The organism is Bacteroides rodentium JCM 16496 (assembly GCF_000614125.1).
Lineage (GTDB): Bacteria > Bacteroidota > Bacteroidia > Bacteroidales > Bacteroidaceae > Bacteroides > Bacteroides rodentium.
The window spans coordinates 1-57,671 of record NZ_BAKJ01000011.1; the positions used below are offsets into that span (position 1 = coordinate 1).

Sequence of the window (57,671 nt, forward strand, 5' to 3'; positions counted from 1 at the left end):
CTTTTTGAGGAATGTTTATAGTTTGTATAACAGATTTATGATTTAAGGAGTGTATGTAAAACACATAAATAGTAATGGAGATGATAAATCATATGGTAACATGTTTTTATATTAGGTTGCTTGTCGTCTGATGACTTTTGATGCCATCTGATGACACTGTTTTGTCTGTTTCGGGTATAAAGCGGTTCTTTGTCCTATGTGTTAATCGTGAATTAATTCATGAAAAAGATATGTCATGAACATACAAGAAGCAAAGAACATCAGGCTTGTTGATTTTTTAGCCGGATTCGGACATGAACCGGTAATACAGCGTGGGAACAGCGTATGGTACAAATCGCCCTTCAGGACGGAAAAGGAGGCCTCTTTCAAGGTAGACCTCCATAAGGAACTATGGTATGACTTCGGTCTGGGGAAGGGAGGGAATATTATAACATTAGCCAAGGAGATTTATCGGACACAGGATGTAAGCCGTGTGTTACGGTGTATTGAGGATAAAAGGACGGTTTTGAAGCCGGTTACTGTCTCCTGCCCTTTTGAAAAAGCGTATCCCGCCTTTCAGGACTTGAAAATCACTCCTCTTGCCAACCGGATACTGCTTGCCTATCTGGAGGAACGGTGCATTGATACGGAAACGGCCCGAAAAGTATGCAAGGAGGCTCATTTTAATCGGAACGGGAAAAATTATTTTGCCATCGCTTTCCCTAATATTTCCGGAGGGTACGAAATCAGGAACAGGTATTTCAAGGCTTGTATCGCTCCCAAGGACATCACCTGTATCATCAGCTCACCGGAGAGCGGGATTTGCTATATTTTTGAGGGGTTTATGGATTTTCTGTCTTTCAGGCCGGCTTTTCCATCCTTGGAAGAGGGGGATTATATAGTGTTGAATTCTGTCAGTAACTTACAGAAGGCTTTTTCTTTCCTTGCACGATATGACGGCATCTGTTGCTGTCTGGACAATGATACCGCCGGAAAAAATGCGGTGCAGGCATTAAAGGAGAAATACGGAATCCGTATATGTGATCTCTCGCATGAATATTCCGGATATAAGGACCTGAATGAATATCTGTGCGGGAAAAACAATCAGCTCCATATATAATAATAGAAGAATTGAAAAGACTGTCAGATGATATCCCCTTGTTTCCTTCCTGCTGCATGTGGCAGGAAGCAGGGTGATTTTTAATGTGGCGATCCTGTGTTAATAGTAGAATGTGGTCAGATGTGTTTTATGGTCTTTTACGATCTTTACTTCCTGCATCTGTCCGTATATCTCACGCACGGATACCGGACAGTCCATCTTTTCCCATTCTTCCGGGGAAATCCTCATGTCGGAGTGCCTGAAACATAGTATGACCATTTCCAAGGAATCCTCTTCTGCGAATATGAAACCTTCATGGTCATCGATAAATTGCTTGAGTCCATCCTCATCCTTGCAGGATATTTCTCCGGTGTACATATCCCCGACCGGCCGGGTGTTTTTGCGGATATGGATTTTGAACCATTCCCGGCTTTCCAGCTGTTCAGGTGTGCCACATTCCCACAGGGCTATTTTCGTATCGTAGTAAACCTCCCCGTTCTCACATGCCCCGTAATGCCCCCAATGCTTGAAACGGCCGGTGGTCCATGCCTTGAACCTTACATCGCCAGCCTTTACCAACACACACTCACCGCCATGCATATCGCATTTGACACCCTTCTTATCCCGGGACACGAACGGGACACGGGAGAAATTCCGGAGCACAATGTTATCTCCATACACGGCATCTACGAAGAACGGCCGGGAGCGTTCACCGTATCCGGAAATAAAGAACAGGCTGTCACCTGTACGGGGATACCGGTCGGAACGTGTCTTTTCGATGTGTTCCACCATTGCGTTCACTTTCTCTATGTCTTCCCGGACAAGCCCGTGTATCCGGTCATACCAGTAGTTCAGGCGGATGAACGTTTCCTTGCAATACTTGTTTTTTGTTTGAATCATGATCTTTTTTATTTTGTGGTTAAACATGCCCGGCTTTGGTAAAGCCGGTATTTCTTTTCTTATATGCATCCGTTTGTCTTTTACCCTGATTGTGCAAGGCTTGGCGAAAAAATACCGCAGCGAAGCGAGGATGATTTTTTCAGCCAACCGGTCCGAAGGACCGCCTTGCTCGATCAGGGGCAAAAGGCTACCTTTGCAGGTAAGAAACAGAAATGCGGAACACTGCTTGATTCCAAGGTGGAAAACCTTTACCCCGCCAACCTGATATATCCACCCAATAAAATCCGCCAGGGAAAATCTGTTTTTAAAAGATTCCTAGGCCCATTTATCTTACATTGGACTGTATAAGGAAGCACTTGAAGTCCGGATATTTCCCAAACGGACATTACCGGTCATCAAACGCCTCCACCCTGTTTCTTTCCAGCAAAGCAAGGATGTCCTTCTCCTTATATAGTAATTTGCCTCCTATCTTGTAGTAAGGCAGTTTGCCGTTTATCCTGTACTCTGCCAGCGTCCTGCGTGTCAGTTTCAACTGTTCGGCAAGCTCACAATCCGTAATGTAACGTTCTCCGTTCAGAACCGGACGTAATTTCTCCTCCTGCTTGTCCAGCATTTCAGACAGGCTGTCTATGTTCCGGAAAAAACGAATGATTTCCGGGGTTTCTTTGGTCAACAGGGATTGAATCATAGCACTTCTAAAGGGTTATACGGTGAATATTGTTTTCCATAAAACGGATAATATCCTGACGTTTGTAATACACCTTACGGTCTATATAACTGTAAGGGATGGCCCTGCTTCTGCGAAGCTGTAACATCTTTCCGGGAGAGACATCCATGAGCATGCAAGCCTCCTGGTTGTCAATCCAGTCGTCCATACCGGATATGCCATTTCCGCATGTTTCACACATTTTTCTTGCAACGGCTTCCAGAGCCTCATTCATTTCCATGAATGTTTTAGCCTCGATACATACAAACTCCATAAACTGTACTTTTTTTGTCGGATACGAAAATATGGAAGGGGATACTCACCTCCAAAAGGATGTCGTCAAATGACATCAGATGTCATTAAACGTCATATGTAACAGAGGGCTGCAGAATCAAACTTCAGGAAAATGCTCCGAAATAAATATTATCATCAATTATATATGTTGAATACTTTGTGTGGAAGCGTCATCAATTTACCCGGTTTTAAGAACATAGGCGGGATATTACCTGTAAATTGTAAAGTTTACATTCGGACTTTACAGTTTTACACTTCAAAATTTTACACTTACCATTCACCGATAAAAATCATAAAATGTTATTTGTTTGATTCTTAATAGAATACAATCTATAATTAAGTTAAGACCGGCATTCCGGCATAGATTTTTCACTAAAGATGGCATATACTCTCGAAAGTGCGCACAAGAAAGGGTATTTCAGTAATAACCTTTAAAAGACAGGAGAGATACGCCATGATGTATATAGACAATGAAGTGCTTGAGAAAATGATAATGACCATAGTGGAAGGTTTTGACCGCATAGAGAAGAAACTGGACAGGATGGGGCGTGTGAAGGATTTCATGAACGGGGACGAGCTTTTGGACAACTATGACATAGCCAGGCTGCTCAACGTGTCGTTGCGGACAGTCGCCCGCTACCGGGAAAAAGGCTGATCCGCTATTACCAGACGGACGATAACGGAAAGAACTTCTACAGAAGCTCGGAAATACAGGAATTCTTGCTGAAACGCGGAAAGAAAAAATGAGCGTGGGAGTATCAATATGCGGAAGTTATGCTAACTTTGTTTCATAAACAGTTGTTATGAAGACAAATACCAATTCTAGATATGCCGTCGCAGTCCTTATTGACGGGGATAACGCCTCCTTTGAGAAGATGGAGGATATAATGGGCTTTGTTTCCCGTTATGGGGATGCCGTCGTGAGACGAATTTATGGAGACTGGACGAGGAAAGCGCTTTCCGCGTGGAAGGGAACTGCCCGGGAGCATGGATTCAGGCTCATACAGGCTTCCTCCCATGCTCCCGGAAAGAACACGACCGATATTGCACTGGTCATAGACGCGATGGACATTCTTCGTGACAGTCGGGCAGACTGTTTCTGTCTGGTAGCCAGTGACGGTGACTACAGCCTGCTTGCCCAACGGATACGGGAAGCCGGATTGAAGGTGCTGGGATATGGGGAGGATAAGACTCCCGTATCACTGGTACGGTCCTGTTCCGTGTTCCTGTATGCCGACCGGAAGGAAAACAAGGTTTCGGACAATACTCCCGAATTTTTTATCCAAAGGGACATGGAGTATTTCGACAAGGCTTTCCGGCAGGCGGCTGACGGCAAAGAGGAGGTTTCCCTTTCACTGATCGGCGGCGCATTAAAAAAAATGATGCCCAAATTCAAGGTCAGGAGATATGGATGCAAGACATTGGGCAAACTCTATGAAAGGCTGGACCGGTACGAGCTGGTCATGACGGAAAAGGGAGTGGCAAGTGCCGTGCGGCTGAAAGGCTGAACCGCACGGCGGGAACAATCAGGAACCGTCAGTTTTCTTTTATGCATCCTTGCCATGCATGAAAGAAAACTGACGGTTGTTGTCTATACCGGAATGGGATTAATCCGTAGGGTATCGAGATTGAGATAAGCTCCCCGGTAGAATGTCCTTCCTTCCCTGAGCATACGCCACAGGATGTCGCAGCCGGTTTGTGCCAGTATGGAATTGATGAAAAGGTCCTGCTTCTGCAAGGCTTCCGCCAGCGAGCAGCTCGGCCCCGAATCCTTTTCCTTGATGGTGGAGTAGCGTACCTCTTCGGTAATGACATTCATGCGGGGAATGGGCAGGTATTCGTTGGAGACGGGCTGGAGAATCTTGCCACGGATGTTCCCTATCAGGACCTGTCCGGTGGTCCGGGCATTGCCGAAGTCCATCCAGTATATGGGTGACCGCTCGTTGTTGGAAGTGTGTTCCCGGTGTTTCTTCAGGAACCGCCAGAGGTTCATCCGGGAGCGGATGTTGTCGGTGCAGGTAACGATGATGTTCGCCAGGGCGGGCTCTTCCCGGTCTGCGGAGGCTTTCAGCGGATAACGCTGCCCCTTTGCCTCCCACGAGAAGCCGAAAAAACGGTTGATGCGGGTCACAAGTGCCGCAGCCTTGTTCAATCCGAGTTCCGATCCGCTGAACAGCTGGCGTCCGATGTTCGCTTCCGTGACGGTATCGGGGTCGAAGACCGTCACGTGCAGTCCCGGATGTCCTAGCGCCTGTAATGCCACGCTCATCCGCGCCAGGCCGGTGGCCACCTGTGAGCCTGTTCCGCCCGCACCGACTACGAAGACGGTCACGATGGTAGGGATTGAGCAGGTACCTGTCTGTATAATGAATCTTTTTCATGCCAGTAAGTCTTTAAGTTGTTTGTTCATGGGTTTCAGTTCGTTCTCGTCAAACGGATTGGCGCGTGCCTTTTCCGTTACCGAGACCAGGTTGCTTCCGGTCGGGTTTCTGTTTCCTCCCAGATGGGAGAACTCGCTGAGCCAGAAACGTTTTTCCCAATACTCGAGGAGTTTTGAGAAAGTCATGTCTTCCGGGGGAGTCAACGTGGCATTTCCCAGACAGACACTGCTGCCCGTGACATTGAAGAAAGGGGCGAGGAAAAGCGGGCTGTTTTCCACCGGTTTTTCCCCCTTGTAGGAGAAAATGTCCAGCCTGTCACCGGAAACCATGTAGATCACGCCGGGCACATGGAATATCCCGTCAGGAATATTCAGGCTTCCGGCAAAGAACATCCGCCGTTTTCCCGGAGGATTGTACCAGATATACCTCTCGTGCCCCTTACGGGTATCACACCACAGCATGTTGGCGGGGATTTTCCCGTGCGGCACGTTCCGCCTGTCATCCGTATAGGATTCCACCAGGGAGTCCATGAACTCATAGGTGACAGGCATGGCAGCCTCCATCCTGCCCCTGTCATTGATGGGATGCAGTTCGAGGTAATGCATTCCGTTCCCATAGCGGTTCTCACGGTATTCATACGCGATCAGTGCCGCCTTGGGCACCATCACCTGTTGCAATTTATTGGTCAGTTCATTCATATCGTTCATTTTAGAAGTTGTCAGCTATATGTTTTGTAAAACGTGCCAGCCATTTTGAAAGCTTTTCCGGGTAGTCGCCCATTTGGAAGAGACAGTCCGTTTCCGGTGTCAGGAACCTGTATGTGACCGGGGTAAGGGCATAAGTCTCCTGGTAGTCCGAGTTCATGAACCCTTCCATACATTCAGCCAGCGTGTCACGGGTAGAGTAGACCAGCATGACCTGGCTTTCCATTCCCACCGGGTAAAAATCACGCTCCTCCTCATACGCCCAATCGTACAGGTAATCTGTGAGGTTCGGGCTTTCCGGGGTGATCAGTGCCATACCCTCCCTTATCAATTCCAGCAGTTTTTGTTCCTTCCCCTTTTTTGTCCGGTAATTCCGTACAGCCTCTTCCAGGGAGTTGCAGAACGGTTTTTCCGACATCCGTTTGAGCGCTTTCGCCCGTTTTCCTGACTGATAGGAATCCGCCAGCCGCCTGTTCGCCCTGATTTCTTTCGGGGAAGCGTCGGAATCCCGGTTTTCCCAGTCTTCCAGTTCCTCTATGGCGAAGTCATAGCAAAACGCCTCGGTGACATTGCAGACTCCGTGATGCCGGACGAATTGCCGGATGAACTCCCTGACAATGTTCCTCAATGGTACGGGAAGCCGTTCCGTAAAGTCGATGGGAATCCAGAACAGCTCGGGTTCCGGCCAGTCGTGATGGCGGAACAGACAGAAATGGAGCCTTCCTTCTTTCTCTTCCAGATTGACACATTCCGGCACGCTCTCGTCCATCGCCTTGTACAGTTCGGTGATTTTCAGACGGGGGCTGCCCCCTTTCCTGTATCGGAAAGGGAGCTTTATACCCATAAGTCCGGCATAGTTCGATGCCGATTGGTAGAGATAGTCAAAATTCTCCGGTGTCGTGAGATTGACCGGGGAACCGTCATATCCGTCTTTATGCCAGAAATCCGGTGCGAGGGGAGGAATTTTATCTGTCAGAAAATCATGACGCTTCCCGGTGGCGGCAGTATCCTCCTTTTTTGTCCCGTTGTTCCTCTTCGGATGTCTGACGGGCCGGCTAAACAGATAATGAGTCCTGCCAGATTCTCCTTGGCTGATTCTGAGAGCTGTCTGCATGGTTTGTCCTCCTTTTTCTTTCTCTTGTCCATACGATTACCCTTTCACTCCGATGGTTGTCTTGAAGCGGTAGACCGCCTTGTCCTCCTCCCATTCCGGTCCGTGAACGGTCGCCGTTGTCAGTTCGGGATAGGTCATGGAGTAGAAGTCCATCACCTCGTTTACGGACAGTTCGTTGTTCGGGTCGCTCAATACCAGTTCCTTAGAGTCCTTCTTGAATTTGAAGACTCTCTGCAATCCTTTGATTTCAAGTGCCATAATTTCTCTTCTTTTATAAGGTTTAACAATATACCATGTCCATTTGTGCCATGTCCGTCATGCGGCATTCCTTCGGGAAGTCCGGATATTCCGCGTACGGGTCTTCCCTGAGCAGTTCCCGGTCATCCTCGCAGTCCTTGTCGAAGTTGTACATTGCAGCCTCTTGCGGTTGCCGGAGGTATTCACGCTCCTCATGAGTTCTTGCGGCCTCCTGTACCGGTGCATACCGTGGCTGTGGCGGAGCCGGTTGCATCCATTGCTTTCCGTCCATCCGTGCCTGTGGTATCTGTACCGGTTGATGGAATTGGATTTCTTGCGGTTGTGGAACTGCCTGTTGCGGGACCGGTTGCGCTTGTGGTGCGACCGCAGTATATTGTACGGGTTGTGTTTGCGGCTGTCCGGCAAATGGTGTTTGCTGTCCTGAATGTGCAGCCGGCCGGGGCGGTTGCTGTTGTGAAACGGGTTGCGGAATCGGAGCCGGCTGCTCGGGCAAAAACATCGGGATTTGCTCTCCGCTTCGGTATTGCGATGCCGGGGCTGCCGCCGGTTGCGATGCCGTCTGTTGTGGAGCCGGCTGCGGCTTGGACATTGGCGGTTGTTCCATGCCGAACAGGCTTCCCTCCGATGCCTTTTTCTGTACCTCCGCCATCTTCACGTCAATTTCCTTCTGTTTGTCCGGAAGTGCCAGTATCTTTGCCTGCTTGAGCCATGTCAACGCTTCGGAATAGCGTTTGCCGGTCATGGCATCCTCCGCCTTCTTAAGCAGTTTTTCCATCTTTTCCCGTTTCTCGCGGACCTCTTTGGACTCTTTCTCCGCCGCTGACCTAGCGGCTTTGCTTTGTGAGGCTGCCTGTTCCGCCTGCTTCTCGAACGCTTCCAGGTTGGTAAGGATGCCCTGCGCTTTCTGTACAGGTGTGCCGACGGCCTGCAGGAAGCCCGCATCCAGCTCTTCCGGCGTGCCGTTCAGGATGAGCGGGACGATGCGTTCCCCGTCCTTTACCCCCGACCGTCTGGGAACAACGGCCACCGTCAGGTTGTTGTTTACTCGTCTGATGTTGATACTCAGGTCTGTGCCTGCCGTGATCATTTGGTTGATTGCCTGAAAAAACATAATGGTAAAATTTTAAATGTTATACATAGGTTTCCTTGAAAAAATCCTTCAGGATTCTCTGCCTGTCCGGATTCGAGGCGATGCCCCTCAACGGTTCCAGATAGTAGCCGATACGTTTCGGCCCGTCTGTCGTATCGGGAATCCGTTTTTTTACAGGTCTCACACGGCTTGTGGCGGGCCATGCGGCCGGCATGACCGGAGCCGGCGGGGTGAATGTAGCGGTTCTCATGTCTTTATGCTTTAAGGATTATACAAGCATGCCCATGACGGTCAGGGCGATAATTATTTTTACAATGAGGGTGAACGTCCTGAAAAGGAGGCTGATGAGCGTTCCCGACAAAAGGAACAGGACGATCAGGTACATGGGAATGATTCCCTTGCTGTAGAGCAGGCATATTCCCGTAAGCAGGACCAGTGAGACCGTCTGCTTGCAGATGTTTTCGATGAGTTGCAGTTTCATGTCTTTAAATTTTTAAGAATGAATAATCCCATCGGGATATGTTTTCCCGATTTTATAGGCCTCCGGCCCTTGGATTGCCTTTTTGCGCAAGGCTTGGCAAAAGAAAATACCGCAGCGAAGCGAGGATGATTTTCTTTTGACCAACCAAGCCCCCAAAGGGGGCCGCCTTGCGGCAAAAACGAGGCAATCCAAGACCTTTGCCGCTTAAAATCGGAAAAACGTATCTTGCACATATAAAAAAGGAAGTACAGACAGACGCCTGCACTTCCCTTGTCTTGTTGGCTTTGACATTTGTTTATATGGTTCCCTGTGGCCGCTTTTCCACCGGATGGTTCCGGAATATCTCGCCTGTCACCTCATTTACCGTTTCCAGCACGCCGTCCAGGAACTCCTCCTGTGAGAGTTCCCCCCGTTCTATCCGTGCCAGTTCAGTTTCCCAGCCCGAAGTGAGGGAGCGTCGGCCACCTTCATACCGCGTACCGTCTCATACAGGAGAAGCCCTTTAGGGGTCGGGACGACATATTTACCCGAATAACGGATGTATTTACGTTCCAACAGCGTGCGGAGGATATTCGTGCGGGTGGAGACGGTGCCCAGTCCGGCCTTGTCCATGTAGTCCACCAGTTCCTCGTCCGTATAAGGGGAGACCGGTAACGATTTCTTATGTATAAGGCTGCACCCTGCCACCGGCAGTATCTCTTCCTGAAAAAATTCCGGCATCACCTGGTAAGGCATACAGCCTTTTGCGACAATATGTTCCCTCTCAAAGATTCCGAGCCATCCTTTTTCCAGGATGCGGTATGTACGGATGCGGAATTTACGTGCGGCACACACCGCATCGACGGTTGTGTATTCCACCTTGCAGGGCGGCATGAACGTTTCAAGCACCCTGCCGACAATGAGCGTGTAAACCAGCATTTCCTCCCGGCCCAATTTACCGGGCTGTATGCCTGTGATGATGATGGCATGATGCTCTATGGTGTCTTGTGCCCCAATGCTGTCCTGCGGCGCGGCAAGGTCAACCATACCGGCATATCGTCGGAACTCCTTGCGGGAGAGCATCTTCTCCATGACAGGCGGCAACGTGTCATATACATCCTTTGGCAACAGGCGACTGGAGGTGCGCGGATAGGAAATCAGCCTCTTCTCGTACAGGCTCTGTGCAATCTCCTGCACCTGTATGGCCGTCAGGCCGTGGTAACGGTTCACGTCTTTCTGTAGTTCGGCCAGGTTGTAAAGTGCCGGTGCCCCGATTTCCTCCGTCCGTTTCCCTACCGCTGTGATGCGGGCGTTCTTTGCCGCCTTGCAATCCTCGTACAATGCCAGTGCCTCCCGGCGGGCCACAAGGTCGTCCACGTGGCGCATCTTTAGGATACGGTCATTCTTGCACAGGCTGATGAATACGGGCCAGCTGTCAGCCGGCATGTGGTTCTCCCTCTCCCGGTACCGTCTGCATATCTCCGCCAGTACGGGGGTCTGTACCCTGCCCAGCGAATTGTTCCCGAAGCCTACCGCCTTGCAGATGGCATGGCTTGAATTGACCCCCAGGAGCCAGTCCGCCCGGTTACGGCTGTCCGCCGCCAGGAACAGGTTGTCGAACCGGTCACATGGAAGGAGGTTCGCCATACCTTCCGTGATGGCCTCGTCCGTCAGAGACGAGATCCAGAGGCGGAGGCAGGGTTGTTTGCATCCCAGAAAACCGTAAAGATGGCGGAACAGCATCTCTCCCTCCCGGGAGGCATCGGTTGCCGCGATGATGGTGTCGCATGCGTTGAGCATCTTGGCTATCACTTTCAACTGGAGCACCGCATTGATGTCGGGATGCCACCCGGTATCCGTCTTCACGTGCCTTACTGTCAGGAGGGAAGGCGGCAGCAGGGGAAAGTCCTTCCACTCCACATGGGCTGTTCCTGAATCCTTCGGCATTGCCAGGGAGAGCATGTTGCCGTATGTCCATGTCACCATGTAGCCGTTCCCGGTCATATAACCGTTCTCTTTTCTGCCGGCTCCCAACACTCTTGCTATCTCTCTGCCACGTTGGGCCTGTCAGTCACTATTGCGATCATATTCTTTTTCTTTTTGATGGGGGCTGTCTAAAAAGTATTTTTGACCCTCTTTTATTCGAATACCTATCTGAGATTGATTTCAAATATTCAATTCTCAAGAACGAATGAGTGACTTTTTAGACAACCCAACAGGTTAAACTTATTTTATTTTTTTGTTATTTCTTTGGAGATTCCTCCTGACGGATGCCATTGATTTCCATGATTGGCCTGTTGTTGTCACCGGGTACCAGTTTGAATGTGGCATCCATGGTCAGGCTGATTACCGGGGTACAGAGTTTCAACGGGATGATTTCTGATTCCTTGCCTTGCAACAACAGGTCAAGGTTGCCGTCCGCTTCCAGTTGCTCCTTGCTGATACCCACGGCCTTCAGACCGGGCCAATCAATATCTTTTACATTATAATTATAAGGGATGTTCCGATTCGTATTCATACGGTTTGGGGATTTGATGTTTGTAAAACTCATTTTGTCTCTCTCCGATCGGGGTTATACCGCTTGTTTTGCGCCCTTCTTTTGTTCCTGCTGCTGACCTTGGGCGGTATCCGCCTGTGCCGCACGACGGGAAGTATCCCTGCGAATATCAGGGTTCTCTTGGAAATACTGCAACTGCCCGGAATAAGGGTTTACTTTCAGGTAGGAGCTGAACGTTTGCCCGTTGTTTTTCAGCCCTTCGACCAGGAGGGTTTTCCCGTCCTGGAGGTTCGCCTTTTCCTGCGCCGTGAACACATGGCCGTAAACCTCCGCCGGGATACGTGGCGCCTGCTGCTCGTTGAACCCGTCCGGCGTGCGCGAGTACATCGTCCTGCCGGTATTCATGTCCAGCTTGACAAACGCGGAGAATTCCTCTCCCTTACGGTTGATCATGTTTTCCAGATAGACGGCCTGCCCCTTGCGCAGGACCTCCTTGTCCTCGGCTGTCAGCTGCACGTTGCAGATTTCCTTTGGAATATAGATTTCTCCGGTCTCCGGATTATGGCGGGTGTAATTCGGCCGTCCTGTCATCTGGTCTATCGTGACAAATGCGGAGAAAGCCCCGTCCCTGTTCTTGAATTTCATGTCCTCGACCAGGATGGTATGTCCCTCGCTGAGCATCTTTATCTGGGTAGGCGAGAGTGGTACGCCCCCGATGGACTTCTCGTTGAATACCTGGTTCTTCGGGAAGATGAACTCCAGCCCCCTGCGCTCGGCGCTGTATTGGAGCGTGGCGTCAAACTCCTTCCCCGCCTTGGAGGTCATCCCCTCCACCTTGACGGGTTGTCCCTCCTTCAGCAGTCTGATCTCCTCGTCCGTAAGTCTTACCCCGCTCACTTCCTGCGGGATGTAGACATGCTCCTGCCGGACGGCGACCAGCTCGTTGGTGTTCTTGTCGATGGAGATCAGGCAGGGGGTGTACTCGCTGCCACGCAGGTTGAGTTCCACCACACGCCCCATGTTGCCGGTCTCACGCAGGTTCTTCTTGTCCTCCTCGTTAAAGTTGAACCCGAAATAAGGACGTTCCAACTGCGGTTCCTTGCGTATGCCGTGAATGGCCAGTCCCACCTGTCCATCCTGTTGCGGGATGAGTGAGAGCCTCGCGTCCAGTTTGGCTGTCAGCAAACCGGAAAGATGGATTGTCAGGGGCACCAGCTTATTGGTCTTGTAGCCCTTCAGCATGGAATCAAGGAGTCCCTGCTGTTCCAGCGAAGCCTTTGAGATTCCGACCTTTTCCAACTCCTCCCAGTTGACCATGTTCTCATTATACCGGTAATGCGGTCCTTGCGACTCCTGCGCTGCCTGTTGAGCCTGGGGCTGCTGCTGTTGCTGTGCCGCTTGCTGTACCTCGCTCTGTTGCAGGGGTTCCTGCGGTTGTGTCTCTTTGTCTGCCATAGCTGTTTTTTCTTTTTGGTTTACACTTTGTTCCTTCTTGTTTTCTCTCGGACGGATCTCGTAGCGTTTGAGGAACTCCTTCACTGCGTCCGTCTTTTTCCCTTCCGCCAGGTCTTTGATCGCCTGCTTGTTCACCTTGTAGTCGTGGAAGGTCATGCGGAGCAGGCGGAAATGGGTAGGTTCTTTGAGCTGGCTCCAGAAATTCTTGATGAAGTTTTCGAGTATGCTCGAGTTCTTGTCGAATTTCAGGAATGAGTTCTCATTCTTCTCGTCCGCCGGAACCGTCTTGACCTTCCCGTCCTTGTCGATCTCGCTGACCACCTGTACACCGGCTTTCGGGTCGCTCTTGTTATGAACCATCATCAGCTCGGTGATCTGTTCCACCAAAGGGGCGTCGTTCGCAGCCTTCGGTTTCCGGGTCCGTCTAGGCTTCCCGTTCGGGCTCTTTTCTTGTGTCATACCTTTTCTTTTTGGGGTTAATAAATTGCTTTGACACTTCAAAAATATGGGCTAAATCCGAATAAAACACTGATTTTCAAAAAGGTGTCATCAGATGTCATCAGATGTCGTCAAATGTCCGAAAGACTGGTTTTCCGTGAGAGAAACATGCCGTGAAAACAAGGATATGGCATGCAGAGGAAGGGCGAAGAAGCCGGCACGGGCGCGAAGGGAGGATTATGCAGAGCAGAGGGAGCTGAAGTCCCTGTCTTCTCATGGGGCGGCGTTTTTTTCATAAGACATTGCCAGGTCTGCCCATATATCCCGTACTTCCTGCCGGATTTATGGAGATATAAAGGAGGCCCTCCTTTTTTCATCAATGACACGGTCATGCGTCGCGTCGGTCGCAGTGAGTCCCTATAATCTTTCCCGAAATCAAAACCATTGTCCGGGCGTTTGTTTCCATGTGTATTTTCCGCGACTTGTCGCAAGGAAAATACTCATGGAAAGCGAAGCCGGAACGCCCGTGACAATACGGTTTTGATTTATCTTTGATTATAGGGAACTCGCTGGTATCCGCCTGTTTTTCACGAATTTCCCAGAAAACATATACTGTCTTGTTGTTTATACGATATAAATATTTCTGGACTTGTTCCACGGAAAAACCGTCGCTTTTCATTTTCGGACTTTGATTCTTTACGAGGCTATTCGGACTGTCTTTCAAGAAGATTTACAGAGTTTGGCATCGGCATCAGGTGATATTCGGTGTTTCAAGCGGAGAAGCGGAATCTAAGACTAAATATTTTCTTCCTTCAACAATATAGCCCACGGGTTGTATCTATGTACCTATTATTCATCATAAAACAGACTATATATGGCTACCATTAAATTAAAATTCCGTCCATCGACGGTACAGGGTAAGGCCGGTACGCTCTGTTACCAGCTTTGCCACCGTCAGGAGAACAGGCAGATTACCACCGACATGAGGATATTTCCCGAGTGGTGGAATGAGACGAAACGTGAGCTTGTCGCTGTCCCCGGCAATGAGAGGATCCTGACCGCCTACCGGAAACGGGCGGAAAAGGAGATGCGGGACATCCGTGAGATTATCCGCGAGCTGGACTGTAGCGGAGAAACATACACCTTGTCGGAAATACTCAACCGCTATCGCTCCCTGCCTTCCGAGCCCGGTTTCCTATACTACATGAAAAAAGAGATGGAAGCGCTTTGGGAGAACGGCCAATACGGCACCTCTCGTAATTACCAGCGTGCACTGAACAGCTTTTTCGCTTTCCTGGACGGTGACGACATTCCTTTTTCGTCGTTGGATTCCGCCCTAGCATGTCGGTATGAGGTATGGTTGTGGCAACAAAAGGTAGCGAGAAACAGCAGCTCGTTCTATATGCGGATTCTGCGTGCCGTCTATAACAAGGCCGTAAAGCAAGGTCTTGCGGTGCAGACTTTCCCGTTTCGTGAGGTTTATACAGGAGTGGCTCGCACATCGAAGCGTGCCGTGGATGAGGAAACCATCCTGAAACTTCAAAGGATTGACCTCTCGGATTCACCGGCTTTGGCACTTTCCAGGGACATGTTCGTGTTCAGCTATTGTGCCCGTGGCATGGCGTTTGTGGACATGGCATATCTGAAAAAAGAGAATGTGAACAGCGTGCGAATTACCTATTGTCGCCATAAGACAGGCCAATACTTAACATTACATATCGAACCGTGTATGGCGGCGATACTGGAACGATATGGGCAGGTTTGTCCGGAAAGTCCATATCTTTTCCCCATCCTTACCGATGAACAGCCGGATCAGGCTTACCGTCAATATCGAACCGGATTGAACTACCATAACCGAAAATTGAAACGGTTAGGTAAATTGCTTGGCGAACCATTACCTTTGTCCTCATATACGCCTCGCCACAGCTGGGCTACCGCCGCACGCAACCACGACGTACCGATTGCCGTCATCAGTGCGGGGATGGGACACAGCAGCGAAAGGACTACGCTTATTTACTTGGATTCTTTAGACAATGCTGTGATAGATAATGCGAACGAGAAGATTTTGAAGGGTTTGAACGATACCATTTCTATGTAAGAGAGGGTAAAAATACACTGCAAAGGTAATGATTCTCAGTAAAACTGAAAAGTAAAATAAACGTTTTTATTTCCTTATTTTACCCCCCCCCATTTATAAATTACTGATTATTAATAGTTTATATTGACAATTTAATACGAATCAAAATAGTACCGTAATAAGAATATAAAATAAAAGGAGAACGTTGCATTTTCCATCCGAACGTATTTTCGAGTCTAAAACCGAGCAAACCGAGCAAAAATGTACTTTTATAGCAATGTATATGACTGATTATCAGCAAAAACAACATTCGTACCCTCTCTTACATAGAAACGGTACGAATACGGGGTTACGGTATCCGCTCACTGTAGTCAGGAGCGGCCCGCATTCCGGAGGTCCTATGAAGGAAAAAACCGGATTAACCTTGATTGCTGTATTTTCCTTATTTGAAAAAGCGGAAGGTGCAGGAATGGAAACTATATCCTTTTTATCAACCCGGTAACATTACTTTTCGTTGAACATAGAAACACACACACACGAACATTGGTTCGCCTTAAAAGTATTTTATAACAAAGTTTTCGAGATTGAGGATATATTGAAAAAAGACAAGATCGAGACTTACATTCCTTGTGAGGAAACCTTGATGGAACGTAACGGCATAAAGAAGAAACTCCGTCGTCCGGTCATTAATTCGCTTATGTTCTTCCGTTCAACCGTTTGTCGTGCTTTGGAAGTACAGCGACAATTCACCAATAAGGTAATCCTATATACAAGACAGGAGGGATTGAAAAGACTTCCCCTTGCCATTCCTGATCGGGAAATGAACATTTTCATGCTGGTCACCTCGTCCGGCGAGCAGGGAATGGAATATTTCGGGGAGGACAATTCCAAGTTTCACCAGGGAGAACGTGTACGGGTCATTGACGGAAAGTTCAAGGGAGCGGAAGGGGTTATCTGTCGGATTAAGAAGAATCGCCGTTTGGTGGTCACCGTCCAAGGCGTATGTGCCGTGGCTACTTCCTATATTCCACAAGCCTTTCTACAACGGATAGGGCAAGATTAAGAAAATCATCAAAAGAATCATATAGTGGACATACTTCATCTTATCGAATTTGCCTTCACGGTTTTAACCGGCTGGACATTGGGTGCGATGGTCCTGCCCCGCATCTCGTTGGTCTCGTTCCGCCGCCGCCTGTTCGACTCAGTGGACGGGCGCAAGCTGCACACCGCCCATATACCCCGGCTGGGGGGAATCGCCTTCTTCCCGTGCATCACTATCACGGTGTCACTCGTCATTATCGGGCATAACCAGTGGATGGGCAGCAATATGCTTGACGTGGATCTGACCAACCGTCTGCTTTCCGTATTCTGCGGCCTGTTCCTGCTCTATCTTACGGGGATGATGGACGACCTTATCGGTGTACGTTACCGCTCCAAGTTTCTGATACAAATACTTTGCGGCATCCTGTTGGTGGCTTCGGGACTCTGCTTCGACAACCTGTACGGACTTTTCGGCATCGAAGCCATGCCTTATTATATAGGCGCTCCGTTCACCGTGTTCATCATCGTCTATATCCTGAACGCCATCAACCTGATAGACGGCATCGACGGGCTTGCCTCCGGGCTGAGTATCATCGCCTTCTTCGCGTTCGGGTGCATGTTCATCCGTCTGCAATGGTGGATGTATGCCTTAATTTGCCTGGCCACCATCGGCGTGCTGCTACCGTTCTTCTACTACAACGTCTATGGCAATGTCCACCGTGGGCGCAAGATATTCATGGGAGACACCGGATCACTCACTATCGGGATGCTGCTTGCCGTGATGGCTATCCGCCTGAGCATGTCCGACCCGTTGAAGGAAAGCACCTTTCCCGGTGCCGTCGTGATCGCATTCTCGTTCCTGATAGTTCCGATGCTGGATGTGGTACGTGTGGTGCTGCACCGTTGGCGCGAGCGCAAGCCCCTTTTCCTGCCGGACAGGAATCATATCCATCACAAGTTCATCGCTCTGGGGCTGTCCCAACGACAGGCGATGGCCTGCATCATTGGCATCGCTCTCTCCTTTGCCGTGGTGAACGTTTTCCTGATCCATTGCTTGTCCACCACGATCCTTTTCCTGCTGGACGTGGCGGTATGGACGGTGTTGCATTGTTACATCACGGTGAGGATCAACCGAAAGAATAAATTAGAAAAAAAACTGTACAGAAAATAAAATATGAAAATCGATTTTTGACACTTCTCCTGGGGTTGGTGTTGCTGGCGTCTTGCAATACCTCCAAGGAGATTCTCTACTTTCAAGACATTGCGGTGAACCAGCCCGAAGCCATTGTGGGCGCAAGAGACATCACCGTGCAGCCCAAGGACCAGATTTCCATCATGGTATCCAGTAAAGACCCGCAGTTGGCGGCGTTATTCAACCTGACACGTGTCCAGTACCGTGCCGGAGCCACGGACTTGCGTGGTGGCAGCAATAATGGTGAAATATCCGGTTACACATTGGATGACAAGGGGAATATCGACTTTCCCGTCATAGGGTCGCTCCATATTGCCGGTATGACCAAGAGCCAGATTGCCGCCCTTATCAAGAAACGGTTGGTGGACGAGGACCTGGTGAAAGACCCGGTTGTGACCGTGGAGTTTATGAACCTCTATTTTTCAGTCTTGGGCGAAGTAAAAACTCCCGGCAAATACAGTATCACCAAAGACCAGATATCTTTGTTGGAAGCCATCAGTATGGCGGGCGACCTTACCATTTATGGCAAACGCGATGCCATATTCGTCATTCGCGAGGAGAACGGTGAACGTGTCACCCACTGGGTGGATATCCGAAGCAAGGATATTTTCTCCTCCCCGGTCTATTACCTGAAACAGAACGATGTGGTGTATGTGCAACCTAATAAGGTCCGTGCCGGACAGTCCACCATCAATGAGAACAGCGTGAAATCTGTGGGACTGTGGATCAGTATTGCCTCGTTCCTCACCTCGTTAGGTGTGCTGCTGTTTAAATAACTGGATGAACAGAATATTTTACATATTATGATAGAAAAGAAAACTGCCGTTGGAAAACCTGCCGATGATTTTATACGAATACAAGATTTGTGGGGAATGTTCGTACCAAGATGGCACTGGTTTGCCCTCTCCCTGTTTGCCGCTCTTGCCATAGCGGCTTTTTATCTGTTGAGTACCCCGAATATCTATACACGTACCGCTGCCATCTTGGTTAAGGACGATACCAAGAGCGGTTCGTCCACTACAATGAGCGAGTTCTCCGACCTGGGTATCTTCAAGTCGAATACCAACATCAATAACGAACTGCTCACCTTGAAATCCCCCACGTTGATGACTGAGGTGGTGCGGCGGTTGGGGCTGAATGAGACCTATACCGTCCGCAAGGGACTGAAGGATGTGGGATTGTACAAAAGCAACCCTGTAGCAGTCTCCTACCGCCACCAGGATGAAACGCCTGTCAGCTTCAAGATAGACTTCTCGTCCAAAGAAGAATTTACCATATCCGATGTAATGATTAACGGTGAGGAATTAGAGACGGAATTCTCCGGTAAAATGGGCGATTCCATTCGCATGGAAGTAGGTACATTCGTAATCAATCCGACCAAATACTGGAATGATTCATTCGTTGGGACTTCCATCCGCTATAATAAAGGTAGTGTACGTGCCGTAACCGACTATTACGCCACCGCTTTGCGTGCGGATTTGGGTAACGAGGATGCCACTATCATCAATCTCAGCATTGATGACGTATCCATCCCAAAGGCGGAAGATATCCTGAATACGTTGATCGAGGTATATAATGAGAAGTGGATCCAGGACAAGAACCAGATTGCCGTCAGTACCTCGCAGTTCATCGGTGACCGTTTGAGCGTGATTGAAAGTGAACTGGGCAATGTGGACGAGAACATCGCCGGTTACAAGAGCGAGCACCTGCTGCCGGACGTGCAGGCGGCATCCAGTCTTTACCTGTCCCAGTCCGCCGAGAACAAGAAGGAGTTGCTGGCACTCAACAGCCAGCTATCCACCGCGCAGTATATCCGCAGAGAGTTGAACAACAAGGAACTCAGCCAGTTGTTGCCCACCAATTCCGGCATAGCCAATGTCAATATCGAGAGCCAGATCGGTGAATACAACACGATGGTGCTCGACCGCAACCGCCTGATCGCCAACAGCAGCGAAAAGAACCCCCTGGCAAAGGACATGGCCAACTCGCTGCAAAGCATGCAGCGCACCATCATTCAGTCGGTGGACAATCTGATCGTGTCGCTCAATACCCAGATACGCAGCATACGCCAGCAGGAAGCCGCGACCACCAGCCAGCTGGCCTCCAACCCGAACCAGGCGAAATACCTGCTTTCCGTGGAACGCCAGCAGAAGGTGAAGGAGGAACTGTATCTTTACTTGCTTCAGAAACGTGAGGAGAACGAGCTTTCCCAGGCTTTCACCGCTTATAATACGCGTGTGATTACCGCCCCGAGGGGCAGCATGTTCCCCACAGCTCCCCGGAAGATGAATATCCTCCTTGTGGCATTCGCTATCGGCTTGCTTGTTCCGGCGGTGATTATTTTTATGAAGGAGAACATGAACACCAAGGTACGAGGACGCAAGGATTTGGAAGATCTCAGCATACCTTTCATTGGTGAGATTCCCCAATACTTCAGCAAAGAGAGGAAACTGGGATTCAAGAGGAAGAAGCAGTCCTATATGAAAACCATCGTGGTGAAGGAAGGCAGCCGTGACATCATCAACGAGGCGTTCCGTGTGCTCCGCTCCAATATGGATTTCATGGCGGGCAAGGACAAAGGGCAGAACGTGTTCGTACTAACCTCGTTCAATCCCGGCAGTGGAAAGTCATTCCTGACCATGAACATTGCCATGAGTTTTGCCATCAAGAAAAAAAGGATATTGGTGATAGACGGCGACCTGCGCCACGGTTCCGTTTCCTCCTACGTGGATTCGCCACGGATAGGTTTGACCGACTATCTGGGAAACCGTGTCGAAAACTGGAAAGAAATCATTGTTGCCGACAAGAAATACGACAACCTGCATATCCTCCCCATCGGCACCGTCCCCCCCAACCCGACGGAACTGCTGGAGGACGGCAAGCTGGCCACCCTGATAGGGGCGCTTCGCGGCGAGTACGACTATATCTTCATAGACTGTCCGCCCATCGACATCGTGGCCGACGCGCAGATTATCGAGAAACTGGCGGACCGTACCATCTTCGTGGTACGCAGCGGCTTGCTGGATCGCGGCATGTTGCCCGAACTGGAAAACATCTATCAGGAGAAACGTTTCAGGAACCTCAGCGTGATATTGAACGGCACGGAAAGTGCCGGAGGCCGGTACAGCTACCGTTACGGATACCGCTATGGCTATAGATACGGTTATCATAACGGCTACTCCTCCTACTATGGAAATAAAGGAGAAATGGGGGGGTAAATGGTTGGTTATCAAATAACCGATAACATGTTGTTCTCTTATATAAAAGCATATTACAACTATGTGGCCATTCCGTAAGACAACAACCCTCGCACAGAGTGGCATCCTGAAAGGGATAACCGACTGCCATAGCCATCTTCTTCCGGGAGTGGATGACGGGGTGGAGACGTTGGATGAATCACTCCGGATTTTAGATACGATGGAAAAGCAGGGAGTCAGAAAGGTGTGGCTCACGCCGCACATCATGGAGGACATCCCCAATGAAACCGCAACCCTGCGAGAGAAGTTCCGGGAACTGGAACAGAGTTATAATGGTACGATGGAGTTGGCTTTGGCGGCGGAATACATGATGGACAACCTCTTCGAGGAACGTCTGGAAAAGAATGACCTGCTGCCCTTGGAGGAGGGGAAACGCTACCTCTTGGTGGAAACCTCCTATTTCAATCCACCGATGGGCCTGCTCTCCGTCCTGCAACGCATCCAAAAGAAAGGCTATTACCCGTTGCTGGCACATCCCGAACGGTACGAATACATGCAGAAGAAGGACTACAAGGCCTTGAAGGAAGAACACATCTTTTTCCAGCTCAACGTACCCTCGTTGACCGGGATGTATGGCAGACATGTGCAGGAAAAGGCGGAAGCCTTGCTGAAAGCCAAGGCGTACTACTGTATCGGTTGCGATATCCATTCAGCGTTTTTTTACCATAAATTATTACAATCTGATATTCGTAAAAAGATCGTAATGAATTTTCGGGAAGAATCCTAATTTTCATGGGAATAATATAGATTTAGAAGAAGCTTGGTATGTTACATACTTCTTTCATTGGTTGTCACATATTGTCAAAGTACAAATCTTCTGAGTTAAAGCGACTGTAAATCAATATACATCCTAATGCCCACAATTGTTGTAAGGTTCGAACTATGCAGAAAAGAAACTGGTCGCGGTACGATTTATTATCGTATCTACAAAGGGCATAACCGGCGTATGGAGTTCTCCTCGCGTCTTCGCTTGTCGGCCTCTTCCTGGGATGAAGTCACGAAGACTGTCAAGGGAAATGATCCCGAGGCTTGTCGTCTCCGTACTCAGATTGAAGCCGATCTTAAACTTTTGAATCAGATTATTACGGAAGATGTCGCCGGTTTTCTGACCATGGGTGACATGATAAGTATCTTCAAACATCGGAGAACGATAGTAAGTCCTCATCCGCTTCCTTAAGAATTGGATTGATCAAACTGCGCAGATAAAAATATATCGTTATGAAACTTAATTTTTCCCTCCATTTCAGAACATTCATGACCGGAGCGATTATTTTCTTGTCTTTGGTTATATTGTTAATCAGTTTGCCAGAAGTCGAATATTCTATTTTTGAAGATATTCTTGATGAAGAGAGTGGATTTTATATGTTGTTATTTTCTTTTTGTCTCATCTTTTTTTCCTATGGAATAGGGATGATGTTGGAGATTATATCGAATCCGTTTCCACGAGCTACTTATTTAATCAAACATTTGGATAGTTATTTGGGAATATTTACACATACCGATTCAATTGTTCAGAAATCTGAAGCATATAAGGCTCTTTATCGGATTGATGTAAAAGGGACAATTGGTAATTTGAAGGTTTACAGATACATGTTCACATATATCATATCCCGAAATGATAATCTGAACAGAGAGATACAAGGATGTATTTTCAGGATATATGCCATGTTATCGCTACTTATAGCGGCGGTTTTCTTGCTTGTAGCGATTCTGATACAATTCTTATTTGCAGATATTGATTTTAGTGACGCACCTGCATTTAATGTGACTTTGGTAATTTTATTAATGATCAGTATCATGCTTTTGTATAGGGCATGGCAAAAGAGTAAAAGAAGATTTCTTGATGAGATGGAACAAGCATATTATGTTTTAACAGAGTTCCCTGCAGATGAATAAAATGAATTAATATCGTTTTTATGAAAGGTATCGTATTAGCGGGGGGAAGCGGGACACGCTTATACCCCATCACAAAGGGAGTAAGCAAGCAATTGCTTCCCATATTTGACAAGCCGATGGTTTATTATCCGATTTCGGTCTTGATGTTAGCTGGCATTCGGGAGATTTTGATCATCTCCACCCCTTACGACCTGCCGGGGTTCAAACGGCTTTTAGGTGACGGTTCGAATTATGGCGTACATTTTGAGTATGCCGAGCAACCCTCTCCCGACGGCTGGCACAGGCATTCCTTATCGGAGAAGAGTTCATCGGGAATGATTCCGTCTGTCTGGTATTAGGTGATAATATCTTTCATGGAAACGGTTTTACGGCTATGCTGAAAGAAGCTGTGCAGATTGCCGAGCAGGAACAAAAGGCGACGGTATTTGGCTATTGGGTTAATGATCCGGAACGCTATGGTGTAGCTGAGTTTGATATAAGAGGTAATTGCCTCTCCATTGAGGAAAAGCCGGAACAGCCAAAATCCAACTATGCGGTAGTCGGGCTTTATTTCTATCCGAATAAAGTGGTGGATGTAGCCAAACATATCAAGCCTTCGGCACGTGGGGAGTTGGAGATTACCGCCGTGAACCAGCGGTTCTTGGAGGATAAGGAACTGAAGGTACAGACCTTGGGCAGAGGATTCGCTTGGCTTGATACCGGTACGCACGACTCCCTTTCGGAAGCATCTACCTATATTGAGGTGATTGAGAAACGGCAAGGATTGAAAGTGGCTTGTCTGGAAGGTATCGCCTACCGCAAAGGATGGATTGACCGCGAGAAGATGCAGCAGTTGGCTCGACCGATGTCGAAGAACCCGTACGGACAATATCTGTTGAAAGTGATTGAAGAGGTGGAACGTACAGGGAAAGATAATTTGGATTGACATGGAAGTAATAAAGACAGCGATAGAGGGTGTGGTCATCATCAAGCCACGCATTTTTACGGATGCCAGAGGCTATTTCTTTGAAAGTTTCTCCCAAAAGGAATTTGACGAGAAGGTACGCCCCATCCGTTTTGTACAGGATAATGAAAGCAAGTCAAGCTACGGCGTGATGCGCGGACTGCATTATCAGAAGATGCCTTATACACAGAGCAAACTGGTACGCTGTGTGAAAGGAGCCGTATTGGATGTGGCGGTTGACATACGGGAAGGATCTCCTACATTCGGACAACATGTGGCTGTGGAACTGACCGAGGAAAACCACCGGCAGTTCTTCATCCCGAAAGGGTTCGCACATGGTTTTGCCGTATTAAGCGAAGAAGCCGTATTCCAATACAAATGCGATGAATTCTATGCCCCGGAAAGCGAAGGCGGCATACAGCTGATAGACGAAGCATTGGGCATTGACTGGAGAGTCCCGGTAGAGAATGCCATCCTTTCGGAGAAAGACCTGCACAGGGCATGCTTAAAGGATTCCGTATTGGATTTCAAATACGGAGAAGATTTGTATAAATAAGAAACTTGATATGAACATTCTAGTGACAGGAAGCAACGGGCAGTTAGGCAATGAGATGGTCCGGGTTTCCGGCAAGAGCAAAGAACGCTATGTCTTTACGGACATTGCGGAATTGGATATTACGAAACTGGATGCCGTTCTTTCGCTTGTACGGAAAGAACAGATTGACGTAATTGTTAATTGTGCTGCCTATACCAATGTAGATAAGGCAGAGGATGATGAAAAGACGGCAGACTTGATCAATCATGTAGCTGTCGGTTATTTGGCTGCGGCAGCCAAGTCTGTCAATGCCACACTTATCCATATATCTACCGATTATGTTTTTAGGGGAATCAACTACGTTCCTTTTACGGAAGAGGACATGACGGAACCGACCGGTGTATATGGCAAGACAAAGCTTGCAGGAGAAGAAGCCGTTGTCAATTCAGGCTGCAATTATATAATACTGCGCACTGCATGGCTATACTCGGCATGGGGCAAGAACTTCGTGAAAACCATGCTGAAATTGACGGAAGAGAAAGACATATTGCCTGTCATTTTCGACCAGATAGGCACACCCACTTTTGCCGGTGATCTGGCAGATGCCATAGGTTGGATTCTTGACAGGAGAATGACCGACAAGAAAGGCATTTATCATTTCAGCAATGAGGGAGTATGCTCTTGGTATGACTTTGCGGCAGTTATAGCCCGATTGGCCGGAAACGAGTGTGATGTCCGCCCGATTCATACCTTTGAATATCCGAGCAAGGTGAAACGTCCGCATTATTCGGTTTTGGACAAAACGAAGTTCCGCGAGACGTTCGGTTACAAGATTCCGCATTGGATGGAATCGTTGGAAAAATGTATCAACCAGATAAAAGCACAGAACAATGGGATTTAAACGGAATATACTTATTACGGGTGGCGCAGGCTTCATCGGCAGCCATGTGGTGCGCCTGTTTGTGAACAAATATGCGGACTATCACATTGTCAATCTTGACAAATTGACTTATGCAGGTAATCTGGCTAACCTGAAAGATATTGAGGACAAGCCGAATTACCTCTTTGTGAAAGCCGACATTTGCGACTTTGCCAAGCTCCAGGAGCTGATGAACGGGTACCACGTGGACGGAATCATTCATCTGGCAGCAGAGAGCCACGTGGACAGAAGTATTAAAGATCCTTTTACGTTTGCACAAACAAACGTGATGGGTACACTTGCTTTGCTGCAAGCCGCCAAACTTTATTGGGAGTCGTTGCCCGAAGGTTATGAGGGGAAACGTTTCTATCACATCTCTACCGATGAGGTATATGGGGCATTGGAGCTGACCCATCCCGAAGGCGTGGAACCTCCCTTTACCACTACCGCCTCTTCCGCTGAGCACCATTTGGCATACGGCAAAGATTTCTTCTATGAAGACACCAAATACAATCCGCACAGCCCCTATTCGGCAAGCAAGGCAAGCAGCGACCATTTTGTCCGTGCCTTTCACGACACTTACGGCATGCCAACCATCGTGACCAACTGTTCCAACAACTATGGCCCTTACCAGTTCCCGGAAAAGCTGATACCGCTCTTCATCAACAATATCCGCCATCGTAAACCGCTGCCTGTCTATGGAAAAGGCGAGAACGTGCGCGACTGGCTCTATGTGGAAGACCATGCCCGTGCTATCGATGTCATTTTCCACAATGGCAGGGTTGCCGACACCTATAATATCGGAGGCTTCAACGAATGGAAGAACATCGACATCATCAAGGTCATCATCAAAACCGTTGACCGCCTCTTAGGCAATCCCGAAGGCGCGTCACTCGACCTGATTACCTACGTCACCGATCGCAAGGGGCACGATATGCGCTATGCCATCGACTCTACCAAACTCCAGAAGGAACTCGGTTGGGAACCCAGCCTCCAGTTTGAGGAAGGTATCGAGAAGACCGTCCGTTGGTATCTCGACCATCAAGAGTGGATGGATCATATTACTTCGGGAGAGTATGAAAAGTACTACGAGGAGATGTATAAAAATAGGTAAGGAAATGTGCCGAATTTGATTTTTTTGACTTGTCGGCACATTTTCCTAATGCAATACACTAATGGAACACTTCCCGATATTCCTCGCAATCAAAGCAAGGGCAGGCTTTCTTCACACCGGGCAACTCCCGATGTCCCACAACCAGGGCTTGCGGAAAGAGGCGGTGGAGTTTCCAAAGCAGTTCCAGCAAGGCCACCCTCTGTTCCATGGTCCGGGTGTCGGAAGGTTTTCCGTCCGCATCCAATCTGCCTTCATAGCAGATGCCGATGCTGCAACGGTTAAGAGAAAATATGAAATATGAGATATTTCTGAAACTCATTGATAAGGTTGATTATTTCTGGAATTTCCAATACTTATCAACTGGAGCAATATGGGTATTCATAATAGGCAGTGACCTTCATCTGAGATCTTCTCAGAAAGTAATTTTTACCCTAATTTACATTGCTTTTATGTCATTCAATTATGCAGCACATCTGAGAGGCTATTTGTTTCTTGAGGCTTTCATTGCAGAGATAAAAAATGATGTCATGGATGATTTCAAAACTCAAAAGATAAAACAGCGGGTACAGAAATTGTCCTATAAGAAGCAACGTATAATCTGTAGTGTTGTGTATGTAATTTTATCATGTATAACTGTTTATTTAATTTGGGCATAAAAAATGTACGGAGAATACTTCAACTCAAACAGGCGTATTCCAGAAGAGGAATACGAAAACATAGAACCTGGCACACCAATCGTACTGTCGAACCCGAGTTGGGGCGCATTCAGACAGTTTGCCATTTTTGTCAATACAGAAACGATAGTCTATCAGAAGTATATCAAGCTGGAAGACGGAAGAGATGCCTATCAGATACAAGTGATGTCACTTGAAAACTTTACTAATTATGGTGAGAACGTTCTGTTTGAATACAAACCAAGTTTCGAATATGCTACCGATACAGTAGTGGATAATGCCCTGTCATTTGTAGATGACAACATTTATCTTGGGCTGAGAAGTGTTGTGGGAGATGATTTCGTGTTGGAATGCTTGGTAGGTACTGAAGAGTTCCCTTACGTGCTGCATAGCATGAATATCGGTTATCATTTGTCAGAGGAACGACGAAAATTGGTTAAATACCAGCATCATGCCATTACCATTGAAGGAGGGTGGGTTATTCATTTTGCGTCAACAGACCAAAGTGACAAACCAGTCATCACCCTGCAAAAAAACGCCAAATTACATAATCCGTGCTTGGTCACCCATGACAACGAGTCATTGCCAAGCAGACTGGATGCAAGAAATCGTGCCATGCTGGGGTTGATGGGCATTGTTCAGTTTCATAACTATAACCTTGTTACCAACAACTGCGAGCATTTTGCAAATTGGTGTAAAACCGGAAAGCATAAGAGCAAGCAGGTGTATAAAGCAATCGGTTCAACCGCGTGGTTGGCGTTGTCACTTATCACAAAACGCCCCAATGCTTTGGTGGCCAAAATGATTAAGGACTATCTGTTCTGATACAAACAAGTCTGTGAGAACGAATAATCAAATAGCAAACTACCATGACTTGTCACTTGATGTAGCAAAAGGTATGTGTATCACGTTAGTGGTCATAGATTATATGTTTTTTTCATTCGACAAGTAGGAGTAGATAACATTACTTATGGGGCGTATGAGAGGTATTATGAGGAGATGTATAAAAGAAAGTAACAAATTTAATAGGACGTAAAACAATAGAGTTTATGTAAATTAGATTTGTTATATATCGCGTGTGCGTGTATTTCTGTAGCATGAAATATATCGAACTCAAGTTTCGGATTTAGTATTCACGTAGTTTCCGCATAGGCTTGCATGGCAGTCAACCTTTTGCAGTTAGCGATAATTTGTTCCATCAGGATTTCATCGTCCATGCCAAGCATTTCGACAACAATTGCAACCACCTCCATACCTATCTCTTGCATCCCGTATCAAGATACCGGGTATCAGGGATATGCACCCGAAAAGGTGACCATCATACAGCCCATCAAAAAAGGAAAGATGCTTTCTGGGGGAAGACAAAGAGTTTAACAGACAAGTCGCCTGTATTAGGGTGCGAATGTAAAAACTAATTAACGTAAAATCTAATACAAATATGACATTCAAGCACAAAAGTTACAGTGTCGAATATTTGGTAAAGTAAATTAACTAAATGAGAAGAGAATCAAGGACAAAGAAAAGTCTGTTGAATGCGCGGATGAATATGTTGTGCTACTTCCTCACCTTGGTAGTGGCGTTCTTTACGCGCAAAACGCTACTTGACTATTTAGGTACCGAATTTATAGGACTGACCGGTACACTTCAAAGTCTGTTGGGCTTTCTCAATCTGGCGGAGTTAGGTGTGGGCAGTGCAATAGCATACGTGTTATACAAGCCCTTGTTCGATGAGGACGAGACGAAGATTGATGGTATAATCTCAGTCTTGGGCTATCTGTATCGGAAAATCGGGAGTTGCATTTTTATACTTGGCATCCTGTTGTCAGCCTTCTTGCCATGGATATTCGCTAATACGGGAATTTCATTAACGGTTGTATATATAGGGTTCTATTGCTTTTTGATATCTTCTATGTTCGGCTATTTTATCAGTTATAAAATCTCTATTCTATCGGCTGATCAGCGGAATTATGTGATTACAGGTTTCTTCCAGCTTGTAAATACCGTGAAGGTCATTCTCCAAATGGCATTGGCCTATTATACCCGTAGCTTTTATCTGTTTTTTGCCTTAGAGTTGTTAAGTGGTTTCATTCTTTCCATGTTGCTCAACCATAAGGTTTATCAATATTATCCTTGGTTGAAGACTGATGTAAGAACCGGCAAGGAACTGTATAAGGACTATCCCGAAATAGGGAAATACATCAAGCAACTTTTTACCCATAAGGTGGGAAGTTTTGTTCAAATGCAGATGCTGCCTATTTTGATATATGCTTTCGCCTCGCTTCCCACGGTGGCTCTTTATGCAAACTACACACTTGTTACGCAACGCATTCAAGGACTATTGGGAGGAATACTTGATAGTACAAATGCAGGAGTGGGCAGCTTGATATCGGAAGGTGATCAACAAAAAATATGGAGTGTTTATAAACAACTGTTTGCTTTACGTATGTTTGCTGCCGGTGTGCTGACTTTATGTGTATCCTACCTGATTTCTTCTTTTATTTCACTATGGTTGGGGCAAGAATACATATTGCCTGATATAATAGTGTATTTGATTATCCTCCAACTGTTCTTGCAGATGCTTCGGGGAGTGACAGAACAATTCCTGTTTGGCTACGGACTGTTCTATGATGTTTGGGCGCCTTTGGTTGAATCTGCCTTATTTATTATTTTGTCTATCGTGTTCGGATCCATATATGGACTGCCCGGAGTGCTGGCCGGCCCTGTTGGAGCCACATTGATTATCATTCATGGATGGAAACCTTATTTCCTTTTCACAAAAGGATTCAAGCTTCCTATAACGAATTACGTGAAACTACTCTTGGCGCACCTATTCCCATTATTTATAGGCTACATAGGGAGCATAAAGATGATGGAATATCTCATACCCCTTATTCATGGACTACACAAATGGTTGCATTGGATAATTCAAGCCGCGATATTCACTGTGGTTTTCGCTTGTTTTACATTTACATTATATTACATTGCCTCGTCTGCTTTTAGAACATTTGTTCATCGTTTCTTAAAAAGAAAATAGATATTGATATGAATAACTATATTATTCAAAGTGTTAGCTGCATAGTCCCAGCATATAATTCAGCAATGACAATTCATGCTTGCATTAATGGATTGCTGGGGCAGACGTTTCAGAACATTGAGATTATCATCGTTGACGATGGGTCCAAAGACGGTACTGGAAAACTCTGTGATGAATATGCCGAGAAATATAAGAATGTAAAAGTGATTCATCAGGATAATGGTGGAGTGAGTAGAGCGCGTAATACGGCATTAAAGTATGCAACCGGTGATAGGATCATATTTGTGGATGCAGATGATGAGATTCAAGCTACGTATGTGGAAAATCTAATCGCTGAAGAAGCTGATTGGGTGTTGGGTGGATATATGAATGGGGCGCATATAATCGCTATACAGAGTCAACACTATATAGATAGTGAGATTCCGCAATTTTTTTCTACGCATTTTCATCGTTTATATTCAACGGTGCCTTGGGGGAAACTTTATAAAAGGAGTATAATTCAGAATAATAATTTGAAGTTCGACCCAAATATTCGTTTAGGCGAGGATTTAATATTTAATCTAAATTATTTACTTCATTGCGACAGCGTTGTTACCATATCGTCAACCGGATACAACTACATTCAAGAAGAATTTGGAGCGGATAGATATAATCTGAAAATAGAAGAAATAGAATACACCCTCAATCAAGTGAGTAAAGGAATGGAACTATTAAGCCAAAAGTATGAAAATACAAAATTTACCAGTGAAGCAATAAAACGAACTTTAATCGGTGCATACCCTTTAGATTATATTCTTAATGGTCGATACGATGAATATGAAGCACTTTATTTTAGTACCTTCTTTGAAAAAGACAGAAAGGTATTTTGGAATGATGCAATTTGTAGTCCTTTTATGAGAGGTACAAGAAAAATTAAATATTTAATAAAGAAGCACCAATATGCAATAGCACTGCATCTGATGTTGCAATTGCTTTATGCCTATTGTAAATATTCCATGCGATGAGATTAGCTACATTTGACATTTTTGATACAGTCTTATTACGTAAATGTGGGAATCCGGAAGTGGTTCTTCCTATTTTGGCCCAACGTCTTTATCCAAAAGACCGATATAGGCGCGAAGCCTTTCTTATTTGGCGACACACTGTTAAGGGAGAAACATTTGAGGCCATGTATGCTTCAGCCATTGGTGCAGGTTTAGATGGATATAGTACTGACGAACTGATGCAAATGGAATTGAAGGTAGAGGCAGAGATGCTAATGGCTAACCCTATGATGCAAGACAAAATCAATGACTATCGTAGTAAAGGATATGTTATAAAATTTGTCTCGGATATGTATTTGAGCTCTTCTTTTTTAAAAGAAATTCTGCTTCGAGAAAATTGTGCAGAGGCTACAGATGAGGTTATTGTTTCTTGCGAATGGAGTGCCCGTAAGGACAATGGTGGTCTATTTCGAAAAATAAGAGGTACATATCATCCCGAAACGTGGATACATCATGGCGATAACAAGCGAAGCGATGTGAAGATGGCACGGAAGAATGGGGTGAATGCACGTTGGATAGATACAACCTATACGCCTATTGAGGCGCGGTTGATGTCACAGGCACGGTCGTTTCGCAACGGCTGGCAATTGAAATGGCTGGTGGGCATCAGCCGTATGGCACGGTTGCGTGGCTTAAATACTCCCGAAGCGGTTTTTGCTGCCGACTATGTAGCACCTACTTACTTGCCTTTTGTAATTGACATAATTAAAGAGGCAAAAGAGCAGCATATCGACTATTTGCAGTTCCTCTCGCGCGACGGGTATATTATGTTGGAGATGGCTAAGGCATTGGATCCAGATAATGTGAAACTCAATTATTTATTCGTTTCGCGACGCTCGCTGATACAAGCTTATCTGAGCGAAATGGAAGAACAAGGTTTCTTGGATATCATAGACAAGCATTCGTTGTTGCGTAAGCGGGTAGATGATTTGCTGTGGCTGTTCCAGACCACCCGTATGGAGATGCGACAACGTTTCGGCATCGAGTTTAATTATGACAAGGTTACTACGCAAGTTCAGTCGGATGATTTTTTGCAAAAGATATTCCATCATCCTACGTTTACGCCTTGGTTAAAGGAACAATGCGGCCAGGCATTGCTTCTTGCCCTTGATTATTTCCGTCAGGAGGGAATCTTAGGTAGCAGCCGTTCGCTTATGGTGGATGTAGGATGGTTAGGTACATCACGGCTCATGCTCAACCGTATAGTGAAGGCTCAAGGTAGTCTGCAAGTGCCCACTTACTATTTAGGGGTACGGGCTGATGTCTTGCCTCGTTGCTATGGTGACTATAAACCCTATTTCCCCATGGGGCAACTTGATACTACGGCTACGGCTGTGATAGAGTCCTACTTTTCGGCATCGCCTTATCCAACAACCGTGGGGTATAAGCGTAATACTGATGGGGTTACTCCTTTGTTTCCAGAAGGCGAAGCTATCAAGATACTGACACGGTGCGGATGAATCGCGAAGTCGGTGTTGCGATGGGAAAAATGGTACGTGAAATGAGGGAGGTAGATTCAACATTGCTTTACTTTTGGGCAAAAACTACCATTGATTCCTTGTCGCGACTTTCCGATGCAGTCAATCTCTCACCACTCACTCGTATAGGCGGTTCCGACTTCTTTTTCTCATTGGTCAAACGCTTGTCAATAGGAGAATTGTTCAAGGTGATTTTCTTGGGCGGACGTGTTTCCGGTTTCGACAAGGGAAGTTTATACTATACGGTGGGGAAAAGATGGTATAAAGCACTATTGCCCATTTATAACTTCAGCTCTGCTTGCAGGAGAAAACTTTTCCTGTTGATGATGAGGAAAAAGAAACAATAAGGAAAATACTGACCGAAGATGACAATCCCCGTAATATTATTGAACTATAATTCGTCTACCGATTGCCACAAATGCATTTCTTTTTTGAAGAAACAGGAGGGTATACAGATTGAGATTGTGGTGGTAGACAACTGCTCTGTGGAGGCAGATTTACAAAACTTGCGCACCTTATGCAGCGAGCAAGGCTGTACACTCCTTGAAAACAAAGAGAACCGTGGCTACAATGCCGGTAACAATATAGGATTGCGCTATGCCGCAAAGAAAGGCTATGAATATGCATTGATTGCCAATCCTGATATAGAGTTCCCGCAAACGGACTATTTGGTTCGTATGGTGGAACGGATGCGGCAGGATAAACAGATTGTGGTATGTGGCAGCGACATTGTGACACCGGATGGAGTGCATCAGAATCCGATGCGCCGGGAAGGGCACTGGAGTAGCAGTTGGAACTGGGTGACTGTTCCTTTCAAGAAAAAGAAAACAGATACATACGATTTTATAGACAATTACCGGGAGAGCCATTTTTGTAGTAAGGTTAGCGGTTGCTGCCTGATAGTGCGTATGGACTTTATGCAAAGCATCAGTTTTTTTGACGAAAACGTGTTCCTGTATTGCGAAGAGGCCATACTGGCAAAGCAAGTGGAAAGGGTTGGTAAAAAAACATACTACTTGGCGGATATACAGGCGGTACACCGACATATAAAATCGGAAAAAGGAGATCCGATAAAACGCTATAAGAACTGGGAAAAAGCACGAATTTATTTTATAAAGCGCTATAGCGGCTTTTCTGTTCTTGGAAGATGCATGGCTATATTATCCATACAAACATATATTGCACTATTGATTTTTCATTATAAATCTGCACATAGATAACACTTATGCAAAGAGAAAGATATATGATATGGCGAAGGGACTGGCTATTTTGTGTATTGTGTTGTTGCATTATGAAAATGGTCTGTTCCCTACTGAGGTGAATACCTTTGTCGGTTCTTTTATGATATCGATGTTTTATGTGACATCCGGATGGTTGATGGCCAGTCGGAAAAACATCTCCACAACCAAAGAACTGCTTCAAAAGCGTTGGAAACAATTGGGTATTCCTTATTGTTACTGGACCGTCATAATTCTTGTTTTTGATTTTATTCTCCTGCTTGCAGGGTATTATGACTTAAACCTTATTGCAAGAGAAGCTTATAAATCAGTAACATTAAGAGGAATTGGGACTTTGTGGTTTCTTCCAGCATTGTTTTGGGGAGAGTTAGTCTGGCATTGGCTCTACAAGAAGAAAATATGGATACAAACTGCTGTTTTTCTTGCCATAATAGCTTATATGAATATCTACCATCACATTTTTGATGCTCAACAAGAAACTATCTACCGTATAATCAATGCCCCTTTTAGAACCATGCTCAACATATCAGGAGCCTGCATTGGTATTGCCGGAGGTTACTATTTTTTTCATTTGATAGGGAAAAAGTTTTCAAACTTATCACGGAAACAATTATTGTCAATAGGCATTTGTTTATGTACATCAGCCTTCGTGTTGGTTAACTATTTACCGGAGCCCTTGTCATTTTTCAATATGATTTTGGCTTCATTGATAGGTCCTTGGGGCATTCTTTGCCTTTCAAAAGCCACCCAAGACTGTCGCATTATGAACTACTTTGATTTCTGGGGAAGAAATTCGTTGTTATTGATGGTTACTCACTATTCCATTATAGAGGTTCTTTTTCAATGGGGTGCGGAAGGCGTTTTTCATGAAACTTTCTCGCATTGGGTTTCCTTAGCTTGTTTTTGCCTTTCTATGCCTATTCAGCATTTGCTTGTCCCTCTGTTTGACAAACATTTTAAATCTCTATTAGGAAAATGATTCAGATTGGTTCTTTATTTACACATCGCTCATTGGCAATCGTGTATCTAATAGTGATGTGTACGCAAATTCTCTTTGTAGAGGGATTCGGAGTAAGTCCGTTGAAGATTGTACTCATGTCATTGGCTCCATTTATACTTACCACAAAAGTTCCTTATCTATCCAAAGCTTTTCTCATAGGAACACTTTATATTATAGTGGTGTTTTTTTGTGCCACTATGCAATCTTATGTCCGTGTTTCCACCATCGGATATCTGTTCATGTTCGTTATAACGTTCATCATGTATTATAATCTGGTATATGATGGCGCATTCTCGTTTGATGATTATAGGAAACTCTTGCAGGTGTTTATATGGGCGTTTTTCTATTGTGCCGTATTACAACAACTTTTTTCCGCTGTAGGTTTACGATATATGCCTGTTTTAAATATGGTAGGGCAGACTTATTTGTCACCTATCCATTTTAATACACTTACTTTCGAGCCTTCTTCATCCGCGCGCATATTGGCTTTCCTGTTTTTAGGCTTTCTGCGAATGGAGGAACTGTATTTAGGCAATAAACCCAGTTTCCGCTATTTATGGGACAATCATAGAAAAATCGTATTTGCGTTCTTGTATGTAATGTTATTTATGGGAAGTGGTACGGCAATTATTGCTTTAATCCTCTTATCCTTGTATTTTATTGAAAAGAAATATATTGTTCATATGCTATTAGCATTTTCTTTGGGATATGCAATTTTGACAAATGTTGACTATTTACCCGCGAAACGAATGTTGGTAACCGTAAATGCAGTGATGACATTGGATGTAAATGAAATAACCATAGCCGATAATAGTGCGGCTGCACGTATCAACCCGTTAGTAAACACGTTGACTAATACAGATTTAACCTCGTCTGAAACTTGGTTCGGAAAAGGTACTGTATCTGTGGAACAGAGAAATAATTGGTATTCCACTTTGAAAACAGCCAAAATGGGGAATATCGATCAATACGGACTTATCAGTTTTATTGTAGCAATATCTTTGATTTTTATGTGTTGTATTCCACGTTTTCTATCAGTAGAAACCTTACTTGCTTTTTTTCTGATTGGAATGACCATTAATAACTTCTCTTACATTTGGGGGTGCTATTTCATCTTAGCAACAACGAAATATTTTTATAATAACTATACATCAGATGAACAAGATAATTAACACAAAGCCCATTGCCATACTGATGGCAACCTACAATGGCGAAAAGTATTTGGATGCACAGATAGAGAGTATTTTATCGCAAACCAATAATGAATGGACACTCTATATTCAAGATGATGGTTCGAAAGACAAGACTTTAGACATTATCAAAAAATACTCTGACAATAATCGAATTATGTGGGTTGACAGTGGTTTGACAAGACAAGGGTGTTGTATGAATTTCATGACTTTACTCAATATGGTGGAAAGCTGATATTATATGTTCTGTGACCAAGATGATGTGTGGCTTCCGGAAAAGGTTCAAATAAGTATCGACAAAGTTAGAGAATTGGAGAAAACAAACCCTGACAAACCTATTTTAATCCACACCGATAAGAAAAGGGTGGATGCGGATTTAAATATAATATTGGAGAGTGAATTAAATCGCACCAATCTTCCTATTGAGAAACTGAATAAATTGATGAAAGAAAGGAATTCATTAGAGCAACTCAGATTAGGCACATTTATAGCCGGTTGCGTGATGTGCTTCAACCACAGGGCAAAAGAGGTTTCTTTTCCATTCAATAATTCAAGAATGCAGGATAGTGTTATTGCTATGGCCGTGGCAGCTAACGAGGGAATCATTGCTACGGTTTATCGGCCTACGATGCTTTACAGAATACATACACATAACACTTGTGGCGAAGTAGAAACCTCGATGTTGAATAAGTTGAGAAATATAACTAATACATTGAATGGGAATTTACGAATGTATTATCTTTATAAAGTTTACGGTGGGGGTAATTTGCTGAATTTCATATATTTACGATTTAGAAGATTTGCAATTAGAGGATTTTGAAAAAATAGAAACAATCTTTTATACAAAGAGTGATGATGGATTTAACAGTGGCTATCTGTATGTACAATGCGGAAGTGTATATCGAAAGAACCTTGCAATATATCTATAATCAAACGATGCAGGGCTTCTACTTGCTGATAGTGGACGATTGCAGTACAGACCATAGTACACAAAAGGTAGATGCTTTCTTTGAGCAACATCATAGGCAATATGAATTGATACGTTTGAACGAGAATCAAGGTATTGCTCATGCACGGAATTTTGCAATCAATCATGTAACCACGAAATATTTTGTGTTTATTGATTCTGACGATCTTCCTCTTCCTACACTTATAGAAGAGGAATATAAGTTATTGACCTGTGACCAAGAGATAATGGCTGTTAGTTCTTGGCTGAAATATATTGATAATCAAGATAATGAAATTGGAGGGGGGCTTTTTATCGGCGATACCTCCAAAGAAATGTTCAGGGAACGTGCGCAAAAAAACAAGCTCATCTTTCTTCCGATACAGACCATGTTTGTAAGAAACGATGCGCTAAGAGTGGGAGGATTCCGATTGGATGGCTTTCCGGAAGGCAAACCTCGCTATCGTGACTATTGCGAAGACTTGGATTTATGGACACGTTTGAGCGACCTTTACACCAAGGGTAAAGTAATTGTGACCATCCCCAAAGTACTTTACCTTTATCGAAAAGCAGATACCCTAAGCACCAACCACTTCAATATGATTATCAAAATGCGGTTTGTGAAAAAGAACTTGTTGCTGAGGCGCAGAGGTGAAAAAGAAATGACGTTTATCGAATTTATGAACAGCATGTCGGAAAGAGAAATGCGCAAACTTGAAAAAGACTCTTTGGCAGCGGACTGCTTGCGCAATGGGGTTTTCTATCTGAAAAGTGGCGTCTGGATGAAAGGTATATGGACTTTGATGAAATCCGTATGGTACCAACCTTTATATATCGTGGACAAAATAAACGCAAATTATATCAAGAAATGATGAGAAATATAGCTGTGGAACATATTGAGCAGGTTATCGGTTTCTTGAATGAAAATGCCGATTATGCTGTATTGAGAAATTTTGAGGGACTGCCTGACAATAACAGGAGTCGTGACATTGACATTATCATTACCCGCAAGAGCTATCGGAATATGATAGACCGGCTGGTGGCATTGATAGATAAAAGCGGCTGGAAAATAGTGACTTATCTGCATAGTGACCGATTGCTCACCTTGGTGTGCGGCAAGGTGCTGGGCGACCGTACAGAGTTGGTGCAATGGGACTTCTTTGTGAACACTTCGGTATTCGGTATTTTGCTGATGGATGCCGAAGAGTTCTTGCAATACAAGAAATTTAATGGTTTCTTGCATTATGTGGACGTGGATTGTCAATTTTTGGATAAGTATTTGTACAATAGGGCGGTAGGAAGTTATTACCCTGAAAAGTATAGGGCTACGCGCGAAACAGCTGAGTACTTGCCTTCGGTAGTGGCTAAGGTGAAGGATTTGTACGGATGTGATTCGATAGTCCAATGTGACAGAGTACCGGGCAAACGATTGTTGCTGAAAGCGGTGGCATGGAACTGCCGTCGCAATGTCTTGGCTTTTGTGGGGAACGTGTTTAGGTTCTTATATACTTTTGTGGGGAACTATCTCCGGTCGCGCACCGGTTTCTCCATCGGCTTTACCGGCCCGGACGGGTCGGGCAAGACAACGGTGATTGATACTCTTATTGATAACCTGGGTGATGTGTTTCGCAAGGCACACGCCTATTACCATTTCCGCCCTACGCTGTTTGGCAATTTGGGTGAGGTGGCGCATGCTGCCGGGGTAAAGAAAGAGGTGGACAGGAATTACAGCGATCCGCATCGGGGTGGACGGACGGGTGCGTCCAATTCGCTGCTTCGTTTGACCTACTATTCTGTGGACTATATCTTGGGTTATTGGGCTAAGGTGAAGACGATGACGCGCATCACTCGCCTGGTGATTTTTGACCGCTATTATACCGACATTATCTGTGACAGCCGCCGCAGCCGTATCTATCTCAATCCCAAGTTCCTTTATGGGTTTGGCAGGCTGTTTATCCCATCGCTGGATTATAACATTCTGCTGACTGCCCAAACAGATACTATTTTAGCCCGAAAGCGTGAGCTGGATACGGAGGGCATTGCAGCAATCAATGCAAAAATAGATTATCTGAAGAATAAAAAGGGTTATTACAAAGTGATGAATGAAGGCACTCCACAAGAGGCGGTGACGAAGATTCTTAATATTATATTTGAGAAACAACATAAGAAGAATTTGAAACGATTGAAATAATATGGCAGCGGTAACATTTAAGACACAAGGTTTATGGGCAAAGGCATATTCACGAACTCAGTGGATTCTATCTTCTTTTTTTGAGCAGTGGAAAAATTACGGGTTATCAATCGCTTTTCCAAGCCTTGTATGGTGGATTGGGAATTACACCCATAAGAAAACTATCGGCTTTTGGAGTTTAAAGCATTTGACCCGTAATATGGATAGATATTTTGAAAAGAGAAGAAGATATATAGAGATTATTGAGAAATACAGAAGTGCTACACAAGTGCAATTAAATGACACTATTCCGCTTTCGAGTTATCCTATATGGGTGTTTTGGTGGCAGGGGGCGGGTGCTATGCCTACTTTGGTAAAATGCTGTTTTGCCAAACTTAAACAGCACAATGGCTTGGTCACTTTAATTACGAAAGAAAATATCCGTAATTATGTGAATATTCCGGAAGTTATTTACCGAAAAGTAGATAACGGTGAAATCAGTTACACTCATTTGTCCGATATTCTGAGAATCTCTCTTCTTGCTGAACATGGAGGCATGTGGGTTGACTCTACTTGTTATGTTCCTTATGCCATACCGGATAGCGCGAAAAAAGAGCTGTTTTATTCGCCATCTACCTGTGGACTGGCAGATATGCCTATGTGGTCGAACAGCAGATGGTGCGGCTGGAATTTAGGAACTAATGAAAAGCAAAACGCTTTATTTGCTTTTTTAAGAGATATGCTCTATACTATTAACATAAACGAAGCATGCTTACCGCATTATTTAATATTGGATTATTTGTTGGATTACGCCTATCGCAAGTTTCCCTATATGCGGCAGGTTATTGTGAAGCATAAAGAGTTCAATGTGAAAAGAAATGAGCTGCATTTTCTTCTGAACAAGGTTTATGAAGAGCCTGTCTATCAACGTTTAATCAAAAACGATTGGTGCTTTAAATTGTCATATAAAACACCATGGAAAAAAGAAATTGACGGGAAGATTACTTTTTATGGGAAAATGGTAAATCAATCAGGTGCAGATTAATTGTTCACAGATCTTTACCAAGGTGGACACTCTGCTAATAAAAGGAGGTATATATTGGTACTGGAATGGAATGAATAGCGAGTGGCATTTTTGGGGGGCTACCGATATAGAACTGCTACTATTGTGCCCTTTGTTTATTCTATATTGCCTTTTTTTTACGCAGGGGGCGAATCTGTTACAAACCCGTTTACATCTGTTGATTTATTACTATTCTACTTTCGTAATCGGGGTTGTCATGGCACGGCATGATTTTCTCAATGCTATGTTCAGATACATTGGAACAAAGTGTACAGATTAGGTCTTATGATATAGGCATTGACAGGTGCTTTTGTGATATGAATTGATAATTTTATGAAGATGGTCAATAAAGTAGAAATGAACAGGCTGAAAATATTTATCTCTGCCTACGCTTGCGAACCGGGCTTGGGCAGTGAGATCGGCGTGGGCTGGCATTGGGTATTGGAGATGTCGAAATACTTTGAGCTGTGGGTGCTGACCCGGCAGAGTAACCGGCATACCATAGAGCCGTGGATAGGCGAACACCCGGAATATAGCGACATTCATTTCCTATATTATGACTGGCCAAAATGGGCACGGTTCTGGAAAAAGGGAATGCGTGGGGTACGAACTTACTATAACATCTGGCAGGCATGTACCAATGGCATCGTGAAGCGAACAATGCAGAAGAATGACATACGGATTTTCCACCACCTGACTTATGGCAATGTCATGTGGAAAGTGAGCAGTTACGGACAACGACAGTTCTTTGTGTGGGGACCAGTAGGTGGCATGGAAACAATTCCGATGGAGTATGCCGACCATTATGACCGAAAGTCGAAGATGATAGAACGGATGAGACACATGGCGGTGAGCCTGATGAAACGGAACGCGGGATTCAAACGGAGATGCAGGAATGCGGACCTGATATTATGCAAGACGGATATAACACGGATGCAGATACCGAAGGCGCATCGGGAGAAAGCCATACTGTTTACAGACGTGGCAGTGGACGAAAAACAGCCTGCAACCCGGAAAGAATCCGTGAACTCTTCTGAAATTACGGAGTTTGTCACTGTGGGACGGCTGGATGCCTGGCGCGGCTTCGACTTGGTGATTGAGGCAATGGCGCTTTTTGTAAAAGAGAACCAACGAATTCACTTGACCATTATCGGCAAAGGAGCAGACGAGCAACGGTTAAAGACATTGATTGCACGGTATGGATTGGAACCGTATGTGACAATGGCCGGTAAAGTGGATATGGATACTTATTTTGAATATATGAAGAAATGCGATGCCGTGATAAACGCTTCGCTGAAAGAGGGAGCCGTGACCGTATCGTTCGACAGCATGGCATTGGGGAAACCGCTCCTGTGTATTGATACGACCGGATATACCCGGTATTTTTCCGAAGAGTATGCCATCATCGTGCAACGTGGTGAGAGGAAGATTACCATACAGGAATTGGGCAAAGGCATTCTGACTTTGACCGATAAGGAGAAAAGGGCTGATATGGGAGAACGTGCCCGCCTGGCAGGCAAACAGTTTACATGGCAATCGCGCGGGGAAGAAATACGGGATGCCATAATGAAAGCCTGGAATAAGCAATAAATAGAATGAGCATAGCACATCTTTTGCCTTTCCTTCTGAATGAGGGGGGAAGCAATACTTTCTATACCTTTTCGAACGCTGACGGCAAGCGGTGGCTGATGCCTGCCAAGAATATGCGGACGGCAATGAACCTCTATCAGCCCAGCGGAATAAAAGGAAAAGGGATGAAGGCCTTATTCCCCTATCTTTACAGGCTGGGTGTTGTCAATAAAGCAGTCGGAGCGGAAAAGAAGCGGTATGAATTAGTCCCAGAGTTGGAAAAACTACTATGCCGGTTGTTTGGCACGGGCGACATAGAGTTCTCTATCTTTTGCGGCACTCCATGCGTACATCAAAAGATAACCATGCAAATCAGCAAAGGGGCACGCATATTAGGCTATGCCAAATTCAGTGACAACGATGAGATAAAGCATATTTTTCGGCAAGAACAGGAAACGCTGGACTATTTGGAACAAAAAGGGGTGACATCCGTCCCCCGGTGTTTGTACAGCGGAGAGTGGAGAGACGGGCTGGGGCTGTTTGTGCAAACTACGACCAAGACACGGCACTCTTCGACAGACCACCGGTGGAACGAAAGGGAAATGGCATTCCTTGAAGAACTGCACGAAAAGACAAAGCAGCACATCCCTTTCGAGGAAACGGAGTATTATCGGGATTTGTGCTTGCTCTGCGAGGAAATGAATAACCTGCCGGGATTTGAAACAAGACCCATCGTGGAGGGTGTGAGCAAAGTTTTGAATTTTTATGTTCATAGGGAGGTGGTTTTCTCTTTTTATCACGCCGACTTCACGCCATGGAACATATATGTGGAAAAAGGCCGCCTATATGCCTTTGACTTTGAATACGCCAAGCGTACTTATCCGCCTTATTTGGATTATTTCCACTTCTTCACGCAAACCGCCATTTTTGAGGAACATTTAGGTGCTGATGGCATCTGGAAACTTTTTCAGCATGATAAAGAACGCCTTCAATCTTTGTTCGGCAATCCGGATTTAGCTACACAAGCTATTTATTAGGCATTATAGCACATTACGTGAAGCGTGAAAAAGGCGTGTTTACCGGTGATGTGCAAAGGAACATGAAGTTATGGATTGGACTTCTCAAATATTTATGCAAATGAATAAAAAGTGTATCGTTTGTTTTCACCTTTTCAACGACTACAGCGGAAGCCCCAAAGTATTGAACATGGTGCTTAAAGGGCTACTTGGCAAAGGGAAAAAGGTAGAATTGGTTACTTCAAAAGGCGGGGTGCTGGATGAACTGAACACACATCCTGGTATAAAGCGGTATTCTTATCCGTATCATTTTTCCGCGAACCCTGCGGTGACGATGTTGCGCTACACTGTGATTCAGCTATATACTTTCTTCTTTGCGTTCCGCTATCTGTTCAGAAAGGATGTGGTGTTCTATATCAATACGCTACTGCCCGTGGGGCCGGCTTTGGCTGGTCGGATTATGGGGAAGCGGGTGGTCTATCACTATCACGAGAACGCTTTTATCAAAGGGGCGTTCTATAAAGTGCTGGCCTGCTGTATGCAGAAGTTGGCGCATGAGATAATTTGTGTGTCGGCTTACCAGGCTTCTTTTCTGAAAAGGAAGAAAGGAGTGACTGTGATACCGAATGCATTGCCTACGGAGTTTGTGAGCAAGTTGTACCCCGATGCGGAAGCGGCTTTTGAGCGGAAGACGGTGTTGATGCTGGGTTCTCTAAAAGAGTATAAAGGTACACGCGAATTCATTGAGTTAGCGAATCGTTTGCCGCAATACAAGTTCGTACTGGTAATTAACGACACCCAAGAAAACATAGACAAGTACTTATCCGACAATAAATTAACAAATATTAAGGGGGGGGTAATCTGACGATTTATCCAAGGCAAATTGATGTGGCCATTTTTTATAATGCGGCATCCATTGTAGTTTGTCTGACCAATCCTCGATTAGCTGTGGAAACATTCGGGCTTACTACATTAGAAGCCATGAGTGGCGGGCTTCCAGTGATTGTGCCTACAGTGGGCGGCATAGCCGAAATGGTAGTGGATGGCATCAATGGCTACAAAACGGATGTGCAGGAATTAGACATCATTCAGAAGCAAATAAGAAGAATGCTCGACAACAAGGTTCTTTACCATTCGTTGGCAAAAGAAGCTTTGAAATGCTCGGAAAAATATAAATCGGCTGAAAACCTTTCTATTTTGATGAAATCAATCGATAATGGGAAAGAACAATATTAAGATTCTGTCACGTCAGACGGATGTCTCTACGTTTTACAACAAAGCATCGGTGGTGCTGAACCTATCGGACAAACGTCAGTTTGTAGAAACTTTCGGGCTGACTGCCCTTGAAGCCATGAGTGCGGGACTTCCTGTAATAGTACCGACTGAAGGCGGCATTGCTGAAATGGTGGAAGACGGTGTGAACGGGTATAAGGTTGATGTGCAGGAATTGGAGCGGATCATCTGTCTGATTGAGAAAACGCTCAATGATAAAGACCATTATATGCGTATGGCTAACGAATCATACCAAGCCTCTTTATATTTCAAAGATGATACAATGATTGAAAGAATCCTCACAATCTTGAATGAATAACAACGGAAATCAGGGGTTATACGAATGAAGCGAATCTTCAACTGCCAACCTTCAACGATTTTTATTCTCAAACGGTTCTTTTAGGTTATATTCAGTCCTTGGAGGGAAAAGCGCAAACAATTTTCAGAAGCGGGAAAAGTAGAGAATTTCCATATATTTAAAAACAACTTTTATTTTATTAGATGAAGCGAGTAGCGATTGTGGGCATACAGGGTGTGCCCGCAAAATATGGTGGCTTCGAGACATTGGTGGAGAATATTATCGGGGAGAACTGTTCTCCGGATATCCGGTATACCGTGTTTTGCAGCAGTAAAGATTATGCGGAACGGAGGGATTCTTATAAAGGTGCCGGATTGAAATATATTCCGCTGTTTCATGCCAACGGCATGCAAAGTACGCCTTATGATATCCTGTCGATGCTCTCCACGTTGAAGGGGTATGACACGGTAGTCATACTGGGGGTATCGGGATGTATTTTCCTTCCCGTATTCAGACTGTTATACCGGAAAAAATTAGTGATTAACATTGACGGTCTGGAACATCGCAGAGCCAAATGGGGCGGATTCACCAAATGGTTCCTGCGTACCAGTGAGGCAATGGCGGTGCGCTATGCCGATGTGGTGGTGGCAGACAATAAGGGGATTCAGGACTATGTGATGGAGACCTATCATAAGGAAGCGGTTTTGATAGCCTACGGGGGAGACCAGGTGCTGAGAAATATATCAGAAGAACGGCAGATGGAAATCCTGCGGAAATACGGGGTGACACCGGGCAACTATGCAGTCAGCGTATGCCGGATAGAGCCGGAGAACAACAGCCATGTAATTTGTGAGGCATTTGCCTCCAGCGGGAAAGATATTGTGTTCGTGGGTAACTGGGAACGGAGCGAATATAGCCGTGGATTAAAACAGAAATACGCTGAATACAGCAATATACGAATGGTGAATGCGGTATATGACTTGGACGAGTTGTATGCGCTGCGTAATTGGTGCTGTTGCTATGTTCATGGGCATAGTGCGGGCGGTACCAATCCCTCTTTGGTGGAGGCGATGTTTTTCGGGAAGCCGGTTCTGGCGTATGATGTGGTATATAACCGGGAAACGACTGGGAATAAAGCCTGTTACTTCAAGACTGCGGATGAATTGACGGAACTACTGAACCGGAATACACCGGACGGTACGCCGATGAAAGAGATAGCCATGAGGCGATATACATGGAAATACATTGCGGAACAATATGAAATATTGTACTAAAGAAATATATAAGAACAAAAAAGATTGACAATGAGGAGAAAACGGTATTGGGGGGGGGTGGTTGTATTGCTGTTGCTGCCGGCTTTAAAAGCTTTGTCGCAGGCACCGGTCAGCCCCAAAGTGGAATTGTTTGCAGGGGCGGAATTGCATTATCGGGATATCTTCTACACGAAGATGTACGAGGTTTTGGTGAACCTGACTCCCGGTCTGAAATGGCACATCGGCAACCGGTGGCAATTGGCCGGTCAGGCCATAATCCCCGTTTATAATGATTATGGGGATCGGTATAAGAAGGTACGCCTGAGTATGGCAGTGCTGTCTAAGGAATGGGACTGGAACGGTTCGCAATTCTTGAAAGTGAGCGGTGGACTGTTTGGACGGGAACGCTATGGGCTGGATGTGAAATGGATGTATCCGATTAACAGATGGCTGGCTTTGGACGCACAAGTGGGTGTGACGGGCTTCTGCTCGATGGCTGTAGATTGGGAATGCAGCAAGATGGAGCGAGTGACGGGACAAGCCGGAGTGAACGTCTATCTGGAAAAGGTGAATACGGAATTCCGGCTGCACGGTGGCCGGTATCTTTATGAGGATTATGGCGTGACGGCCGAAGCATGCGTCATTTCAAGCACTGTACGGTAGGTCTGTATGCCCAATACAGTGACCAAGGCAAGGAGAACGGAGGTTTCAAGGTCATCATGATGATTCCACCCTACAAGCGGAAAGCCCGTAAGGTGATGGTACGTCCGGCTTCCAATTTCAGGCTGACTTACGACATTCAGGGACAGCCATACGCTGTGAAAATGTATTCCACCGATCCGGAAGAAAATGAACGTGAAGGGCATTACGACCGCAACCGTCTGCAATGGGGTGCCAATCGGATGGAACCGGACTTCACCAACAAGGAAGGAGGCAGACCATGAGACAAATTACAATTCTGATAATCGGTTGCCTGTTCTTTTTCGGAAGCGGACAACTCTTGCACGCCCAACAATATACGGGCATGAGCGGACTGATCCATGTACCGAGCGGAGAAATGGATGAGGCCGGAGAGGCACGTGTCGGTGCGCATTTTTTGAACAAGGAATTCACGCCGGACAAAGGATTCAATTACGAGGGGAAATACAATACGTTGAGCCATTATCTGAGTATCACTCCTTTCTCATGGCTGGAAATCGGCTATACTTGTACTTTACAGAAAGGGCGTGCAATCGACAATAAAGGACAGGTCTTGGAAGGCAATCCTAAATTACGCTTCAAGGACCGTTACTTTTCTGTCAAACTGCAACCTTTGAAAGAAGGGAAATGGTGGCCGGCTATAGCCATCGGTGCCAATGATCCATACGGTACGGACAGCAAGGAGGGAACCGGGAAAGAAGGAGAAAGTCCTCAAAATGGGGACGGGAAAAGCCAATACTTTTCTAACTATTACATTGCCGCCACCAAGCATATCGGCTTGAAAGGTCACAGCATTGGCATCCATGTGGCGTACCGCCATTGGAAGCGCAACTATAACAGCAAGTGGAACGGCCCGGTGGGCGGCATTACTTATCAGCCTTCTTTCCAAAAGAATTTGCGCTTGATAGCCGAATACACGGGCGATGACGTGAATGTGGGCTTCGACTGGAAACTGTGGAAGCACTTGCTGGTACAATCTTCTTTGCAGAACGGAAAGTATTTTTCGGGAGGGGTATGCTTCTGCATCAACCTGTTGTAAAAGACCGACAATATGGAATATCCCTTGTTGCTTGAATTCCTTGACACCCGGTTGGAAGCTGCCCTCGATCAGGAACGGTTCAATCGGCAGACCATTCACTTGTATCGGTGTGGCGATAGTTGGCTGGCGTTGGAATATTCGCCATGTCTGTTGGAAGAGCAATTCCATTATAAGGACAAGAAACCGTTGATTTTCCACTTGAGGGACGGAAGGCGTGTGGTGATGGTGGAAGTTCCGGCCTCTTATGTAAGGAGGATCGCAGCAGGACATGAGACCGGTCGGCAAGGAACGCGTTGGATGCCGGTCGTCGGGCAAGTGATTATGCCGGATGGAAGGAATGGATTCTGGATGACTGAGAAGGTCCGGAAAACATCTGTCATGAGAGTTATTTATCATTTATAATTAACATTTTAATTCATTTTATTTATGTACAATTTTATGAAGAAAGGGGCTTTCATGCTCCTTGTTGCCTGCCTTGCGATGGGTATGGCAAGTTGTAGTGACGATGACCCCGATTACAGCAATGTAACCCCGCCTACAGTGGCTGTGACACATAGTATCAGCGGACGTGTGACAGGTGTTGACGGTGAGGGTATTTCGGCAACCGTTTCCATGGGCGGGACATCCGCAACGACTAAGGCGGACGGTACATTCGTGTTTGAAAATGTAGCCGCAGGTACTTATACCTTGAAGGCGGAAGCGGATGGCAAGGAGTCCAAAGAGACTTCCGTTACCGTGAGTGACGGGGACAGCAACAATCCGGTGTGGAACGTGGCATTGAGCAATAAAGGAACTGCGATTAACGTAGAGCCGGACGGTTCTGCCAGCGGTGTTGTCACTTCCGAGACATTGAAAGGGAATGAGGATGGAGAGATAGAAATGACATTGACCGCCCCGGCAGGTGCCGTGGAAGCCGGTACGCAAATCATTGTCACTCCCATCTATTCAACGGATGAGGTTGAACAGGCCGCAGTTCGTTCTGCCGTTACGAAAGCGGTTGGAAGTACCTTGCTGATAGGTACGAGAGTCAGCAGTTCCAACGCGTCGGCCGAATTGCAGGAATCTGTGACGTTAGAGTATGACGTGGATCCTGAGATAGCTGAAACCATCACCGCACAGAAATATGTGAACGGACAATGGGTGGATGCGGAATATACGGTAGGAACGGACGGGAAAGTCACGGTGACAGTTGACCAGTTCACCTCCTACTCGTTGTTATGCAATGCCACCATCAGCTCATCGAAAACATCGGAGGCTGTCAGCTTCTCTCCCGACTCATGGGACAACCTGTACGGAAGCGGTGACATGGCTGTTTCATCTGCTTCCTATTCCTACAAGATCGGTACGGATATCAGTTCGTCCGGCACGAACAAGATCACCGCTTACCTGATTGAGATCGTGGCACGTGCCGCAGGAGCAGGTGTGACAGAGGCAACTGGTACCTATCCCATCAATGTGACCCTGCCTGTCGGCACGGCCATGAGCATCAGCGGACAGCAGGAGGTAACCACGCTCACCGCATCCGCATTAGGTCGTAGCGTTTCCGGCAGGCAGTATGGGACGGTATCTGTCATAACCCGGTCTTGGAACCGCCAGCATACGGGTGGAACCGATTGACAGAACCGGTGTAAGATTAGCCTTTCATTCATCCCGATACGGAAGCCCCTGTCTGAACCCGGTCACCGGAGGAGACAGGGGCTTTTTCTATATTTTATCTATCCATTGATTTTTTATGGAAACAGGGAATATCTCATTGCAGTATAAGGTACTTCTAGGATACATGATATTGGTCGTGGCCGTTTGCGGCATGGTTTCCATCCTGTTATACGAACGTGACCGTATGCGTACGATAAGATCGGAGACAGCGGAGATACGCCGGATTTGGCATGATATCAGTACGGCCCATCGCCATATCACCGAACTTGCCACCGACGGGGAGTCCGTCATTGTCTGGGAGGATGCCGACTTCCGTGACTACCATGGAAAGCGCCTGCATACGGACAGCCTGCTGCAAACATTGAAATCGAGTTGTGGCATGTTTGTCCTGCCCGGACAGATCGATTCTTTATGTCATTTACTGGAGGCCAAGGAAGAGCATCTGTCCCACATCATGAAAGCCATCGCCCAGCTGGAGGAGGCAGACAGCCTGCTCGCAAACCGTCTGCCAGTCGTTGCCAGGGAAGCGGTCCGCATCCGGACGGTCACCCGGAGGAAGACAGGTGTCGCTGGCTGGCTCGGGGGGAAAAAGAGTGTACAGGTCCTCGAACCGTCGGAAGGGCTACGGGAATTGAATGACAGGCTGGTTGCCATGCAGGAGGAACGTAACCGCCGAATAAATGCATATGCGGACAGCCTGCGCAGGCAGAACAGGACATTGAACCAGAAACTGCACGTGCTCGTCACCCATCTTGACGGGCAAGCGCAGGCGGCGTTCATCAGTCGTGAGGAAAAAATCACGGAAGCCGGAGATTTTTCTTTCAAGCTGTTTGTCTTGGTAATCGTCTCCGCTTCCTCCTTGCTATTCATCTCGTTCCTGATCATACGGCATGACATCAGGAAAGAAAGGGAAGGGCGGGCACAGCTCCAAAGGATAAACCGTGAGAACGAGGAACTGCTCGGTATGCGTAAACAGATCATCCTGACCATCTCGCACGATATACGGGGACCATTGGGCAATATCAGCAACTGTGTGGAGCTGGCCTCGGAAACCCGTGAGAAGAAAAAACGGGAAGGCTATCTGGAGAACATCCGCCATTCCTGCCGCCATATACTGAATCTGGTGAACAACCTGATGGATGTCTATAGGATCAATGAGACCAGGGATACCCGTAATGAGATCCCTTTCCGTTTGGGCAGCCTGCTAGACAACATATCGGAGGAATACGCCCGGAAAGCGGCCGGCCAGGCCCTGCTGTTCGAGAGGTGTCATGAGATTGTCAACAATATCACGGTGAGAGGAGATGCCGACAAGCTGGAACAGATACTGGACAATCTGCTGACAAACGCCATCAAGTTCACCCCGTCCGGTACGGTCCGTTTCCATACCGGATATGCGGAAGGCAGGTTGCATGTGGAGGTAGGCGATACCGGTATCGGCATGGACAGGGAGACACTGGAGCGTGTCTTCCGTCCGTTCGAGCGTGCGGCGCAGGAGATAAACTCTGAAGGGTTCGGTCTGGGGCTCTTTATCACGAAAGGCCTTGTGAAGGTGCTGGACGGAAACATAGACGTGGAGAGCCGGCCGGGCAAGGGCACGATATTCCGCCTGACGTTTCCTCTTCCGGAAACAACGGAGGATCCGGAAACGGAGGAGTTCCAGGTACAGTCCGCCATGGTACTTCCCAAGCGTGTGCTGGTAGTGGATGATGACAGCATCCTTTTGAGAATAACGGAAGACATGCTCGGACGCCACGGCGTGGAATGCACGACCTGCCAGAGCGTAAAAGAGGCGGTTCTCGCGCTCGACCGTCTGGATTACGATCTGGTGTTGACAGACATACAGATGCCCGTGACCGACGGTTTCGGCCTGTTGAAATTGCTGCGCGGTTCGGATATCGGAAATTCCCGTACCATCCCTGTCGCCGTCATGACGGCACGGGGTGACGGCGACTCGGGTGTCTATGCGAGGTCCGGTTTTTGCGGTTGCATACACAAGCCTTTCTCCTCAAAAGGACTGCTGGCCTTTCTTTCCTCCGTAATGGCAGGCAGAGCTGCCGGTGCGTCCCCGTTTGATTATTCCCGTCTGATGGAAAGTACGGACGACCGCCGGCATATGTTCGGGCTTGTCATGAAAGAGTCGGAAAAGGATCTGGCCGAACTGGAAGGGGCAATGGAGGGGATGGACCGTGAGGCCATGCGGAGGACCGTGCACCGGATGGCTCCGGTCTGGGAATTGCTGGGAGCCGGTGACGTGTTGTCGGACTACCGGAAAATCCTGCATGACAAGGCCGCAGGCGACGAGACGGTCAGAGGGCACACCTTGAGGGTTATGGAGCAGATACGGACACTGATGGATGAGGTGAATAATGAATTAGAGAAAAGGGATGACGGGAATGAAAAAGACCTTACTGGTCGTGGAGGATAACCTGATCCTCTGCGATATTCTTGAGAAATGGCTGCTGAAAGCCGGTTATGGAGTATTGACGGCCACGGACGAGCCTTCGGCACGCCGAAAAATCAAAGGGAACGACGTGGCGCTGGTGCTGACGGATGTCCGCCTCCCCGAAGGGGATGGCATCAGCCTGCTGGAATGGAGCGTGTCCCAAGGGTTACACATCCCTTTTGTGGTGATGACCGAATATGCCTCCATTGCGGATGCGGTGCGTGCCGTCAAATTGGGTGCGAAAGACTACTTGCCCAAGCCTGTCCATGAGGAACAACTGATGGAACTGTTACGGGGATTGGTCGGCCTGCCAGTTTCCGTTCCCCCGAGGAAATCATTCATGAAAAGGTTTAGCGTGGCGGTCCGGGAGACCGAACGGATAGCTTGTCGTGTGGCTCCCCTGGATTGTTCCGTCATGATCCTTGGACCGAATGGTAGCGGAAAAGAATCTGTCGCGCAGCTGATCCAACGGCATAGCGGACGTAAGGACAAGCCTTTTGTGGCGGTGAACTGCGGTTGTATCCGGGGGGAACTCGCCGCATCGGAGTTTTTCGGTCACGTGCAGGGGGCGTTTACCGACGCGAAAAAGGATACCGCCGGCTATTTTGAGGCGGCCCGGGGCGGTACGCTCTTTCTTGACGAGATCGGAAACATGCCTCCTGAAATGCAGACACTGCTACTCAGGGTATTGCAGGAAAGAGTGTATTGTCCGGTGGGCAGCCGCAAAGAACTTGAAGCCGATGTACGGATATTGTCGGCCACCAACGAGGATATGGAGCGTGCCATACGGGAGGGGCGTTTCCGGGAGGATCTGTACTACCGTCTCGCCGAGTTTGAGATATGCCAGCCCTCCCTCTCCGAATGTCCGGAGGATATATTGCCGTTGGCGGATTTCTTCCGTAAGCGACATTCAGAAGAGATACGTGTGGAAACCTCCGGTTTTACCGAACAAGCCAGAATCTCCATGCTTTCCCACTCATGGCCGGGCAATGTACGTGAACTCGGTAACCGGGTAAGGCGTGCCGTATTGCTGGCGGAATCCCCCTCGTTAACCCACAGAGATTTGGGTCTTGAGGCGGCCGTTTGTAAAACAGGTGGAAAATGCAAGAAAGGCTTGATGGAAGAAGCGGAAGAGAAAGAACGAATAAGGAAGATCCTGGAAGAATGTGGAGGTAAGATCAGCCGTGCGGCAAAAATGCTGGGGATGAGCCGTCCGACACTATACAAGAAAATGGAAATGTATGGATTGAGATAGAATTTTCATATGTTTCGTTCATATATAAGCCGGCAGATTCCGTTGGAGAAAGTTTTGCGGCCAGGAAGTTTCCAGCGGGCAGGCTGGAATTCTTCCGTCAGGGGGGATTCCGCCACCATAAGAAAGGGGTAGCGGATAAAGTACCGTCTCGTCCACCAGATTATACCGGAAAAGTCCATCGGCATATTCCGCGCTACCTCCATCTCCTACTCCTGCCAGATAAATGCAATCCTTGTCGTGCTTTTACCTTACATTCGGCAAGGGACATTCAGTAAATCCTATAAAATTAGTCAACTGATTCATACTTACAGTATTGTGAATTAGTTGTTTTTTTGTATCTTTCGATATTCCCCCGCAAATAAGGTTTGACAGCCAAAACGGGGGGGGAATATCCAAACTAAGATATGGCGAGGATACAAAATATTTCAGAGATTCATCCTACTTTGGGATTTACAGAATTCGAATTTCTTCAATTACCCATGCACTTGTCATGATTTGTCGGGTTCCTTTCCTTTTTCGCTTTCCAGACCCAGTCGTTTACGGAGTTCCGGGTCATTTTTGATGCGCCGCATCTCCTCATTGATAATAGCCTGTGCGTCCGCCTTGATCTGGTCGTAATTGCGTTGTATCTGTTGCATCATGATGTCGTTACCGTTCCTGTCCTTGAAGTCGTTGATGACCGGGACTCTCTGATAAGCCTTTTCTTCCGCGCTGATCCTGGCATGGTCTACGACGATTTCGGCATGAAATATTTTCTGTTCTATCCTCTCATCGAAATTATCCGCCACAGCTCCGACAAACGTGCCTTGCGAGAGGTTGGCAATCTTGGATGCCGGAATAAGCGAGTCAAGCTGTGTGTTGATGGAGGTGGATACGTCCTGACGGTTGATGGAAACGGACTGACGCTGTTGGAGCACTTTGCCGAAGCGCTCTGAAAGCGTTTTTGCGGTTTCCCCGACTACCTGTCCGCTGAAAATATTCCCCACCGTGTTCTGGATGACCTTGGATTCCTTTTCACCGTAATCGCGTGTCAGCTGGCTGAAATCCTGAAAACCCAGAAGCACGCCCACCTTGTTGCTTCTCGCCGTCGCGATTAGGTTGTCAAGCCCACGGAAATAGATGGTGGGAAGCTCGTCGATGATGACGGCGCATTTAAGCTGTCTTTTCTTGTTGATAAGCTTGACGATACGGGAATTGTATAATCCGAGCGCTGCCGAATAAATGTTCTGCCTGTCCGGATTGTTGCCCACACAGAGCAGTTTGGGTTCTTTCGGATTGTTGATATCCAATGAGAAATCATTACCGGTCATCACCCAGTAGAGTTGTGGGGAGATCATGCGCGTAAGGGGTATTTTTGCCGAGGCTATCTGGCCCTGGAGCTGGTCCTGGGCATTTCCTTTCCATGCGTCCATGAAGGGGGAAAGATAGTTTTCCAGCTCCGGATAAGAGGTCAGGATGGTGAACAGATCCGAGTAGGGCTTGTTGAGCAGTTCCACCGCGTGGGGAAACGTACAGTAAATGCCGTTCTTGTAAATCTTTAAATACCAGATTATTGCCGCGAGCAGAATGATGGGGGACTCCACGAAGAAGTCCCCCTGTTTTTCGATCCAGGTGCGGTTGAGGTTGAGCATTATCGTATAGCTCGCCTCATACGCGTCGGATATGTCCGTCATGAATTCCGGATTGATGGGATTGCAACGGTGCGACCTGCGTGGATCATCGAAATTGATGACATAGAACCGGGGCTTGACCTCGTATTTGTCCATATTCTTCAATAACGAGTTATAGGCGATGGTGGACAGGTCGTCAAACTTGTAATCGTAGATGTAGATCGCGAAGCCCTTGGCGATAAGCTGGCGGATGTAGCTGTTGACTATCGCGTAGGACTTGCCGCTGCCCGGCGTCCCGATAACCATGCAGGCTCGAAAAATATTGACTATGTTGGCAAATCCATTATGCCACCGCCTGTTATAATAAAATCTTGTAGGGAGATTCACCGAATACTCGTTCTCGATCAGACGGGTTTCCTGCATGAAACTCTCGTTCTCCATGTTGAAGACGTCCTCCATGAGGTTGTGCTTATGGAGCCGGCTCATCCACAGACCCGCCATCAACAGGCCAAGATAACCCGCGGTAAGCGTGCAGATATACAATATGGAGCCCACCGTGTGTGGCAAAGATAGCTCAAGCAGCCACCAGTTCAGAAAAAACAGCACGCTTCCAGCCACCAGGGCCGTATAGATCTTGTGCCAGGTGATTTTTTCCCCTTTGATCCCATGCGTGCCCAGACAGGAGGTGGCCAGCAAAAGCACCGCCAGCAGCTTGGTCCAGAGGATACAGTTGAAAACACCGGTCGTGTTGTTGAAGTTTACCAGAATCCGGTCTATCACCTCAAGGTTCAGATGCCATGCGGTGATACTTGGATAGCAGTACACATAAACGTGTACCACCAAAAGAAAAATACTCACGGCCCTGCCGAACTCCATTATCTTGGCGAGAGCCTCAAATCGTCTTCCTGTTGCATAAAAATTGTGGATAAACGGGTTGATACTTGTTTTGTCTAAATGCCACGTGACTTACGCCCGGCTTTCTTCTTTTTCTTCATGCGGCGTGCGAAAGCCTCCTCCTCGTAATCCCGCAGATTGGTTTCCATGGAAAGGATACCCGCTGCCAGTTCGAGCGCACTTTCCTGTCCGTCCTTGTAACGATGATGCCGCCAGAGCTCCGCGGCGGTATGTCCGTCCCGTTCATTTGCGGATATGCCCTCCAACCATTTGAAATAGTCGTTGAACGCATTTGCGGAAAACTCCTTGCCCATGCGTGAGCCGTTGAACACCTCCCGGCGGTTGTGGTCAATGAAGGTGACACCGTAGATACGTCCCCGCTCATTCTCACGGAAGACCACATCGATACGGTTTTGCCCGAGCAGTTCCACAAACCGTTTCCGTGAATCCGCCAGCCGCAAGGCACGGGCGATGTCCCCCTGTATGGACGGTGCCCGTTTCCCTTCCTTGAGGCTTTCAGGTTCATCAGCATCCGCTTTTCCAACTGTTCATTTCCGAAGCGTTTCCCAAATCGGGAACTCTTGAACGGCGGACTGACCACCCTGCCGGTATCATCCGTGGCCGAATAGACAATGCCGGTGTATGATACACCATTGTATTCTCCCCTGACCTGTTTCGCCTCGATGTTGAGCGTGGACAGTAGCGCGCTATATTCCCCGAAGGTCTGGAAACGGTAGCTTTCCAGCACGGCCTTAAGGGTATTGCCTACCTGATGGCGGACATCTCCCAAGGAGCGTCCACCTTCCTTAGTTCCGCTTTCGGATTCCGCCTTTCCACATCCGCTCCGTTCCGCAGGCCGAAATCCGCTTCCAGTTCCCGGCAGGCGGTCATGGAACGCCGGTGCTCGTAGGCATCGCTGATCTTTTTCCCCTGTTCATCCACACATACACTGACGATATGGATGTGGGTATTGTGTGTATCGGCATGTTTGTAGGTGATGTAAGGCTGGTTCCCATACCCCATCTTCCGCATATAACGCTCCGCCAGTTCTGCCAGCCGCCCGTCAGTCAGCTGGTCTTCCGGTGCCGGTGAGAGGGAGATGTGCAGGACGGGCTTCTCCGTGTTGCGGTTTGCCAGCAGGTAGTTCTCGAAAGAGAGCAATGCCATGCGTATGTCCCCGCTCGGCAACCCCAGCCGGTCGGAGATCATACGGCTGCCGGAAAGGATCTCAGCCGTACCAGCCGCTACCTTGTCGTAGTTATAGGCAAGCACCCCGTAAAGACTCATGCCATGACTTATTTTTGCAACCATTTCCGCTCGTATTCCTGGGTTAGCGCCATGACCTTTTTACAGACGAGCATCAGCTCGAGGCTCAACCTTTCCAGTTTATAGAGCAATGCCCTCGCCCGTTTCTCCCCGAAATTGTTCTTCAAGGCACGTACACCTGGTTGTAGTTATTGCCGACAGCCTGGAACTGTTTGTGGAATTCTGTCAGCCTGATGTAATAGTCCATCGTCGCCTTGTCTATTTTCACGACCTTTATCTGTCCCGAGAAGATGGATTTCTTGATGAACAGCGTGAGGTTGCCGACTCCCGAATCCGCCAGCAACTTTTCAAATCTTGTGTTCTCCTCGGCGTTCAGGCGGAAACTGTACTTGCGGTCCGCCGGATCACTTTTGGGCTTTCTGCCCGTCCTTGTCCCTGTTGTTCTCTCCATACACATGAGATTTTTGGTTTGTACTTTTTTTCTCTTCCGGAATCCGCGACTTTGGAGCGGATTCCCCCGCCCCTCTGGGCGGGCAAGTTGGTTCTTGTCGGACAAAAGACTTTTTGTCGGACAAGGACACAACTTGCTCTGTTCGCTTGAACAGAGAATCCTCCTATGGTCGGATTGCCGCGCGACGTTCACGGTGTGCTGTGGTCCGGCGAAGTCAGTTCCTTTCCATTGTCTGATTCCGATTTTGCAAAATTAGACAGTGATAACCGATTGGTAAACAGCGTTTGATATGACATTTGATGACATCTGACGACATCTGATGTCAGGTAGGGGAAATGTTGGCGGAAGTTTCAAGAATAGCCGCTACTTTTGGCACAGTGCATGAGGGCATACATTGGAACATTGTCCTGTAAGATGTATTGCTTGCCTGCCACAGGTGGTGCATGACGCGAATGCGGTATCATCCATGTATGCGCAATGCCATATATGCCGCATGGCAGTCCTGCATGACGGAACACATTGCATCCGTGCAATGCAGTATGGGGTACATTGAGCTCCATATTACATGAATGCAATGCACCTTATACGGCAACACCCTCCGGCAACCGGCATTACACTGATGCAATATGGTATGCAATGTATTCATGCAAACAGGCAAGCAATGTGTCATTGCCATATACCAACGGATGCATTGCCGTGTGATGAAACGAAAAAATCCAGACAGATATGAAACAAGTTATACACTCTAAATTCAAGCCTATG

The 57,671-nt window shown here is 46.8% G+C and carries 51 protein-coding genes and 9 pseudogenes (1 of these 60 running past the window's edge); 41 read left to right on the top strand and 19 right to left on the bottom strand.

Annotated elements, in window-relative coordinates:
* Positions 1-235: 235 nt before the first annotated feature.
* Entirely contained in the window at positions 236-1,099 is an 864-nt protein-coding gene (locus tag JCM16496_RS06600) for a DUF8464 domain-containing protein (RefSeq protein WP_025017579.1), read from the top strand.
* Between the two features lie 99 nt (positions 1,100-1,198).
* Here JCM16496_RS06600 and JCM16496_RS06605 read toward each other — a convergent pair whose 3' ends face one another.
* From JCM16496_RS06605 to JCM16496_RS06615, 3 genes are all read right to left on the bottom strand, one after another.
* On the bottom strand, positions 1,199-1,978 hold the full coding sequence (locus tag JCM16496_RS06605) for a DUF4121 family protein (RefSeq protein WP_025017580.1): 780 nt from the start codon (positions 1,976-1,978) through the stop codon (positions 1,199-1,201).
* Between the two features lie 385 nt (positions 1,979-2,363).
* The gene (locus tag JCM16496_RS06610; protein ID WP_025017581.1) at positions 2,364-2,666 is read right to left on the bottom strand and encodes a helix-turn-helix domain-containing protein; all 303 of its coding nucleotides are present in this window, start codon (positions 2,664-2,666) and stop codon (positions 2,364-2,366) included.
* Between the two features lie 7 nt (positions 2,667-2,673).
* Positions 2,674-2,958: a helix-turn-helix domain-containing protein gene (locus JCM16496_RS06615; protein ID WP_005790140.1), complete on the bottom strand. Its 285-nt coding sequence runs from the start codon at positions 2,956-2,958 to the stop codon at positions 2,674-2,676.
* A gap of 474 nt (positions 2,959-3,432) precedes the next feature.
* Here JCM16496_RS06615 and JCM16496_RS06620 point away from each other — a divergent pair.
* Positions 3,433-3,725, top strand: a pseudogene (locus JCM16496_RS06620) (helix-turn-helix domain-containing protein).
* Between the two features lie 56 nt (positions 3,726-3,781).
* Entirely contained in the window at positions 3,782-4,486 is a 705-nt protein-coding gene (locus tag JCM16496_RS06625) for an NYN domain-containing protein (RefSeq protein WP_025831019.1), read from the top strand.
* 83 nt (positions 4,487-4,569) lie between these two features.
* On the opposite strand, the pseudogene JCM16496_RS06630 reads toward JCM16496_RS06625, so the two are convergent.
* The 10 genes and pseudogenes from JCM16496_RS06630 to JCM16496_RS06675 all read right to left on the bottom strand — a co-directional run bounded on the left by JCM16496_RS06630 (position 4,570) and on the right by JCM16496_RS06675 (position 13,396).
* Positions 4,570-5,359 (bottom strand): annotated as a pseudogene (locus JCM16496_RS06630) (PRTRC system ThiF family protein).
* Positions 5,356-6,057 carry a prokaryotic E2 ligase family D protein gene (locus JCM16496_RS06635; RefSeq protein WP_025017583.1) on the bottom strand — a complete coding sequence of 234 codons (702 nt, stop codon included), beginning with the start codon at positions 6,055-6,057 and terminating at the stop codon, positions 5,356-5,358. Before JCM16496_RS06635 ends, JCM16496_RS06630 begins: the two are co-directional and overlap by 4 nt.
* Before the next feature lie 10 nt (positions 6,058-6,067).
* Complete coding sequence (locus JCM16496_RS06640) at positions 6,068-7,177, bottom strand: hypothetical protein (RefSeq protein WP_025831018.1); 1,110 nt, start codon at positions 7,175-7,177, stop codon at positions 6,068-6,070.
* 36 nt (positions 7,178-7,213) lie between these two features.
* On the bottom strand, positions 7,214-7,435 hold the full coding sequence (locus tag JCM16496_RS06645; protein WP_005636813.1) for a PRTRC system protein C: 222 nt from the start codon (positions 7,433-7,435) through the stop codon (positions 7,214-7,216).
* Between the two features lie 22 nt (positions 7,436-7,457).
* Entirely contained in the window at positions 7,458-8,546 is a 1,089-nt protein-coding gene (locus JCM16496_RS06650; protein WP_025833170.1) for a PRTRC system protein E, read from the bottom strand.
* Positions 8,547-8,565: 19 nt separating this feature from the next.
* Entirely contained in the window at positions 8,566-8,775 is a 210-nt protein-coding gene (locus JCM16496_RS06655; RefSeq protein WP_005790124.1) for a hypothetical protein, read from the bottom strand.
* Positions 8,776-8,793: 18 nt separating this feature from the next.
* Positions 8,794-9,006 carry a hypothetical protein gene (locus JCM16496_RS06660; protein ID WP_005790121.1) on the bottom strand — a complete coding sequence of 71 codons (213 nt, stop codon included), beginning with the start codon at positions 9,004-9,006 and terminating at the stop codon, positions 8,794-8,796.
* A gap of 295 nt (positions 9,007-9,301) precedes the next feature.
* Positions 9,302-11,072, bottom strand: a pseudogene (locus JCM16496_RS06665) (DNA topoisomerase).
* A gap of 155 nt (positions 11,073-11,227) precedes the next feature.
* Positions 11,228-11,503, bottom strand: coding sequence for a DUF4099 domain-containing protein (locus tag JCM16496_RS06670; RefSeq protein WP_025831015.1), 276 nt, complete (start codon positions 11,501-11,503; stop codon positions 11,228-11,230).
* A gap of 54 nt (positions 11,504-11,557) precedes the next feature.
* On the bottom strand, positions 11,558-13,396 hold the full coding sequence (locus tag JCM16496_RS06675) for a DUF3945 domain-containing protein (protein WP_025831014.1): 1,839 nt from the start codon (positions 13,394-13,396) through the stop codon (positions 11,558-11,560).
* Positions 13,397-14,249: 853 nt separating this feature from the next.
* Between JCM16496_RS06675 and JCM16496_RS06685 the strand changes: the two genes are divergently transcribed.
* From JCM16496_RS06685 to rfbB, 12 genes and pseudogenes are all read left to right on the top strand, one after another.
* Positions 14,250-15,473, top strand: a complete 1,224-nt coding sequence (locus tag JCM16496_RS06685) for a tyrosine-type recombinase/integrase (protein ID WP_025017589.1) — start codon at positions 14,250-14,252, stop codon at positions 15,471-15,473.
* Positions 15,474-15,966: 493 nt separating this feature from the next.
* On the top strand, positions 15,967-16,515 hold the full coding sequence (locus JCM16496_RS06695) for a UpxY family transcription antiterminator (RefSeq protein WP_025017590.1): 549 nt from the start codon (positions 15,967-15,969) through the stop codon (positions 16,513-16,515).
* A gap of 24 nt (positions 16,516-16,539) precedes the next feature.
* A complete protein-coding gene (locus tag JCM16496_RS06700) occupies positions 16,540-17,664 on the top strand; it encodes an MraY family glycosyltransferase (RefSeq protein ID WP_025833174.1) in 1,125 nt (374 codons plus the stop codon).
* A 17-nt stretch (positions 17,665-17,681) separates the two neighbouring features.
* Positions 17,682-18,461 (top strand): polysaccharide biosynthesis/export family protein, encoded by a 780-nt coding sequence (locus JCM16496_RS06705; RefSeq protein ID WP_025833176.1) that lies wholly within the window; start codon positions 17,682-17,684, stop codon positions 18,459-18,461.
* Positions 18,462-18,488: 27 nt separating this feature from the next.
* Positions 18,489-20,903, top strand: a complete 2,415-nt coding sequence (locus tag JCM16496_RS06710; protein WP_025833177.1) for a GumC family protein — start codon at positions 18,489-18,491, stop codon at positions 20,901-20,903.
* Between the two features lie 61 nt (positions 20,904-20,964).
* The gene (locus JCM16496_RS06715; RefSeq protein ID WP_025017593.1) at positions 20,965-21,669 is read left to right on the top strand and encodes a tyrosine-protein phosphatase; all 705 of its coding nucleotides are present in this window, start codon (positions 20,965-20,967) and stop codon (positions 21,667-21,669) included.
* A gap of 126 nt (positions 21,670-21,795) precedes the next feature.
* Entirely contained in the window at positions 21,796-22,119 is a 324-nt protein-coding gene (locus tag JCM16496_RS21520) for an Arm DNA-binding domain-containing protein (RefSeq protein WP_025017594.1), read from the top strand.
* Between the two features lie 41 nt (positions 22,120-22,160).
* The gene (locus JCM16496_RS06725) at positions 22,161-22,838 is read left to right on the top strand and encodes a hypothetical protein (protein ID WP_025017595.1); all 678 of its coding nucleotides are present in this window, start codon (positions 22,161-22,163) and stop codon (positions 22,836-22,838) included.
* Positions 22,839-22,858: 20 nt separating this feature from the next.
* Positions 22,859-23,763 (top strand): annotated as a pseudogene (rfbA, locus tag JCM16496_RS06730) (glucose-1-phosphate thymidylyltransferase RfbA).
* Between the two features lies 1 nt (position 23,764).
* The gene (gene rfbC, locus JCM16496_RS06735; protein ID WP_025831008.1) at positions 23,765-24,337 is read left to right on the top strand and encodes a dTDP-4-dehydrorhamnose 3,5-epimerase; all 573 of its coding nucleotides are present in this window, start codon (positions 23,765-23,767) and stop codon (positions 24,335-24,337) included.
* 10 nt (positions 24,338-24,347) lie between these two features.
* Positions 24,348-25,217 (top strand): dTDP-4-dehydrorhamnose reductase, encoded by an 870-nt coding sequence (gene rfbD / locus JCM16496_RS06740; RefSeq protein ID WP_025017597.1) that lies wholly within the window; start codon positions 24,348-24,350, stop codon positions 25,215-25,217.
* Positions 25,207-26,349: a dTDP-glucose 4,6-dehydratase gene (rfbB, locus tag JCM16496_RS06745; RefSeq protein WP_025831007.1), complete on the top strand. Its 1,143-nt coding sequence runs from the start codon at positions 25,207-25,209 to the stop codon at positions 26,347-26,349. The genes rfbD and rfbB overlap by 11 nt, the downstream gene beginning before the upstream one ends.
* A 58-nt stretch (positions 26,350-26,407) precedes the next feature.
* Here rfbB and JCM16496_RS06750 read toward each other — a convergent pair.
* A pseudogene (locus JCM16496_RS06750) lies at positions 26,408-26,629 on the bottom strand (peptidoglycan recognition protein family protein); the annotation flags it as partial.
* Positions 26,630-27,008: 379 nt separating this feature from the next.
* Here JCM16496_RS06750 and JCM16496_RS23050 point away from each other — a divergent pair.
* Positions 27,009-27,848, top strand: a complete 840-nt coding sequence (locus JCM16496_RS23050) for a lecithin retinol acyltransferase family protein (protein WP_025833182.1) — start codon at positions 27,009-27,011, stop codon at positions 27,846-27,848.
* Between the two features lie 308 nt (positions 27,849-28,156).
* Here the strand turns inward: JCM16496_RS23050 and JCM16496_RS24590 are convergent, their stop codons facing one another.
* Positions 28,157-28,291: a hypothetical protein gene (locus tag JCM16496_RS24590; protein ID WP_262482761.1), complete on the bottom strand. Its 135-nt coding sequence runs from the start codon at positions 28,289-28,291 to the stop codon at positions 28,157-28,159.
* Positions 28,292-28,518: 227 nt separating this feature from the next.
* Here JCM16496_RS24590 and JCM16496_RS06770 point away from each other — a divergent pair, with 227 nt between their 5' ends.
* The 24 genes and pseudogenes from JCM16496_RS06770 (at position 28,519) to JCM16496_RS06885 (ending at position 52,688) form a co-directional block, all read left to right on the top strand.
* Positions 28,519-30,057 carry a lipopolysaccharide biosynthesis protein gene (locus JCM16496_RS06770; RefSeq protein ID WP_025831003.1) on the top strand — a complete coding sequence of 513 codons (1,539 nt, stop codon included), beginning with the start codon at positions 28,519-28,521 and terminating at the stop codon, positions 30,055-30,057.
* Between the two features lie 8 nt (positions 30,058-30,065).
* Complete coding sequence (locus JCM16496_RS06775; protein WP_025831002.1) at positions 30,066-31,061, top strand: glycosyltransferase family 2 protein; 996 nt, start codon at positions 30,066-30,068, stop codon at positions 31,059-31,061.
* A 164-nt stretch (positions 31,062-31,225) separates the two neighbouring features.
* Positions 31,226-32,560 carry a hypothetical protein gene (locus JCM16496_RS06780; protein WP_025831001.1) on the top strand — a complete coding sequence of 445 codons (1,335 nt, stop codon included), beginning with the start codon at positions 31,226-31,228 and terminating at the stop codon, positions 32,558-32,560.
* Positions 32,557-32,925 (top strand): hypothetical protein, encoded by a 369-nt coding sequence (locus JCM16496_RS06785; protein WP_025831000.1) that lies wholly within the window; start codon positions 32,557-32,559, stop codon positions 32,923-32,925. The genes JCM16496_RS06780 and JCM16496_RS06785 overlap by 4 nt, the downstream gene beginning before the upstream one ends.
* 18 nt (positions 32,926-32,943) lie before the next feature.
* The gene (locus JCM16496_RS06790) at positions 32,944-33,798 is read left to right on the top strand and encodes a glycosyltransferase (RefSeq protein ID WP_025833186.1); all 855 of its coding nucleotides are present in this window, start codon (positions 32,944-32,946) and stop codon (positions 33,796-33,798) included.
* Positions 33,799-33,826: 28 nt separating this feature from the next.
* Complete coding sequence (locus tag JCM16496_RS06795; protein WP_025830997.1) at positions 33,827-34,795, top strand: acyltransferase family protein; 969 nt, start codon at positions 33,827-33,829, stop codon at positions 34,793-34,795.
* Between the two features lie 281 nt (positions 34,796-35,076).
* Positions 35,077-35,988, top strand: coding sequence for a hypothetical protein (locus JCM16496_RS06800; RefSeq protein ID WP_128809482.1), 912 nt, complete (start codon positions 35,077-35,079; stop codon positions 35,986-35,988).
* Positions 35,972-36,241, top strand: coding sequence for a glycosyltransferase (locus JCM16496_RS06805; RefSeq protein ID WP_025833190.1), 270 nt, complete (start codon positions 35,972-35,974; stop codon positions 36,239-36,241). The genes JCM16496_RS06800 and JCM16496_RS06805 overlap by 17 nt, the downstream gene beginning before the upstream one ends.
* A gap of 6 nt (positions 36,242-36,247) precedes the next feature.
* A complete protein-coding gene (locus tag JCM16496_RS06810) occupies positions 36,248-36,826 on the top strand; it encodes a glycosyltransferase family protein (protein ID WP_025833192.1) in 579 nt (192 codons plus the stop codon).
* Between the two features lie 32 nt (positions 36,827-36,858).
* Positions 36,859-37,824, top strand: coding sequence for a glycosyltransferase family 2 protein (locus tag JCM16496_RS06815; protein ID WP_025830993.1), 966 nt, complete (start codon positions 36,859-36,861; stop codon positions 37,822-37,824).
* Complete coding sequence (locus JCM16496_RS06820) at positions 37,821-39,143, top strand: hypothetical protein (protein ID WP_025830992.1); 1,323 nt, start codon at positions 37,821-37,823, stop codon at positions 39,141-39,143. The genes JCM16496_RS06815 and JCM16496_RS06820 overlap by 4 nt, the downstream gene beginning before the upstream one ends.
* 1 nt (position 39,144) lies before the next feature.
* Positions 39,145-40,167: a capsular polysaccharide synthesis protein gene (locus JCM16496_RS06825; protein WP_025830991.1), complete on the top strand. Its 1,023-nt coding sequence runs from the start codon at positions 39,145-39,147 to the stop codon at positions 40,165-40,167.
* Between the two features lie 351 nt (positions 40,168-40,518).
* Entirely contained in the window at positions 40,519-41,775 is a 1,257-nt protein-coding gene (locus JCM16496_RS06835) for a glycosyltransferase (protein ID WP_243462349.1), read from the top strand.
* 5 nt (positions 41,776-41,780) lie between these two features.
* Positions 41,781-42,791 (top strand): phosphotransferase, encoded by a 1,011-nt coding sequence (locus JCM16496_RS06840; RefSeq protein WP_025833195.1) that lies wholly within the window; start codon positions 41,781-41,783, stop codon positions 42,789-42,791.
* A gap of 100 nt (positions 42,792-42,891) precedes the next feature.
* The gene (locus JCM16496_RS06845) at positions 42,892-43,635 is read left to right on the top strand and encodes a glycosyltransferase (protein ID WP_244440269.1); all 744 of its coding nucleotides are present in this window, start codon (positions 42,892-42,894) and stop codon (positions 43,633-43,635) included.
* 23 nt (positions 43,636-43,658) lie between these two features.
* Positions 43,659-44,006 carry a glycosyltransferase gene (locus JCM16496_RS23550; RefSeq protein WP_244440270.1) on the top strand — a complete coding sequence of 116 codons (348 nt, stop codon included), beginning with the start codon at positions 43,659-43,661 and terminating at the stop codon, positions 44,004-44,006.
* A complete protein-coding gene (locus JCM16496_RS06850; protein ID WP_025830986.1) occupies positions 43,987-44,361 on the top strand; it encodes a glycosyltransferase in 375 nt (124 codons plus the stop codon). The genes JCM16496_RS23550 and JCM16496_RS06850 overlap by 20 nt, the downstream gene beginning before the upstream one ends.
* 182 nt (positions 44,362-44,543) lie before the next feature.
* Positions 44,544-45,614: a DUF1972 domain-containing protein gene (locus tag JCM16496_RS06855; protein WP_025830985.1), complete on the top strand. Its 1,071-nt coding sequence runs from the start codon at positions 44,544-44,546 to the stop codon at positions 45,612-45,614.
* Positions 45,615-45,644: 30 nt separating this feature from the next.
* Positions 45,645-46,537: pseudogene (locus tag JCM16496_RS06860) on the top strand (YjbH domain-containing protein).
* Complete coding sequence (locus JCM16496_RS06865) at positions 46,534-47,331, top strand: YjbH domain-containing protein (RefSeq protein ID WP_025830984.1); 798 nt, start codon at positions 46,534-46,536, stop codon at positions 47,329-47,331. Before JCM16496_RS06860 ends, JCM16496_RS06865 begins: the two are co-directional and overlap by 4 nt.
* 12 nt (positions 47,332-47,343) lie before the next feature.
* Positions 47,344-47,733: a hypothetical protein gene (locus JCM16496_RS06870; protein ID WP_243462348.1), complete on the top strand. Its 390-nt coding sequence runs from the start codon at positions 47,344-47,346 to the stop codon at positions 47,731-47,733.
* Between the two features lie 24 nt (positions 47,734-47,757).
* A complete protein-coding gene (locus JCM16496_RS06875) occupies positions 47,758-48,948 on the top strand; it encodes a carboxypeptidase-like regulatory domain-containing protein (RefSeq protein WP_025830983.1) in 1,191 nt (396 codons plus the stop codon).
* Positions 48,949-49,063: 115 nt separating this feature from the next.
* Entirely contained in the window at positions 49,064-51,415 is a 2,352-nt protein-coding gene (locus JCM16496_RS06880; protein WP_025833197.1) for a hybrid sensor histidine kinase/response regulator, read from the top strand.
* Entirely contained in the window at positions 51,384-52,688 is a 1,305-nt protein-coding gene (locus tag JCM16496_RS06885; RefSeq protein WP_025833199.1) for a sigma-54-dependent transcriptional regulator, read from the top strand. The genes JCM16496_RS06880 and JCM16496_RS06885 overlap by 32 nt, the downstream gene beginning before the upstream one ends.
* A 488-nt stretch (positions 52,689-53,176) precedes the next feature.
* Here JCM16496_RS06885 and mobC read toward each other — a convergent pair.
* The 4 genes and pseudogenes from mobC to JCM16496_RS21535 form a co-directional block, all read right to left on the bottom strand.
* Positions 53,177-55,212, bottom strand: a pseudogene (gene mobC / locus JCM16496_RS06895) (conjugal transfer protein MobC).
* Between the two features lie 36 nt (positions 55,213-55,248).
* Positions 55,249-56,503 (bottom strand): annotated as a pseudogene (gene mobB / locus JCM16496_RS06900) (conjugal transfer protein MobB).
* Positions 56,488-56,909 (bottom strand): annotated as a pseudogene (gene mobA / locus JCM16496_RS06905) (conjugal transfer protein MobA). Before mobA ends, mobB begins: the two co-directional pseudogenes overlap by 16 nt.
* A gap of 350 nt (positions 56,910-57,259) precedes the next feature.
* Positions 57,260-57,469, bottom strand: a complete 210-nt coding sequence (locus JCM16496_RS21535; RefSeq protein ID WP_073314208.1) for a hypothetical protein — start codon at positions 57,467-57,469, stop codon at positions 57,260-57,262.
* 166 nt (positions 57,470-57,635) lie between these two features.
* On the opposite strand from JCM16496_RS21535, the gene JCM16496_RS06910 reads away from it, so the two are divergent.
* On the top strand, positions 57,636-57,671 hold the 5' portion of the coding sequence (locus tag JCM16496_RS06910; RefSeq protein WP_005789995.1) for a ParA family protein. 759 nt of this gene lie beyond the right edge of the window; only the first 36 of its 795 coding nucleotides appear in the window; the start codon lies at positions 57,636-57,638; its stop codon lies off the right edge, out of view.

Coding starts and splice junctions, on each gene's coding strand:
- JCM16496_RS06840 (WP_025833195.1), top strand. CDS start 41,781: ATGAGCATAGCACATCTTTTGCCTTTCCTTCTGAATGAGGGGGGAAGC.
- JCM16496_RS06795 (WP_025830997.1), top strand. CDS start 33,827: ATGGCGAAGGGACTGGCTATTTTGTGTATTGTGTTGTTGCATTATGAA.
- JCM16496_RS06850 (WP_025830986.1), top strand. CDS start 43,987: ATGGGAAAGAACAATATTAAGATTCTGTCACGTCAGACGGATGTCTCT.
- JCM16496_RS06880 (WP_025833197.1), top strand. CDS start 49,064: ATGGAAACAGGGAATATCTCATTGCAGTATAAGGTACTTCTAGGATAC.
- JCM16496_RS06785 (WP_025831000.1), top strand. CDS start 32,557: ATGAATCGCGAAGTCGGTGTTGCGATGGGAAAAATGGTACGTGAAATG.
- JCM16496_RS06780 (WP_025831001.1), top strand. CDS start 31,226: ATGTATGCTTCAGCCATTGGTGCAGGTTTAGATGGATATAGTACTGAC.
- JCM16496_RS06855 (WP_025830985.1), top strand. CDS start 44,544: ATGAAGCGAGTAGCGATTGTGGGCATACAGGGTGTGCCCGCAAAATAT.
- JCM16496_RS06790 (WP_025833186.1), top strand. CDS start 32,944: ATGACAATCCCCGTAATATTATTGAACTATAATTCGTCTACCGATTGC.
- JCM16496_RS06770 (WP_025831003.1), top strand. CDS start 28,519: ATGAGAAGAGAATCAAGGACAAAGAAAAGTCTGTTGAATGCGCGGATG.
- JCM16496_RS23050 (WP_025833182.1), top strand. CDS start 27,009: ATGTACGGAGAATACTTCAACTCAAACAGGCGTATTCCAGAAGAGGAA.
- JCM16496_RS06650 (WP_025833170.1), bottom strand. CDS start 8,546: ATGTTTTTTCAGGCAATCAACCAAATGATCACGGCAGGCACAGACCTG.
- JCM16496_RS21535 (WP_073314208.1), bottom strand. CDS start 57,469: ATGGAGCTCAATGTACCCCATACTGCATTGCACGGATGCAATGTGTTC.
- JCM16496_RS06645 (WP_005636813.1), bottom strand. CDS start 7,435: ATGGCACTTGAAATCAAAGGATTGCAGAGAGTCTTCAAATTCAAGAAG.
- JCM16496_RS24590 (WP_262482761.1), bottom strand. CDS start 28,291: ATGCAAGAGATAGGTATGGAGGTGGTTGCAATTGTTGTCGAAATGCTT.
- JCM16496_RS06670 (WP_025831015.1), bottom strand. CDS start 11,503: ATGAATACGAATCGGAACATCCCTTATAATTATAATGTAAAAGATATT.
- JCM16496_RS06865 (WP_025830984.1), top strand. CDS start 46,534: ATGAGACAAATTACAATTCTGATAATCGGTTGCCTGTTCTTTTTCGGA.
- rfbC (WP_025831008.1), top strand. CDS start 23,765: ATGGAAGTAATAAAGACAGCGATAGAGGGTGTGGTCATCATCAAGCCA.
- JCM16496_RS06640 (WP_025831018.1), bottom strand. CDS start 7,177: ATGCAGACAGCTCTCAGAATCAGCCAAGGAGAATCTGGCAGGACTCAT.
- JCM16496_RS06875 (WP_025830983.1), top strand. CDS start 47,758: ATGTACAATTTTATGAAGAAAGGGGCTTTCATGCTCCTTGTTGCCTGC.
- JCM16496_RS06655 (WP_005790124.1), bottom strand. CDS start 8,775: ATGAGAACCGCTACATTCACCCCGCCGGCTCCGGTCATGCCGGCCGCA.
- JCM16496_RS06600 (WP_025017579.1), top strand. CDS start 236: ATGAACATACAAGAAGCAAAGAACATCAGGCTTGTTGATTTTTTAGCC.
- JCM16496_RS06845 (WP_244440269.1), top strand. CDS start 42,892: ATGAATAAAAAGTGTATCGTTTGTTTTCACCTTTTCAACGACTACAGC.
- JCM16496_RS06625 (WP_025831019.1), top strand. CDS start 3,782: ATGAAGACAAATACCAATTCTAGATATGCCGTCGCAGTCCTTATTGAC.
- JCM16496_RS06825 (WP_025830991.1), top strand. CDS start 39,145: ATGGCAGCGGTAACATTTAAGACACAAGGTTTATGGGCAAAGGCATAT.
- JCM16496_RS06610 (WP_025017581.1), bottom strand. CDS start 2,666: ATGATTCAATCCCTGTTGACCAAAGAAACCCCGGAAATCATTCGTTTT.
- JCM16496_RS06775 (WP_025831002.1), top strand. CDS start 30,066: ATGAATAACTATATTATTCAAAGTGTTAGCTGCATAGTCCCAGCATAT.
- JCM16496_RS06715 (WP_025017593.1), top strand. CDS start 20,965: ATGTGGCCATTCCGTAAGACAACAACCCTCGCACAGAGTGGCATCCTG.
- rfbD (WP_025017597.1), top strand. CDS start 24,348: ATGAACATTCTAGTGACAGGAAGCAACGGGCAGTTAGGCAATGAGATG.
- JCM16496_RS06605 (WP_025017580.1), bottom strand. CDS start 1,978: ATGATTCAAACAAAAAACAAGTATTGCAAGGAAACGTTCATCCGCCTG.
- JCM16496_RS06800 (WP_128809482.1), top strand. CDS start 35,077: ATGTATTATAATCTGGTATATGATGGCGCATTCTCGTTTGATGATTAT.
- JCM16496_RS06685 (WP_025017589.1), top strand. CDS start 14,250: ATGGCTACCATTAAATTAAAATTCCGTCCATCGACGGTACAGGGTAAG.
- JCM16496_RS21520 (WP_025017594.1), top strand. CDS start 21,796: ATGCCCACAATTGTTGTAAGGTTCGAACTATGCAGAAAAGAAACTGGT.
- JCM16496_RS06870 (WP_243462348.1), top strand. CDS start 47,344: ATGGAATATCCCTTGTTGCTTGAATTCCTTGACACCCGGTTGGAAGCT.
- JCM16496_RS06820 (WP_025830992.1), top strand. CDS start 37,821: ATGATGAGAAATATAGCTGTGGAACATATTGAGCAGGTTATCGGTTTC.
- JCM16496_RS06810 (WP_025833192.1), top strand. CDS start 36,248: ATGTTCTGTGACCAAGATGATGTGTGGCTTCCGGAAAAGGTTCAAATA.
- JCM16496_RS06725 (WP_025017595.1), top strand. CDS start 22,161: ATGAAACTTAATTTTTCCCTCCATTTCAGAACATTCATGACCGGAGCG.
- JCM16496_RS06710 (WP_025833177.1), top strand. CDS start 18,489: ATGATAGAAAAGAAAACTGCCGTTGGAAAACCTGCCGATGATTTTATA.
- JCM16496_RS06815 (WP_025830993.1), top strand. CDS start 36,859: ATGATGGATTTAACAGTGGCTATCTGTATGTACAATGCGGAAGTGTAT.
- JCM16496_RS06805 (WP_025833190.1), top strand. CDS start 35,972: ATGAACAAGATAATTAACACAAAGCCCATTGCCATACTGATGGCAACC.
- JCM16496_RS06615 (WP_005790140.1), bottom strand. CDS start 2,958: ATGGAGTTTGTATGTATCGAGGCTAAAACATTCATGGAAATGAATGAG.
- JCM16496_RS06675 (WP_025831014.1), bottom strand. CDS start 13,396: ATGACACAAGAAAAGAGCCCGAACGGGAAGCCTAGACGGACCCGGAAA.
- JCM16496_RS06635 (WP_025017583.1), bottom strand. CDS start 6,057: ATGAATGAACTGACCAATAAATTGCAACAGGTGATGGTGCCCAAGGCG.
- JCM16496_RS06835 (WP_243462349.1), top strand. CDS start 40,519: ATGAAGATGGTCAATAAAGTAGAAATGAACAGGCTGAAAATATTTATC.
- JCM16496_RS06660 (WP_005790121.1), bottom strand. CDS start 9,006: ATGAAACTGCAACTCATCGAAAACATCTGCAAGCAGACGGTCTCACTG.
- rfbB (WP_025831007.1), top strand. CDS start 25,207: ATGGGATTTAAACGGAATATACTTATTACGGGTGGCGCAGGCTTCATC.
- JCM16496_RS06885 (WP_025833199.1), top strand. CDS start 51,384: ATGAAAAAGACCTTACTGGTCGTGGAGGATAACCTGATCCTCTGCGAT.